This window comes from Streptomyces sp. NPDC021020 (assembly GCF_044333285.1).
GTDB lineage: Bacteria > Actinomycetota > Actinomycetes > Streptomycetales > Streptomycetaceae > Actinacidiphila.
This window is the reverse complement of sequence record NZ_JBIRQQ010000015.1, coordinates 54,312-110,118: the sequence shown is the minus strand read 5'-3', so window position 1 is coordinate 110,118 and position 55,807 is coordinate 54,312. Positions and strand designations below refer to the sequence as shown.

Sequence of the window (55,807 nt, the reverse complement as noted above, 5' to 3'; positions counted from 1 at the left end):
CGGGAGCGGCCCGCGACGCGCAGCGCGCACAGCCCGGGCCGGAAGCGGACGAACGCGGAGGCCGCCGCAACGACCCCCGCGACGCCCGGATACGCGTCGACCGTGGGATGGCTCACGTTCCGTTGGAGTTGCTGGCGCCGGTGGTTTCCTTCTTGTTCAGCCGTCGGACGACGAGGCGTTTCGCCATGGTGGCTCCCCCTTTTCTCGTGCTCACAGGCACTAGCGCACGGGAGTCGAGCACTCACCCCGGGTGACTCCCGCGTCTTGTCAGATTCCGGCGGACCTGAAGGGCTGTCAAGGCGCCCGGCAGCAACGGTTCGCGGCTCCTGTCCGGGGGCGGATTCCGGTTCGCGGGTCACAGCAGCCGGTCCACCGTGGCCAGCACGGTGCGGGCCTGCAGCTCGACCTGCTCGTAGACCGGCACCCAGCGCGCGTCCGAGCCCATGACCAGCTCACGCGCGCCCGCGTCGACACGGCGTTCGAGGCGGGAGCGCAGCCGGCCGGGCTCGGCCGCCGGGTCGGGGTCGGTGAGCGGCTGGGCGTCCAGCAGCCGCAGCAGCATTCCGGCGGCGCGCAGCGGCAGCCGGCGGGCGGCGATGTCGAGGGCGGCGAGGTGCGCCGCGGTGAGCGGGACGGGGGAGTCGGCGGCGAGCGCGTCGTAGTCCGCGGCGAGCGCCGCGAAGGCCCCGACGGCCTGCTCGACCCCGCGCAGCAGCAGCGCGGCGCAGCCGTCCGGGTCGCCCGGGTCGCCGAGCAGCGGCAGCGCGCGGTCCAGGCTGCCGGTGAGCGCGGCGCCGTCCTTGCGCAGCCGGGCGGCGAGGGCCTGCAGCGCGGGCGCGGGCTCGGGGTGCGGCGCCGGGTCGGCGATCCGCCGGGTCGCCCACATCGGCACCTCGACGACCGCGGTGAGGCCGCCGTGGCGGTGCGGGCGGTCCCAGGTGGAGCCGTCGAGCCGGTCCCGGCCGGTGCGGGCCGGGAGCTGGTACACGCCGGGGCCCGCGCACTCCCAGAAGAGCGCGTCGTACGTGCCCGTCTGCACGGGCACGTCCAGCTCGGCCGCGTACTTCCCGAACGGCTCGGCCAGGCCCGGTACTTCGCCGGTCAGCAGGACCCGTCCGCCGCCCACGTCCGTACCGTGCAGCGTGCACTGCACGAAGGGCCGCAGCTCGTCGACGAGGGCGTGCAGCGCGTACGTCTCGGGCAGTTCGTCGCCGGGGGTGCGGAAGGAGGCCGCCCACTCCGGCTGGTCGCGGGCGGCGGGGCGGTAGGTGTGCCGGAAGTGCACGGCGGGCGGGCGGCGCCCGGCCGGTCCGGTCTGGTTGAGCACGGTGCCGTCCGGGTCGAGGCACAGCAGGAGATCCCACGTCAGATCGGCGTCGGCGAGCCGCTCCCGGTCGGCGACGGCCTGCTCGGCCAGCCACAGCACCGTGCCGCCGCCCGACTGCTCGTCCGCGTGCGCCCCGGCCACGACGAGCGCGTGCCGCCGCCCGTGCCCGACCGACAGCAGCCACAGCGGACGCCCGGTCCGCGACTCCCCGGCCAGCCGCATCCGTACCAGGTCGGGATGCCGCGCGCTCAGCAGCCGCGCCGCCGCCGCGACACCTGAGACGGTCGGATACGCGTCTGGCCCGCGCATGGCGGCTCCTCCTCGGCAGTGCGGCTCCGCGGCGGCCCGCCCGCGCGCGGTGCGGCTCCGCGCGGCCCTCTCCCCAGGCGCCGCCCGAACCCCCCTGGCGCGCACCGGAGTTGATACTGCGCCGGCTCATGCGCCCCGGGGCGCGCCCTGCTCAGACTCTGCGGCCGCCCGCCACGTGTCAAGGCCGCCCCCGCCGCGCGGGCCGGTGCCCGCGGGGCGGCGCCCCGCTCAGTGCCCGGCCGCGCGGACCTGGCGTACCGCCTCCTGCGTGCCGCCGTTCCAGGGCGTGCCGTGGCCCGGCAGCACCCAGGTCGCGCCCAGTTCGGCGATACGGTCGAGGGACGCGAGGGCCTGCGCCGGCTCGTCGGTGAAGGGGGCCGGCTGCGGGCCGTGCTGCCCGGTGAGGACGTGCCGGGTCGTCAGCCCGTCCCCCACGAAGACCGCGTCGGCGACCGGTACGTGGACGGCGATGCTGCCCGGCGAGTGGCCGGGCATGCCGACGATCCGCGGTGAGCCGGGCAGGTCCAGCACATCGCCGTCGGCCACCTCGGCGACCTCGGTCAGGTACGTCGTGCGCAGACCGCCCTTGCGGGCCGCGTACCAGAGGAAGCCCGCCGTGGCGCCGACCTTGGCGTGCCCCCACTCCGGCTTGGTCTTGACCTCGCCGCGGGCGCGGGCGGCGTCGGCAGCGTGCACGTACACCGGGACACCGTGGTCGCGGCGGAGGCGCTCGGCGAAGCCGATGTGGTCGGTGTCGCCGTGGGTGAGGACCAGGCCGCGGATGTCGTCGGGGGTGCGGCCGAGCGCCGCCAGTTCGGCGGTCAGCTCCCCCCAGTGGCCCGCCAGCCCGGCGTCGACGACCGTGACGCCCTCGTCGGTGACGACCAGATAGACCGCCACGATGTCGTTGCCGATGCGGTGCAGGTGCTGACCGAGCTTCATGTGCGTCTCCTCGTGAGCCGTTCTTGATAGCTACGGTACATAGCCATCATGGCTACTGTCCATAGCTATGATGGAGACCACACGACGGGCGGGGCCGCACCGGCGCGGCCCGGCCGGAAGGAGCAGTACGCATGCCGACACCCGACCGCACCTCGCTCGACGCCATCGTCGCGGCGGCCCGCGACATCCTGGAGACCCAGGGACCCGACCGGCTCACCATGCAGGCCGTCGCCGAGCGGGTCGGCGTCCGCGCGCCCTCGCTCTACAAGCGCGTCCGCAACCGCGACGCCCTCGTCCGGCTCGTCACCGAGGCCACTCTCGCCGACCTCGAACGCGCCCTCCAGGCCGTAGCGCCCGCCGCCGACCCCCGCGACACCCTCGCCGCACTGCTGCGCGCCTTCCGCGCGTTCGCCCACGCCCGCCCGGCCGCCTACCGGCTGGTCTTCGCCGACACCCCGCGGCCCGCCCGCCCCGACGTCGCCCTGCTCGCCCGGGCCGCCGCCCCGGTCCTCCAGGTCACCGAGGTCCTCGCGGGCCCCGACCACTCCCTGGAGGCCGCCCGCACCGTCACCGCGTGGGCCCACGGCTTCATCAGCATGGAGCTGGCCGACGCCTTCAACCTCGGCGGCGACGTCGACAGCTCCTTCTCCTACGGCATGGCCCGGCTGGCCGCCGCGCTCACCCCCTGAGCGCGTCGGCCGCACCCGCCAGGCGGGAGCGCGCGATGTCGGGGCCGCGGTACATCCGCTCCGGGATGCTCGCGAGCGCGGACTCGCGCAGCCGCGGCCCCAGCCCGTAGAGCTGCTGGAAGCTCATGATCAGCGGGCGCCAGCGGTCCGGGTCGACGTGGTCGTCCGTGCCCGGGACGCGGATCGCGTCGTGCACCAGCACCCGCTGGATCCGCACCTCGAAGACGAGGATGCCGCCGCGCTGCTCCGGGTCGTCCTCGGCCAGCGGGTGCACGCCCGCCACGACGGCCTCCATCGCCACCGGGCACTCCGCCGCGCGCGGCGCCCGGACCGTCTCCGACGGCACCTCCGTCAGCCCCGCGCGCCCGAACTTGTCGCCCTCGAAGCGGTATCCGCGCCGCGCCTTGCCCTCCGGCACCGGATCCCGCCCGGTCGTCAGCGCCAGCCGGTCCACCGCGTCCGCGAGCGAGTCGTCCGGCAGGTTCAGCACGCACTCGCGCTCCCGCAGCAGATTCACCGCCGTCTGCGACCGCGCCCCGAGCCCCAGCATCCCCCGCCACCCCAGCCAGAACGCCGACGACATCGGCGCGAGGTTCGCCGTCCCGTCCTCGTTCCGCGTCGAGAGCAGCACGACGGGCGTGCCGAAGTAGAGAATCCCGGGCTCGATCCGCCCGTGCAGGTCAGTACGTATGTCCTCAGTGCTCATGCCCTCCACCCTGCCGCCGCCCGCCGCCTCTTTCCGGCGGCTTTCGGACACCACGATGAGACCGGACGACGCGCCCGACGGGGGAGTGGGAACGCGCCGCCCGGCCGTTTCGGGGGGGTGGGGCGGAAGGAGGGGAGGTCAGTCGTCCACGGCGAAGATGTCGTCGGCGACCTCGACGCTCAAGGCCCGCTCGTGCCAGCGGTCGAGGAGTTCGAAGTCGTCGCAGCCGAGCACCCGCTCCCTCACGCTGTCCGGAGCCGCGAGGCCGCGGTGCCGAAAGACGGTGAGCACGTTGTGCGCGACATGCGCCAACGCGTCCTTACGCCCCTCCTTCAGGCCCTCGGCCTTGCCTTCGAGCAGCAGCTGCTCGCGGAACGTGCCCCGTCCGGGGAAAAAGATCGTCGAGCCCATGAGTTTCCTCCAGACCTCCTGCGCCCGGGGGTCGCCCAGGCCGATTTCCAGCATGTCCGAGTAGTAGTCGACGGTCTCCTTGTCCAGCCCCTCAAGGGCGCCGGCAAGGGACTCGAGTATCGCTGCGATGTCCTGGTGCTTGCTGTGCGTCATGGCCGAGAGAGCAGCCATGGCGAGGTTGCCCGCGGCCTCGTCCACGTTCAGGACGACGGGTATGTTCCCCGGCCCCACCACCAGCGGGTGGACGGTCAGCGCGCACCAGCTTTCCGGCCCGAGCTGGAAGGGCCCCACGGCCCAGTCGGCGGTCACCTTGTCCTGGCAGACCACCAGGAGCAGTGCCGGACAGCCGTATTTCGCCTTCAGGTACGACAGGTAGTACGCCCAGCTGACCGCCTTTCCGTCGTCGCGCCGCATCTGCGCCTCGATCGCCAGCAGGAACGTGTCCATGCTGTCGTTGCCCGACGAGATGCGCAGCACGCTGTCCACGCGCCGCTCGACCGGGCGGTTCTCCGTGACGTCGGGGGTCAGGACCTCGACCACCACCTGCTCGGGTAACCGCATGCCGAGCAGACGGAAGACGGAGTCCATGACTTCCGGCCGGTCCTGGAAGATCCGGTGGGACGCCTCGTGCTTCGAAGTGACCATGATCGGACCATAGGAGTTTGTCGCTGGCATATGCCAGCGACACAGGACAAGATCACCCGCACGGGTGGTTTGGGGTCACACGTGGTGCGAGCCGGGGGCGCGCGGAAGCGCGTTGCGCGCCCCCTCGCGCGGGCGGCCGGGAGCGGGGCCGGGCCGCGCCCTGGCGGCTGCGGGCGGTGCGGTCGGCCCTGCTCCCGGGGACGCGGCGCGCGGCCTCAGCGCACCAGTTCGGCCAGGAAGTCCTCCCAGGTGCGGGTGCCGAGGTCGGCGCCCTCCAGGGTGAGGTTGACGCCCTCGCGGTAGGCGCGGCCCGCCTTGCCGGGCATGAAGGCCGGGACGACGAGGCGGCGCTTGCCCGTCGCCTTGAGGTAGTCCCGCAGCAGGTCGTTCAGCGGGTGCACGGCCGGACCGGCGAGGTCGGGAGCGCGGCCTGCGGGCTCGCCCAGGGCGAGGGCGGCGACACGCTCGGCGCAGTCCCGTACGTCGACGGTCTGCGCGCGCATGATGCCGGGCAGCGGGATCACCGGCGACTTCGAGAGCGTCTTGAACATGTTCGTCGCGAAGTCGTGGAATTGCGCGGCCCGCAGGATCGTGTACGGCAGCCCCGAGTCCAGGACGGCCTGCTCCGCCGCGATCTTGCTGCGGAAGTAGCCGAACGGGACCTCCCCCGCGCCGATGACCGACATGTACAGGAAGTGCGTCACACCGCCCGCCGCCACCGCCGCGCGCAGCAGGTTGCCGGTGGTGACCTCGTCGCCCTTGGGGGCGCCCGCGAGGTGCACGACGGTCTCGACGCCCTCCAGGGCCTTGGCCGTACCCGGATCGCCGTCCTGCGACAGGTCGCCGGTCACGTACTCGACCCCGTCGTCGTCCGACGCGTGCGCCGACCGGCTCAGCACGCGCACGGTACGCCCCGCCTCGCGCAGCAGCGGCAGCACGTGACCGCCGAGGTTGCCGGTGCCGCCGGTCAGCAGGATCGGGGCTGCGGGGGTCTTTTCGGTGTTCGCCATGTGGACGTCGCTCCTCTTCGGTGGGCCGCCGTGCGGCAGGTTACCGTGATGACCCGCGGCAGATGGGGAATGTGACCGATGGGCCAAAACACCGCTCTGGCCGAGCAGTTCGAGGCGGAGCGACCCCGGCTGCGGGGCGTCGCCTACCGCATGCTCGGCTCCGCCGCGGAGGCGGACGACGCGGTGCAGGAGACGTGGCTGCGGCTGAGCCGAGCATGCGCGGAGGGCATCGACAGCCTGCCCGCGTGGCTGACCACCGTCGTCGGCCGGGTCTGCCTCAACATGCTCAGGTCGCGTGCCGCGCACCGCGAGGATCCGCTCGACGACGCGCTGCTGCGCGAGCCGGCGGCGGCCGGCGATGAGGCGCGCGACCCGGAGGAGGAGGCGGTCCTCGCCGACTCGGTCGGGCTGGCCATGATGGTCGTGCTCGACACGCTCGCGCCGCCGGAGCGGGTCGCGTTCGTGCTGCACGACATGTTCGCGGTGCCTTTCGACGAGATCGGCGAGCTGACGGAGCGGACGCCGGCCGCCGCCCGGCAGCTCGCGAGCCGCGCGCGCCGCCGGGTCCGCGGCGCGGACGCACCGACCGCCGCGGCGGGCGGGCAGCGGCGGCTCGTCGAGGCCTTCCTCGCCGCCTCCCGCGGCGGCGATCTGCAAGGGCTCGTCGCCGTCCTCGACCCCGACGTCGTCCTCCACGCCGACCGCGCCGCCGGGCCCACCCCTGAGTCCGTCCGCATCCGCGGCCGCGACCACGTGGCCCACGGCGCCTCCGCGGCCGCCGCGCGCGTGGCCTTCACGGAGGTCGCCCTCGTCGACGGCCGCCCCGGCCTCGTCATGGCCCCCGCGGGGCGGCTGCGCCTGGTGCTCGCCTTCACCTTCGCGCCGGAGGACGCGGCGGGGGCGGGCCGCATCACGGCGATCGACGTGATCGCCGATCCGGAGCGCCTGCGCGAGGTGACGATCACCGTCCCGTGAGCGATGCGCTCCCCTGCGCAGGGGCCGAGCCACCAGGGGCGCGGGGAACTGCGCGCTCAGCCCCCACCGGGGCGCGGGTCGTCACCGGCCCGAAGGGGCAGTACGGTCCGTACCGGACCACCGGCCGGTGGGGGCTGGCCGCGCAGTTCTCCCCCAGGCTCCGCCTGGGAGGTACCCCCACGCGCCCCTACGGGGCGCAACCTCCGCGGTAACTCGGTTGCGCCCGGCGCGCCGGATGACGACCATCCCGGGGTGACGTCACGACAGGACAAGGCCCCGGGGCCCGACGGCCGCGCCGGGATCGACGCGGAGCTGGTGGCGCGGCTGGTGGCCGCGCAGTTCCCGCAGTGGGCCGGGCTGCCGGTACGTCCGGTGGCCGTGGACGGCTGGGACAACCGTACGTACCGGCTCGGCGCGGACATGACCGTACGGCTCCCGACCGCGGCGGGCTACGTGCCCGCGGTCGAGAAGGAGAACACCTGGCTGCCGCGGCTCGCCCCGCACCTGCCGGTGCCCGTGCCGCCCGTGCTGGGGCTGGGCGAGCCCGGCGAGGGGTACCCGTACCCGTGGTCCGTGCGCGGCTGGCTCGACGGCGGGACGGCGACGACGCCCGAACGCGTCGGCGGCCCCGCCGAGTTGGCGGCGTTCGCGCGGGACGTCGCCCGCTTCGTCCGCGCGCTCCGATCGGTCGACCCGGCGGGCGGGCCGGCCGCGGGCGCGCACAGCTTCCTCCGCGGGACCCCGCCCGCCGCCTACGACGCCGAGACGCGCGCGGCGCTCACCGCTCTCGACGGGCTCGGCGTCGTCGACACGGCGGCGGCCGCGGACGTGTGGGACGCCGCCCTCGCCGCGCCCTACGAGGGCCCGCCCGTCTGGTTCCACGGCGACATCGCGGGCGGCAACCTCCTGGTCCGCGACGGCCGTCTCGCCGCGGTGCTCGACTTCGGTACGTCGGGGGTGGGCGACCCGGCGTGCGACCTGGTCATCGCCTGGACCCTCTTCTCCGGCGAGAGCCGGGCCGCCTTCCGCGCGGAGGTGGCCGCGGACCCCGCGATGTGGGCCCGCGCCCGCGGGTGGGCCCTGTGGAAGGCGCTGATTTCCGTGGTCGGCTTCCTGGAGCGGGATCCGTCCCTCGCGGCGGAGCATGCCCGCGTGGCGGGCGAGGTCGTCGCGGACCTGGCCCCGCGCACCTGAGCCCGCGCCGGGTCACCCCGCGCCGGGGGATCCGGCGAGCGAGTCGCCCAGCTCCGTCCGGCGGTAGCGGACCTCGTGGCGGTGGCGGGCGGAGGTCACGAGGCCGGTCGCGCGGAGGACGGCCAGGTGCTCGGAGACCGTCGCGGGAGCGAGGCCGTGGTGGTGGGCGAGCCAGGCGGTGGAGGCGGGTTCGGTCAGGGCGGTCAGCAGGCGCGCGCGGGTGCGGCCGATGAGGCGGGCGAGGGCGGCGGTGGCGTCCGCGGAGGTGCTCGGCGGCTGCCGGAGGGTGCCGATGCCGCGGGCCGGGTAGATGAGGGTGGGCTGCCAGGGCGGGTCCAGGACGATCACGACCTGGTCCCACTTGAAGGCGCTGGGCATGAGGACCAGGCCCTCACCGGCGAGGTCGCGGTGGTCGGTCCCGCCGTGCTCGCGGGTGAGCACGCCGTCGTGCCAGCGCACGGACGGGTGCAGCTCGGCGAAGAGCCGGTCCAGGCCCCCGGCGGCGAGCCGCCCGCTCTGGTAGGCGATGTCCGCCTGGAGCAGCGCCCGGGTCCGGGCCCAGTACGGCTCGACGAGCGCCTCCCACGCCGCCCGGACGAGCGCGGCGAGCATCCGTACGACGTCGCCGGGCTCGTCCCCGAGCAGCAGGCGGCCGGTCGCGGTGCGGGCGGCGCCCGGGGTGTCGGCGAGGGAGCGGGCGATCTCGGCGCGGGCCTGCGCGGGCGGGGTCGCGGCGATACGGGCGAGGTCGGCGGCGAAGGAGTCGACCGGGGCGTCGGGGGGCGGGGCGAGGAAGTCGGGGGTGTAGCCGCGGCGCGGCTGGAGCAGGACGAGCGGCCGCAGGTCCAGCCCGGCGAGCCGGGGCGCGGTCTCGGCGAGCCAGCGCGCGTGGTGCCCCGGCGGCTGCGGCCCGGTCGCGACGCGTACGGCGGCGAGCGTCTCGAAGGCGGGCGAGTACGCGAACCGGCACCGCAGCAGGTCGGCGGGCCCGAAGCGGAGCGTGGTCACGGCGGACACCCCTTCGAGTCGGCAGCGGGCGGCGAACGGGCCCCCGCACCGGGAGCCCCGCCCCGGATGCACCGGGATGCCCGCGGGCCCCGCGCGCGGGCGGCAGGGCACGGGCCGCGGACGGCGGCGGCGCTCCTACCGTACAGCGCAGTGATTCGGCGACGGCCGAAGGAGTGGTGCGCGGTCGGAGCGCCCTCGCAGGATGGCGGGCGCCGGGCCGGTGAGGCCGAAGGCGCCGCAGACACCGTGAACTGGAGCGTGACCAGCGATGAACGACTACCCGGGCACCCCCGCCCCCGCGCCCGCCGAGGAATGGGAGCGCAGGGACGTCGCGCTGTGGGCGGCCATCGACACCTACCCGGCGGAGGAGGACTTCCGCGCCGCCGTGGACGCGCTCGCCGCCGAGCTGCCGGACGGCGACCCCACCGCGCTCTTCGAGCGGGCCGCGGCCTGGGATTCCACCGGGCACCCGGACAAGGCCGTCCCGCTCTACCGCGCCGCCCTCGCCGGCGGTGTGCCCGGCGAGCGGCGCCGCCGGGCGGTCATCCAGCTGGCCAGCTCGCTGCGGAATCTCGGCAGCGCCGAGGAGAGCGTCGCGCTGCTGACCGAGGAGCGCGCGCGTACCAGCGACCACCTGGACGACGCCCTGGTGTGCGTTCTCGCCCTCTCCCTCACGGAGTTGGGCCGCGCCCGGGAGGCCGTGTCGCTGACGGTCGGCGCGCTGGCGCCCCATCTCCCGCGCTACCAGCGCTCGATGGCCGCCTACGCCCGGCTGCTGGTGGAATCGGAGAGCTGACAGCGGAAGGCGCCGGGGCCCCAAGTGCGGGGAGCCCCGGCGCCGTTCACGGCAGGATCAGCCGAACACCTGCATCTCGTAGAGCGAGTAGCCCCACTGCCCGGACAGCTGGCTGCCCTGCATCCGGACGTAGCGCGCCTGCCCGCTGATGGGGATCTTCTCCGTCCCGCCCGCCGAATTCGGCTGGCTGTAGAGGTCGTGCCAGGTCGTGCCGTCCGTGGAGCCCTGGATCTTGTAGGACTTCGCGTACGACGTCTCCCACTGCAGGTCCACCTCCGACAGGGCCTGCGTGCTGCCGAGGTCGACCTGGATCCAGCTGTTCGGGTCCTGGCTCGCGCTCCACCGCGTGGCCTGGTCGCCGTCGAAGGCCTTCGCCGCGGACTGGTCGGCGCTGGACTGCGACGACGCCGAAGCGGGCTTGTTCAGCGCCAGGTTGGCCTTGGGCGCGGCCATCGTGAGGTTGACGGTGACCTGCTTGCCGGCCTGGAGCGGCAGCACCCGGGCGATGTTCCCCAGCGGCGAGTTCTGCACGGTCGTGCCGGTCGCCGTGATCGAGGAGATGCCCGCGCGCTGGATGAGCGTGAGGTTCTGGTCGATCTTCGAGGTGAGCGTGACCTTCGCGGTGTGCGCGGCCGTGTCCCACGTCAGGTTGTCGATCGTGAACTGGCTCTTGCCGAGCATCCCGGAGATGGAGCCCTTGTCGAGGCCCTTGGGCAGGGCGGGCAGCAGTTCCAGGGTGCCGGGGCTGGTGGCGGCCAGCATCTCCATCATCACCGTGGGCACGGAGTTGACGACGTCCGTGGCGAAGGTGTTGTGGCCGTTGTAGTGGGAGGTGGCCATGCTGCTGTAGTAGTAGTCGTCCTTGGCGAAGCGCAGCAGCTTGGCGCCGACGGAGTCGGCCTGGTTGAGGTCGGCCGCGATGAGCGCGCCGTGCAGCAGCCCGTGCCCGGCGTTCTCGTAGTTGCCCTGGTCCTTCTTCGCCAGGAAGACCTGCGCGGCCTTGTACTGGGCGAGGTTGGTCTCCGGGGTGATCTCGCGGTAGGGCCACACCGGCATGAGGCCGCTGCTGTGCCGGTGCTGGTAGCTGTTCTTGTTCTCCAGGTCGGGCCAGGCCCATTCGGCGAGCGCGCCGTCGCTGTTGATCAGGTACGGCGGCAGGTGGTCGAGCTTCTCCTGCCACACCGGGATCTTGTCGGCGTCGCGGCCGAGCGTCTTCGCGGTCTGGATGAGCGTGGTGAGCGCGAACTTGGCGCCGGAGATGTCGTAGACGGAGTTGACGGCGAGCGGTGTCTCGCCGGGCGGGGTGTTCTCGGGCGAGATGGACCCGGCGAAGATGTACTTGCCGTTGGCGTCCTTCTTGACGAGGAAGTCCTCGTAGAAGTCGCCCATGTCGCGGATCAGCGGGTAGAACTTGTCGGCGAGGAAGGTCTTGTCGCCGGTGACCTCGTAGTACTCCCAGAAGGGCTCCAGCAGCCAGGACTCCCCGCCGGTCACGTACTGGTAGGGGTAGTCGTAGTTGATGTTGGAGATCAGGCCCTCGCCGTTGGGCGTGTTGCCGCCGGTGAGCATGCCGCGGGTGCCCAGCAGCTTCTTGGCGTTGGTCTCGAAGTCCTTCTGCCACTGCTGGTTGAGCCAGAAGTAACCGGCCATCGCCTCGGGCATGTTGCCGATGTTGCCGCTGGAGATCTGCAGGTTGAGGTTGGCGTCGAGGTGGTAGTAGCCGTCCCAGCCGACGTTGCTGTCGCCCGTCCAGTTGCCGAGCAGGTCGGGCGCCTCGGTGGGTCCGCTGGAGCCGAGCAGGTGGTAGCGGCCGGCGTAGAACATCCGTTCGTAGAGGGCGGGGATCGGGGTGGCGGACGACTTCTGCTCGGCGAGGAGCTGCTCGGTGGACTTGGCGCGGTCGGCGGGGGTGGCGCCGAAGTCGATCGAGACCCGGCCGAAGACCGAACTGTGCGCGCTGGTGTGGCGGTTCAGCAGCGTCGGGTAGTCGGTGCTCAGCCCGGCCAGCTTCTGCTGGAGCAGGTTCTTGCTCCACTCCTGCTCGGCCGGGACACCGCCGTTGTACGTGCCGTTGTAGCGCTGGGTGAGCGACAGCAGCAGCACATAGCTGGCGTTGGCGACCGTCACCTGGCCGTTGCTGATGCTGCGGGTGCCGTCGGTGACGATGCGGGTGACACCCTCGTAGCCCGCGTTGTAGCTGCCGCTGGGGTATTTGGCGCGGATGTTGAGGTAGTCGGTGGTGGAGTTGTCGGTGACGGTGACGCCCTTGTCGAGCAGGTGCATGCCCGGGTCGACGGACAGGCCCAGCGTCATGGTCTCCTTCTGGCCGGGCGGGGCGGCCTGGTACTGCACGGTGGCGCCGTCGGTGCGGGAGACGAACGAATCCCGCTCCCACGCGCCCTTGTTGTCCGACCAGTTGACCTTGACGACGCCCGCGCTGTAGTCGGTCGACCGGACGTAGTTGCTCACCGCTCCGGCGTCCGGCATCTGGATCGTCATCTTGTAGCCGGGGTGCTTGCTGCCCTCGCCGCCGCCCTGGTAGCCCTGCACGTTCGCGGCGAGCGTGTTGGCCTGCTGGTACTGCCCGGCGATCAGCTCGTTGCGGATCGTGTCGATGTCGCCCTGGCTGACGGTGTTGAAGGTGCGGTGCGGATGGGCCTCCGTCCGCGCCATGAAGAAGTCCTTGTCGTCGAAGACGACGGTGTCGTTGCGCGGGTTGCCGAAGACGATGATGCCCTGCTTGCCGTTGCCGGCCAGCAGACCGTCCTGCCAGTCGTCGTAGCTGCTCGGGTAGGTGGTGGAGGGCGCGACGGTCGGCGAGCCGACCGCGCCGGAGCCGCCCGTGGTGCCCGTGCCGTAGACGGCGAACTCGTAGAGGGAGTAGCCGTACTGCGTGGCCGGGGTGACGCCCTGCATACGGACGTAGTGGGCGCTCTTGTTGACGGCCGCGGTCTCGGTGCCGCCGTGGCCGCTCGTGGTGGAGTACGCGTCGGTCCAGTGCACGGAGTCGTCCGAGACCTGGATCTTGTACGCGCTCGCGTAGGCCGCCTCCCAGCTGAGGGTGACGGACGTGACGGCGTAACTGCCCGCCAGATCCACGTAGATCCAGGCGTTGGGGTCGTTGCTGTGGTCGCTGGACCAGCGGGTGGCGGTGCTGCCGTCGATGGCGTTGGCCGCGGTGTAGCTGCCGTCCTGGTAGGAGGCGACGGCCCGGGTGCCCGGGTTGCGGGCGAGGTTGACGGGGGTGGCGGCGTGCGAGACGGACGCCTGGAGGGCGAGCGTCAGCAGCAGGAAGAAGGTCACGGCGACGCCGAGCAGCCTTCTCCCGTCGCGCGTTCGCCGTGCGTGTGGGGGATTCATGGGGGGCTCGCTCCTCAACTGCCGGAGGTGACGCGCAGGGACGAGATGAGGTCGTTGTTGCCGGTCGCGGTGAGGTCGGGGGTGTCGGCGGTGAAGGTCCAGGCGGTGCCGGAGAAGCCGGCGTCCGCGTAGCCGGTCACGGTGCTGCCCGCGGGGACGCGGAGCGAGGAGATGCTGTCGTTGCCGATGCCCTTGGCCTGGAGGGCGGCGAGGTCGTAGCTGCCGGGGGTGAGGACGGCCGACGGGCCGCCGTAGTTGGCGTCGCCGTAGACGGTGGCGCCGCCGCCACCTGCCGCTCCGACGGGGGTGCCGAAGACCGCGAACTCGTAGAGGGAGTAGCCGTACTGCGTCGCGGGGGTGACGCCCTGCATGCGGACGTAGCGCGCGTTGCGGTTGACGGTGGCGGTCTCGGTGCCGCCCTGGCCGGTGGTGGTGGAGTACGCGTCGGTCCAGTGGCTGCCGTCGTCGGAGACCTGGATCTTGTACGCCTTCCCGTAGGCCGCCTCCCAGTCCAGGCGGGCGGTCGTGACCGCGTACTCCGCGCCGAGGTCGACCTGGAGCCAGGCGTTGGGGTCGTTGCTGTGGTCGCTGGACCAGCGCGAGGAGCTGTTGCCGTCGATGGCGTTGGACGCCAGGTAGGTGCCGTCCTGGTAGGAGGCGGTGGCCTTCGCGTTCGCGCCGAGCGAGAGGTTGACCGGGGTGCCGGCCGGCGGGGCGGGCGGGGTCGGGACGGTCTGGCCGGCGGGCGGCCACAGGGTGAAGGAGTTGCTGCCGCCGTGCGCGGCGGCGAAGGGCCCGGCCATGGTGTTCGTCGAGGCGACCGGCTTGCCGAAGAAGTCGGTCGTCACGTCGGCGGCGATCGGCTGGTTGGAGTGCGGGATGGTGCCCACCCGGGCCTGGGTGACCGGGGTGTTGCCCTGGATGCCCGACGCGTTGAGGTCGAAGCTCAGCGACATCCCGGTGTTGGTGGCGGTGTAGTGGACGTTGGAGAGCGTCCCGGTCGAATTTCCCTCCTTCACCTGGGTCTTGTCGGTGGCGTTGTCCGGCAGGGCCGAGCCCTGGACGAGGTTGTTGAGCCAGAAGAACTTCTCCGGCGAGGTGAGCGCCGTCGTCTCGTTCATCGTGCCGGGCTGGAAGTAGTACGCGTCCCGGCCGCTGCCGTCGTTGTGGATGGTGCCGTTGTCGAGGAAGAGGTTGTTGGCGAAGACGACACCGGTCGCGTCGAGCGTGCGGATGTCGCTGTTGCCGATGAAGACGTTGTTGTCGACGAGGATCGGGCCGAACACCGCTTCGGCGTAGTAGCCCCACGGGCTGTTCATCACGATGTTGCCGGTGATGCGGACGTTCTGGTTGCCCCAGTCGGTCCAGATGCCCGCGGAGTTGCTGCCCTTGGAGTTCTTGACGTAATTCCCCTTGATCAGGCCCTCGTTCATGTAGTGGACCTTGATCGGGGCCGTCTCCGCGCCGCTGAACTCGTTGCGGTAGTTGGTGTCCTCGATCATGTTGTAGAGGATCTGCGAATGCCACGAGAAGACGCCCGCGATGCCCGACTGGCCGCATTTCGCGATGTAGTTGTTGCGCACGATGTGCGAGCCGTAGGCGCTGGTGTTGTGGAAGTCGGTGCGGGGCGTGCCCGGCCGGTTGCCGGCCCAGGTGTCGTTGCTCAGGCCGATGTCGATCCCGATGGTGCGGGCGTTGATCACGATGTTGTTCTCGATGATCCACTTCAGCCCGCCGTAGACGCTGATCGCGCCTGCCTGCCGCCGGTCGGGGCTGTCCGGGAAGTCGGAGTAGGTGTTGGCGGCGTGCTTGATCGTGAAGCCGTTCACCGTGATGTAGCCGAGGCCCCAGACGTCGGGGGCGAAGACCTGCCGCCGCACGTTGATCTCGGCGAGGCGGGCGTTGGGGTCGGCGCCGCTGAAGTTGGCCCAGATGGTGGTGCTGGACGAGCCGACCTCGGAGTACCAGCTGCCGGGCGCGCCCTGGACGGCGGCCAGCGACGGCTTCTCGTAGTACGCGGTCTCGTCGAGGTAGACGTCACCGGCGGTGTAGCCCGCGAAGGTGCCCCCGCCGCCGCCGTTGGGCTGGCCTTGCGCGTACGGGTTCCAGTCGCCGAAGTAGCTGTTGGGCAGCGTCACGCTCCACACGTCACCGCTGCCGCGCGCCCAGGAGTTGACCTCCTCGGAGCCCTTGATCGAGACCTCGCCGTCGCCCGCGTTCGTGTACGTGATGCGGTGCTGCTCGTCGGTGCCGCCGCGCGCGGGCTTGACCGTCTCGCGGTAGAGCCCGGCGTGCACCACGACGGTGTCGCCGGGCTGGGCGACCTGGGCGGCGTGGTTGATCGTCAGGTACGGCGACGCCTGCGTGCCCGCGTTGCCGTCGTTGCCGTTCTTCGCGACATGGATGACGCGCGGGGCGTCGGCGGCGTGCGCGGGGGTCGCGGCGGGCAGCGCGAGAGCGGCCAGCGCGGCGGTGGCGAGGGCCGCGCACATCCGGCTCAGCGCCCTGGCCAGGCCGCCGGCCTGGTGTTTCCTGCGGGTGTGTCCCCTTCTCACAGGATCTCCTGACTTAGTTTCTTAATTAATCTATTGAAGTCACGGCCGTCATACGGCGGCAACATCCGGCGGTCGTGCACCGTACCGGCGCCCCGAGGGCGCGGCAATACATCGGACGAAAGTGCCCGCTGTCGGGGTGCTGCGGGGGCACGGAGGCGGCCTGCGCCGCGGCTACGCCTGCCCGCGCGCGGCCAGTTGCGGACCGTGGCCCGGGGCCACCGAGCCCTGGAGCACGAGCGCGGCCCCGCCGATCGCGGCCGCGTCGCGCGGGTTGCTCGACAGGTGGACCCGCACCCCGTGCACGTCCCGGGTGTACGCCCGCTCCGCCAGCCGCTGCCGGATCGCGCTCACGTAGATCGACCCGGCGACCGCGAAACCGGGCCCGGCCAGTACCAGGGTGTCCAGGTCCCAGAGGTTCGCGAGCGCCACCGCGCCCTCGGCGAGCAGCGCCGCCGACTCGTCGACGAGCGCGCGGGCCGGCCCGTCCCCGTAGATCGCCGCCCGCGCCAGGACGTCGAAGGCCCGCGCGTCCGGGTCGGCGGCGCGGATCCGCAGCCGCTCGACGAGATCCGGCACCGCCCGCGCCCGCGCGACGACCGCCCGCGGCGCCGCGTACAGCTCCAGGCAGCCGCGGTTGCCGCACGGGCAGGGCTCGCCGTCCCGCTGGACGGCCACATGTCCGATCTTTCCCGCGTTGGAGCTGGCCCCGCGGTGCAGCGAGCCGTCCAGGACGACACCGGAGCCGATCCCGGAGTTCATGTACAGGCAGCCGAAGGTGCGCTCCCGGGAGACCTGCCGCCCCCAGAACTCGCCCACGGTCGCGGCCGCCGCGTCGCTGTCGACCAGCACCGGCACCCCCAGCTCGCCCGCCAGCGCGCCCGCGAGGTCGAGCCCCGCCCACCGCGGCAGCCCCGGCGGGGCGAGGAAGCCGCCGCGCGCGACGTCCACCGGTCCCGGCCCGACCACCGCGAGCCCGGCCACGCTCTGCGGTTCGAGGCCCAGCCCCTCGGTGACGTCCCGGTAGAGCCCGGCGAGCTGCCCGACGGCGTCCGCACCGTGCGCTTCGCCGTCCCCGCCGCCCTCGTTCTCCACGGCCCCCGCGACCAGCTGGCGCCCCACCGTCCCGCCCCGCGTGTCGGTGACGACGCAGGTCAGAGCGTCGGCCGCGACATGGATACCGACGCCGTACGCCGCCCGGGAGTTGATCACCAGCATCGCGCGCGGCTTGCCGCGGGTCGCGACCGTGTCGCCGGTCTCGCGCACCACACCGTCGTCGATGAGCCGCCGCACGATGTTGGAGATGGTCGGCTGGGTGAGCCCGGTGGCGTTCACCAGCTCCACCCGGCTGATCGGACCGGACGACCTGATGAGGTCGACGATGAGCGCGCGGCTGCCGGGACCCGCGGCCGCCGACTCCCGTCGGGCCACCCTCGACCACCTCTCGCCTCGCCGTACGCTGTCGCACGACTACGTTACCGGCGAGGTTAGCCCTGCTGGACGAGCCGACCGACCAGGAGGACGCCATGGCCGCCGACGCGCAGCGCACGGAAGGGCCCCGGGAGCCGCGGCGCGGGGTGCCCGTCGGGCTGGCGCTCGTGCGGGACGCCGAGGTGCTGGGCGCCGAGCCGTTCTTCCACGAGTTCATCGCCGGGATCGAGCGGGTGCTCGTGCCGCTCGGGGTGCCGGTGCTGCTCCAGGTCGTCGCGACCGTGCGGCAGGCCGCCGACCGGATGCGGGCCTGGGCGCGGCTGGGGCAGGTGCAGGGCGTGGTCCTGATCGACCTGCTGCCCGGCGACGAGCGGGTGGAGCTGGTGCGCGAGCTGGGGCTGCCGTGCGTCGTCATCGGCGACCCGGTCACCGCGGGCGGGCTGCCCGCGGTGTGGACGCAGGACGACCTCGCGATGCGGGGCGTGGTCGCCGAGCTGGTCGACGCCGGGCACACCCACCTCGGCCATGTGGCCGGGCCCGCGCAGATGGCCCACACGATCATCCGCCGCCGCACCTTCGAGTCGGCCGCCGCCGAGCACGGGGTGCGCACCACCGCCTTCGAGGGCGACTACTCGCAAGGGGCGGGCGTACGGGCGCTGGCCGCGGTCGCTGCGCTGGAGGACCGGCCGACCGCGGTCGTCTTCGACAACGACGTGATGGCGCTCGGCGCGCTGCACGAGGCGGCGCGGCTGGGGCTCGCGGTGCCCGCGGACCTCTTCCTCGTCGCGTGGGACGACTCCGCGCTGTGCCAGCTCGCCGCCCCGCCGCTGAGCGCGGTCAGCCACGACGTGCAGGAGCTGGGGGAGCTGGTCGGGGCGACGCTCGCGGGCGCGCTGGCGGGCGAGCCGCCCGCGACGGTACGCGCCGCGCCCGCGCGTCTGGTTGTCCGCGGCCGCCTCTGAGGGCTCCCGACGCTCGGCGCGCGGGTCAGTACACAGCGTTCCGTGCGCCCACCTGCGGGTATCCAGTTCTTTAATAGATTACTAATCTTTCTTATTGACACCGCTCCTCGCCTCCGCGACTCTGTGGGTCAGCCCGGCCGCCGCAGGCCGCGCACGCTCGTACGTTCCCAGCAAAGGAAAGCTCTATGGACCACCGCACCAGGCCCCGGGCCGCCGTGCGCGTCGTGGCCGCGTCCGTCGTCAGCGCCCTCGCCCTCGCCCTGAGCGCGTGCGGCACGGGCGGCGACCAGGCGGGCGGCGACACCGGCAAAAGCAACTCGATCGACGTCGTCACCCGCTGGACGGCGGGCAACTCCGCGGCCGCCGCGCAGTCCCGCGTCTTCCAGGCCTTCACCAAGAAGACCGGCGTCAAGATCAACGCCACCGACGGCCTGGAGACGATCGACGACCAGGTGGAGAACGCGGTCGCCGCGGGCAAGTCGCCGGACGTCGTGATCGTCAACCTGTACGACAAGACGCTCGGCTGGCTCGACGCGGGCGTCACCGTCCCCGTCGACGCCTACGTCAAGCAGTGGGGCCTGGCCGACAAGCTCAAGCCCGCCGCGCTCGACGAGTGGCGGGTCGGCGGCAAGCCGGACGGCAAGCTCCAGGGCCTGCCGTTCTCCGGCTTCAGCTGGCCCATGTGGTACAACACCGACCTGCTCAAGAAGGCGGGCGTCGACAAGATCCCGGCGACCACCGACGAGCTGATCGACGCCGCGAAGAAGCTGCGGGCCAAGGGCATCCAGCCGCTCACCGTCGGCGGCAACGACTGGACCGGGCAGAAGCTCTTCTACCAGCTCGCCGAGTCCTACACGGACGCGGCGACGATGGAGAAGGTCATGCAGAGCGGCGGCTACTGCGCCACGCCGTCCGTCATGAAGGGCATCCAGCTCTTCACGCAGCTGCGCGACGCGGGCGTCTTCGCCGACAACGCGGCGGGCCTGAACGCCGACGCGATGTACGCCTCCTTCTACTCCGGCAAGTCCGCGATGATGTCGGCCGGTTCCTGGGCGTACACCGAGGCCAAGGGCTCCAAGACCGGCATCGAGACGCACACCACGCTCGCCGGCCTGCCCATCCCGTCCGGTTCGGTCTACAAGCAGCCGACCGCCCTGCAGGGCTTCACCGGCGTCGGCTTCATGATCACCAAGCGCGGCGCGTCGAAGGACCGCATCGACAACGTCCGGAAGTTCATCACCTCCTTCTACGAGGACGCCACGGTCGGCGACTTCGTCAAGGACGCGAGCATCCTGCCGCCCACCACCGGTGACTTCTCCTCCTACGCCACCGACCCGCTGCTGTCGCAGTCGCTCAAGCTCGACGGCACGGTCGACTACGCGGTGGTGCCCGACGTGTGGATCGGCGCCGCGTCCGACCCGATCATCCAGGTCCTGACCGGCGCGTACGGCAAGTCCTCCGCCGACAAGATCTGCAAGGGCCTCGACGACGCCACCAAGAGCTGAGCCCCGCGGGAGGGGCCGCCGCCCGCACACCGGACGGCGGCCCCTCCGGCGCGAAGCCCCCCGCACGACGCCCGCTCCCGCACGACGCCCGCTCCCGTACGACCCCGTACCGCCCGGCATCCGCCCCGGCCGAAAGAAACGCCTGCTCATGACATCCACCAGCATCCTGGCCGGCGGCACCCGCGCCGCACCGCCCGACACCGCGCCACCCGCCGCCCGCCGCGGCCGCCGCCGAGGCCGCAGCGGCCTCAACACCCCCCGCCTGCTGTGGCTCACGGTCCCGTCCCTGGTGTGGTTCGCGGTCTTCTCCGTCGGCCCGCTGGTGGCGATGTTCGTCATCGCGACGCTGCGCTGGAAGGGGCTGATCTACGACCCGAGCTACGTCGGCGCCGAGAACATCCGGCACGTCTTCGGCGACGAGGTCTTCCACGACGCGCTGCGCAACAGCGCCGTCCAGGTCGCCGTCGTGATCCCGGTGATGATCCCGCTGGCCTTCATGCTGGGCTACCACCTGAGCACCAAGCCGCGCGGCTACCGCGTGCTGTCGATCCTCTACTTCTCGCCCGGCCTGATCTCGATCTCGGTCACCGGCATGATCTTCTACGGCGTCCTGTCCCCGGACGGCGGCGCCAACGGCGCCCTGAACGCCGTCGGCCTGGACTCCCTCGCGCACTCCTGGCTCGCCGACCCGGCCACCGCGCTGCCCAGCCTCATCGCGATCGACCTGTGGCGCGGCGTCGGCTGGACCGCCGTGCTCTTCGCCGCCCGCCTGTCCAGCGTGCCCGGCGACGTCATCGAGGCCGCCCGCCTCGACGGCGCGGGGCGCTTCCGCATCATGTGGCAGATCACCTTCCCGATGGTGAAGGACTACGTCCGCACCCTCACGATGCTGCAGTTCCTGTGGACGCTCTTCACGTCCGCCGCGCTCATCCTGCTGCTCACCAAGGGCGGCCCCGGCACCTCGTCCACCACGCTGTCCTACCTGGTCTACGAGAAGGCCTTCTCGCAGAGCGACCTCGGCTACAGCCAGGTGGTCGGTGTCGTCCTGCTGCTGATCGGCGTCGCCGGGATGCTGCTGATCCGCGCGCTGCTGCGCAGCCCCCTGGAGAAGACCCGATGACGACCACTTCGCCGAGCCGGCACGCCCGCAGCGCCACGACCGCCCGTACCGTACGCCGCTCCCGGCGGCGCGGCGGCGGGCTGCTCGCCGTACCGCTGTCCTGGGTGTACGCGCTGGTGCTCGCCGCACCCCTCTACTACCTGCTGGTCAGCGCGCTCAAGACGAACATCGAGATCTTCACCCACCCCTTCGCGCTGCCGAAGGACTGGCTGTGGGGCAACTTCCGCACCGCGTGGCAGACCGCCCACCTCGGGCAGGCGCTGGCCAACTCGGCGCTGATCTCGGCCGTCGCGATCGTCCTCACCCTCGGCCTCGCGCTGCCCGCCGCCTTCGCGCTCGCCCGGCTCGACAACCGGCTCAGCCGGCTGGTGACCGGCGCCTTCTCGGCGGGCTTCCTGATCCCGCCGTTCGCCGCGCTGATCCCGACCGTGATCCTCGCGATCAAGCTGCACATGTTCTACACCCGCGAATTCCAGATGCTCTTCCTGCCCGCGAGCGCGCTGCCGCTGTCGGTGCTGCTGCTCACGCAGTTCATGAAGACCGTGCCGCCCGCCCTTGTGGAATCCGCGGCGCTGGACGGCGCGGGCAACTGGCGGCTGCTCGTCAACGTCTTCGTGCCCATCGCGATGCCGGGCGTCGTGAGCGTCGCGATCCTCCAGCTGCTCACCTTCTGGAACGAATACCTCTTCTCGCTCACCATCACCGGCACCGCACCGGACCTGCGCACCGCCCAGGTCGCGCTGCCCACGCTGGTGTCCGACGCGACCAACTTCGGCGTGCTCACCGCCGGCACCGTGCTGACCCTCCTGCCGGTGTACGTCGCCTACTCGCTCGCCAGCCGCCGTATGCAGGAAGCACTCACCGCAGGGGCAGTCAAGGGATGACACTCAGCACGCACACCTCCACCACCCCCGACCGGGCCGCCGCCGTACGGCACGACCTCGGCGGGACCTGGCAGCTCAGCTGGACCGGCGGCCCGGACACCGCGCCCGCCGCCGTCCGCGCGGCGGCGCTGCCCGCGCGGGTGCCCGGCGAGGTGCACACCGCGCTGCTCGCCGCGGGCCTGCTCGCCGACCCCGACGTGGGGCTCGGCGAGGCCGCGCAGGAGTGGGTGGGCCACTCGCAGTGGGCCTACCGCCGCACCTTCGGCTGGACGCCCGCCCCCGGCACCCGCACCGACCTCGTCGCCGACGGCCTCGACACGGTCGCCGAGGTGTACGTCAACGGGCGGCACGCCGGCTCCGCCCGCTCCCAGCACCTCGGCTACCGCTTCCCGCTCGACGGCCTGCTGCGCGAGGGCGAGAACGAGGTCGAGGTCCGCTTCGACTCCGCGTGGGAGGCCGCCCTCGCCCACGAGCGCGCGCACGGCCCGCTGCCCTCCCCGTACGACGAGCCTTACGCGCACGTCCGCAAGGCCGCCGCCAACTTCGGCTGGGACTGGGGCCCGCACTACGTCACGGCGGGCATCTGGCGCGGCATCCGGCTGGAGACGTACGCGGGCCGGATCGACCACGTCCGCCCGCTCGTCGCGCTCGCGCCCGGCCACGGCAGCGCCGAGGTCACCGTGCACGTGGCCGCCGACGCGCCCGCCGGCGCCCGGGTCCTGGTCGAGCTGGCCGACCCGGCCGGGCGCCCCGCCGGAAACGCTGCCGGAACGGTCGGCGAGGACGGCGAGGCCGTCGTGGCCTTCACCCTCGACGCGCCCGAGCTGTGGTGGCCGGTGGGCCTCGGCGCCCAGCCCCGCTACGGGCTGCGCGCCCGGCTGGAGCTGGACGGCGAACCGCTCGACGAGACGTCCGTACGCTTCGGGGTCCGCTCCGTCGCGCTCGACGAGTCGCCCGACGCGGCCGGCGCCCGCTGGGCCCTCGTCGTCAACGGCCGCACCGTGCGCGTCCGCGGCTACAACTGGATCCCCGACGACACCCTCGACAGCCGCGCCACCCCGCAGCGCGTCACCGCCCGTATCGACCAGGCCCTCGCCGGCAACGCCAACCTGCTCCGCGTCTGGGGCGGCGGTCACTTCGTCACCGAGGACTTCCTCGACGCGTGCGACGAGCGCGGCATGCTGGTGTGGCACGACTTCCTCTTCGCGTGCGCCGCCTACTGCGAGGACGACGACACCGCCGCCCTCGTCACCGCCGAGGCCGAGCAGGCCGTCGCGCGCATGGCCCCGCACCCCAGCCTCGTCCTGTGGTGCGGCGGCAACGAGACCGTGCTCGGCCACCGCCACTGGGGCTGGACCGACCAGATCGGCGAGCGCGGCTGGGGCGCCGCGTACTACCTCGACGTCCTCCCCGGCGTCCTCGCCCGCCTCGACCCGACCCGCCCCTACGTCCCCAACTCGCCCTGGTCCGGCAGCCTCGACGCCGACCCGGCCGCCGTCACGCACGGCCCCAGCCACCTGTGGGACGCCTGGAACGACGCCGACTACGTCCACTACCGCGACCACGACCCCTCCTTCGTCTCCGAGATGGGCTGGTGCGGACCCGCCGCCTGGACCACCCTCGAACGCGTCCTGGACGGCGAGACCCCCGGCCCCGCCTCCGCCCTGACCCGCCACCACCTGCGGGCGATCGACGGCATGCACAAGCTCACCCGCGGCCTCCAGCCGCACTTCCCCGCCCCCGCCGAGGGCGCCGACTGGCACTTCGCCACCCAGCTCGTGCAGGCCCGCGCGGTCGCCGCGGGCGTCGAGTGGCTGCGCTCCCGCGACCGCTGCGCCGGCGCCGTCGTCTGGCAGCTCAACGACTGCTGGCCCGCGATCAGCTGGTCCGCCGTCGACTCCGCGGGCGTCGAGAAGCCCCTCTGGTACGCCCTGCGGCACGCCTTCGCCCCGCGCCTGGCGACCGTCCACCCCGTCACCCCCGGCCCGACCCACGACCCGACGGGCCCCGCCGGCCTCGAACTCACCCTGGCCAACGACACGGCGGGGGAGTGGCGCGCGTCGGTGACCGTCCGCCGGATCGCCTTCGACGGTACGGAACTGGCCGCCGCCCGGCTGGACGCCGCGTGCCCCGCGGGCGGGCTGCTCCACGTCCCCCTCGACCCGGCGCTCACCGCCCCGGCCGACCCCTCGGCCGAGCTGCTCGTCGTCGACACCGACGGGACCCGCACGACGTGGACGTACCGCCCGGACCGCGCCCTCGCCGGCCCGCCGCCCGCCCGCACCGTCATCCCCTCCACCGGGGACGGCGCGCTGCACCTGACGGTGACCGCGCACACGCTGCTGCGCGACCTGTGCGTCTTCCCCGACCGGCTGGCCTCCGCGCTCGGGGTGGCCCCGTCCGACCTCGTCGTGGACCAGTCCCTCGTGACCCTCCTCCCCGGCGAGAGCCGCGTCTTTGCGCTCAGGGCGCGCTCGGGACTTCCCCTCCCGCCGGTGCGGCTACCGGACGAGCTCCTCGACCTGGCGGTCCGCTCGGCGGGGGAGCTTTCCGTGTAGGGCGCGCGTCTTGGGGGCGCGGGGAACTGCGCGAGCAACCACCCACCGGCCGGTGGTCCGGCGCGGACCGAACTGCCCCTTCGGGTCGGTGACGACGTGCACCACGGTGGCGGATTGGCCGCGCAGTTCCCCGCGCCCCTAAAAACGCGTGCCCGGCGGGGCAGAAACGCACCCTGTTACGTTTTCCGCCCCCGGCACGTCGCAGACGTGAGGGGACTTTCCGGCGGAAGGTGAGGGTCATGACGGGACCGGGCCCGGAGGGCGATGTGTTGGCGCGGCTCTTCGAGGAGGAGCGGCCGAAGCTCACGGCGGTGGCGCACCGCATGCTCGGCTCACGGGCGGACGCCGAGGACGCCGTCCAGGAGGCGTGGCTGCGCCTCGCCCGGCAGGGCGACCCGGACGGCATCGCCAACCTCGCCGCGTGGCTGACCACCGTGGTCGGCCGCGTGTGCGTCGACATGCTGCGGGCCCGCAAGATCCGCCCCGAGGAGCCGTACGGCGCGCACGTACCGGAGATCGAGGTCACGGACGACCCCGCGGCGGCGCCGGAGGCCGACGCGGTGCTCGCCGACTCGGTCGGCGTCGCGCTGCTGGTGGTGCTGGACACGCTCGGGCCCGCGGAGCGCCTCGCCTTCGTGCTGCACGACATGTTCGCGGTGCCGTTCGACGAGGTCGGGCAGATCCTGGGCCGGTCGACGGACGCGGCGAAGATGCTCGCGAGCCGCGCCCGCCGCAAGGTGCGCGGCTCGCACGACACAGCGGAGGGCCGGGGCCGGCGGCGGGCGGTGGTGGACGCCTTCCTCACCGCGGCCCGGGCCGGCGACTTCGCGGGCCTGCTGGAGCTACTGGACCCGGAGGTGGAGTGGCGCTCGTACTCCGACCAGGGCCTGACCGCCGCCCGGGTGGCGGCGGCCGAGCTGGCCGTCCGCGCCCAGCGCGGCGCCCGCGCGGTGGCGTCGTCCCGCCCGGTGCTGGTCAACGGCGACCCCGGAGTGCTGGTGTGGGGCCCGCAGGGCAAGCTGCTGGGCCTGGTGGCCTTCGCGGTGTCGGACGCGGGCCGTATCACCGAGGCGCTGACCGTACGCAACCCCGCGCGCCTCGCGTCCCTGGACCTCCCCCCGGAGCTCACCCGCTGACCACCGGCGCCCCGGCCGTCGTCGCGCGGATACGGTGTCCGGGACGGGCCCGGACACGTACGGAGGCGCCATGACCCCGCAGCTGCGGATGACCGCGATCACCCTCGACTGCCCCGACCCGCTCGCCCTCATGGCCTTCTACGAGGCGGCCACGGGCCTGCCCCGGCACCCGAAGTCCGACGCCGATTTCGCCGGCCTCGCCGGCACCGACGGCGCACTCCTGCTCGGCTTCCAGCGCGTCCCCGACTACCGCCCCCCGCGCTGGCCCGGCCAGGATTCCCCCCAGCAGCTCCACATCTGCTTCACCACCGACGCCGACCTCCCCACCACCGAGTCCCACCTCCTGACCCTCGGCGCCACCCTCCCCACCCACCAGCCCCACGGCGCCAAGGCCCGCGTCCTGACCGACCCGGCGGGCCACCCCTTCTGCATCGTCAGCGCCTGAACGGGCTACCGCTCCGGCTGAGCATCTGGAGCTGCGTCAAGTGCCGAGTCAGGTTGAACATCCGTCGCTATGATGGAAATTCGGTGGTGCGGGGGAGAGGCGAGGGCACGGTGGGCCATGAGGAGGCCGTGGCGACGGCCTGGCGATTACATTCTTCGCTGGCCGAGTGGACCGGTCGTATCGACGCCAAGGCGTCGTTCGCGTTGACGATCGAGTCGGCGCTACTGGCCGGGGTCGGAGCCGCGTCGAGCACAGGGCGCGTGTTCGGGGGGCTGTCGGAGTGGTGGGCGCGGGCCGAACTATGGGTCGGTGTCGTCTTGCTGGCGCTGTCGGCGCTCGCCGCAGTCCTGGCGGTGCTCCCCAGGGAGGGCCCTGCGCACGGGGTGCCGCCGGGGCCTGACGACTACCTCTTCTACGGAGACCTGCACCAGTGGACGCCGCAGAACCTCGCGGAGCGGCTGGGGCTCGCGGATCCACTCACCGCGCTCACCGGGCAGATCGTGACAATGAGCGCCATCATATGGGCCAAGCACCGCCTCGTGCGCCAGTCCCTCCTGCTGGCGGTGGCCGGGGCCGGACTGCTCGGGCTGGCGGTGGTGACCGGCTGACCGATGACGCCCTCCGAGGAAGCGGCACCCGACCGCCGGCAGGCCGCCGACGATGCCTTCTGGTCACTTCTCGACGCCCCTGCCCGGCATGCGCTGCGAACCGCCGGCCACGTGAGGACGTACGCCCCCAGGGATTTCCTGCTGCGTCAGGACGACCGCTCCGACCACATCTTCGTGCTGCGCAGCGGTTGCGTGAAGGTGTACACGGACAGCGACACCGGCTACCGCACGGTACTAGCCCTGCGCAGGGCGGGCGACCTGGTCGGCGAGCAGTCCGGCCTGAACCGTAGACCCCGCTCCGCTTCCGTCTGCTCGCTGATCGAGGTCGAAGCGCTCGTCGTGCCGGCCAGCCGGTTCAGCACGATACTGAAGTCCAGCGCGGTCATCGCCCAGGCGGTCCAGCAGGTCCTCTCACAGCGGCTACGTGACGCGGACCGGCAGCGCGCCGCCATAGGTTCCGCATCGGTGGAGGCGCGGCTCGCCGAGCTGCTGCTGCACCTCGCGGAGCGGCACGGCTGCCGGGTCGTCGGCGGGTCAGTGCGGATCGAACTCCCTTTGTCACAGGAAGACTTGGCGGGGCTGGTGGTGAGTTCGCTACGGACCGTCAGCCGCACGCTGGAACAGTGGCGGCGCGAGGGCATACTCACCACGGGCCGCCAGGTCCTCGAACTCGCCGACCTGCAAGCTCTGCACGAGCGGAGTGGCTCATCCGTACCGCCTTCCGGGCTCGGCACGCGGTCCTGGCAGTGACGGTCCTCGCCGCGGACGTGGGTGCTTCTCATCAGATGGCGTCCCAGGAGTAGCCGGGCAGGCCGTTGCGGTTCGCGATCGGATTCCACTGGGCGACAAACATCTTCTTGGCCGCGGTGGCCTGGTCGCTCGCCTGTCCCGCCTGCTGGAAGGCCGTGGCCTGCGTCGTTCGGCCCTGCCCGCAGCCGTCGCGGGCGAGGTCCTGGGCCCACTCCTGGTAGTGGTCGTCGGCCGCGGCGGACGCCGTCCAGGCGGTCGCCAAACTCCTGAGAGCATCGGAACCGCCCGGGACGGAGCCGACGTCGAGGTCGGCCAGCCGGCCGAGCAGGTCCCGGCGTGACGCCGCAGCCTGGGCGAACACGGTGGCGGACGCGGGGAGCGACTTGCATGCGATGACGGACGCGACTGCCGCCTGGACCGATTGACGGGTGTCCACGTTGCTCTGGAGCAGATCGTCAACGGCGGCGACCTGGCTCTCCTCGGTCGAGTCGTCGGAGCTGTCGGAGCCGCTTCCTCCGTCGTCGGAGTGCGTGCTGTCGCCCGTGTCGCCCGTGTCGGCGGACGCCGTGACGTGGGGGGCACCCGACAGCCCCTGGGACAGGTGGCGGTAGAGGTGCGGCGGGCCGAACAGCAGCAGGAAGACCGCCAGTGCGGTGACCAGCCGGGGGGCCGTCCGGACCGGTTTCGGCGGCACCGTGCCACCCCGCGGGGGGCCGCCCGGTGGCACCGTGTTCCGCGCCCGGGCCGGGCTCGCGGTCGTGGGGTGAACGACGCGGGGCCCCTGGCTGGACCGCCCCAGTGGATTCCGGGCGATCACCTCCTCCAGTTCGTGAGCCCACTCGTGCATCGTCGGCCGCAGCAGCGGGTCGGCCGACTGTCCACTCGTCGCGAGCTGTGCCAGCGCCGGGTCGGCGTTGCCGAGTTCATCGCTGTCGGTGCTCTCCTGCTCTCCCCGGAAGAGCCGGATCGCCAGCAGGCTGTATTTGTAGCGGTCGCTCTCCGGGGTGCCGAGTTCCTCGCCGGTGGGGTCGGGCACCTGCCAGCCCGCGGTCTCGGCCTGCGGCAGCACCTGGCGGCCGTGCAGCCTCATCGCGTCGCAGTCGATGAAGAAGCAGGCGGGCTGCGGGGCGAGGGAGAACATCAGGTTGTTCGCGGACAGATCGCCGACCGCGATGCCCAACTCGTGCAGCCGCCCCATCAGTCCGGCCAGGTCCCGTAGCAGCAGCAGCCGGTGCAGGTCGGTGATGCGGATCGCCATCCGGTCCAGGTAGTCCTGGCTGTTGAAGAGGAACTGGAAGGCCGCGAGTGACGTTTTGCCGACCGGCGCCGGGAGGTGAAGGGTGAAGGTGTCGGGCACTCGGCGCATCAGGAAGCCGCACGGGCCGCGGTCGTCCTCGACCACTGCCGCCGGCCAGGCGCTGCGCTCGCACAGCCAGCGGCCCACCGGGGGGTCGAGCGCCGGGACGAAATCCACCATGGCCTGCAGCGCGGTGAAGTCGGCGGTGGCCCGGATGCCCGGTGTGTACTGCTTGTAGGCGACGGGCCACTCCTTGTTGATCTTCCGTTCCTTGACCCCCCACACCTCCCCCTGCCCGCCTTTGCCCAGCGACCCCTCGCGGACGAAGGTGTCGAGGTGCACCCGGGCGGAGCCGGTCATCGCCCTGGCTCCTGGAGCAGGTGCCGGGGCCATACCGCGAGCAGGGTGCGGTCGTCGTCGAAGGTCTCCCGGGAGAAATCCAGCAGGTGGGCGAAGGCGAGGGGCGAGGGCGGCACGGCCAGGCTGCGGTGGAAGTGCAGGCCGACGGCGCCCTCCCCGTCGCCCAGCGCGTCACCGAAGCCGTCCGTGCCGACCAGCAGCACGGAGGACGGGCCGAGTTCGACGGTCCGCAGCGCGAGCGGCGCGGGCACGCGCGGCAGCGGGGTCACAGCCGAGGAGACGACGTCCTCGCCCTCGGTGTCCTTGGTCGCCAGGAGCCGGTGGTAGCGTCCGTCGGCCCTGTCGAGAACCCAGGCTGCCGAGTCCCCGACCTGGACGAGGTGCACGCGCGGGACACCGTACCGGTCGGTCCGCACCACGCCGGCGACGAGCGTGGTGGCGTACAGCTGTTCGGCCTCCTCCGCGTAGGCGGATTCCGGCTCCCGGCCGGCCGCGGCCCGGGCGACCAGACTCCAGGCAGCCGTCCGCACCACATGCGCCCAGTCCAGCGTCGGCACGTCCGAGTCGAGCTGGTGCAGCAGGTCGCCGACGGCGGCGCGGCATGCCAGCACCGCCCCCGTCGCGGATTGCGGGGCGGCCGAGACGCCGTCGGCCACCGCGAAGACCACGGTCCCGCTGTCCTTGTGGACCGCCACCGCACAGTCGTCCTCGCGCGGCGTGCCGTTGTAGCGGTGCGCGTAGCCGCGGACGGAGGCCAGGCGCATCGTCACCAGGTCGGTCGACCAGCCGTCCGCGATCGTGTCGGGGCGGTACGGGGACGCTCCGGGCGGCCGTGCCTCGAAGGCGTGGCCGGGCTTGCCGACCTCGACCACCGACCAGTCCGGCACGGGAGGACCGGCCGGCCGGTCGGCACACGGCTTCGGCCGGGGCTGCGGCTTCGGCGTCACCTGCGACGCCGACGGCTCGAAGTCCGCCCGCCAACCGTTGTGATGCTCCCAGTCGTTGATGCCGACCGGCTCCCTGCGGGGCTCCGGTCCGTGTGCTCCGGCCATCTCAGACCTCGTCGATCGCCATGATGAAGCCGTCGGGCTTGGCGATGATCAGCTCGGCGTTGCCGGCGGCGAGGTTGCGTCCGGACTCGACCATGCTCTTGGTGAGGGCGACGAAGAAGGAGGAGATGGCCTTCCCGAGGTCGGCGGCGGGCTTGGAGACCAGGGCGAACGTCGGTGTGGAGGCCACCTCCAGCATGACCTCCGGCGACGCCCCGCCGATCCCGCAGGCCACGATGTTCGGCGCGCCCGGGGTGAGCGCCCGGTCGGAGAGCTGCCGGTGCGGCGTGCGCCAGTCCTCGCCGGAGTTGGGCATGCCGTCGCTGAGCAGGAACACCGCCGGGCGGTGAACCCGGTACCCGTCCGCCTTGAGCTTGCCGATGTCGTTCGGAAGCCGTTGCAGCACGGCGTTGAACGCCGCCGCGTAGCTGGTGCTGCCGCGGGTGGACAGCTCCGGCGACCTGTACTCGGCGCGCAGGTCGGCGAGTTCGGTGTACGTTGCGACGTCGTCGGCGAAGCCGAGCACGGTGAGCCGCACCTTCGCGGCGGCCATCGGCTCGGCGAGCATCGTGTCGTAGAGGGACCGCAGTCCCTTGTTGAGTTCGCCGAGGTGCGGGGTCATCGACCCGGACTCGTCGGCGAGTACGTAGACGGGCAGCAGAGCCCCGCGGTTGTTGGACACAGCGGTTTTCCTTCGTTCGGCCGAACCAGGTCGGGCTGAGCGGACGGTTGGGCGCCCGCCGGCAGGCAGCAGGTGCGGGGCCGGTGGGGGTGCGGTCGGCCGGCCGCCGTGTGGTCAGAGGACGGACGAGGCCGGTCGCAGCCCTTCGGGACAGTCGGCGACGAGGTCCGGGCGACCCGCGAGCACGGTGCGGCCCAGGCGCAGCACCGTGTTCTGCAGCAGGGCCGAGAAGGCTGCCGCCTGCTCGGCCGCGTCGGCGGCGGTGACGGTGACGTAGGCGAGTTCGGCTGCGGAGGCGCAGCGCAGCACCGTGCGCGCCTCGCTCTCCCCGAGGCCGCAGGCGACGATCTTGGGTGCGTAGCGGTGTTCTGCCAGGTTCTGCTGGCCCTGCGTCCACCGGGCGCCGTCCTGCGGCGGGGCGGTGGTCACCAGGAAGACGACCGGCCGGTGCGCCCGGCCGCCGCCCTGCTTGAGCCCGTCGACGTCCCCGGGCAGCAGGTCGAGCAACGCGTCGAAGGCCGAGCCGAGGTGCAGTCCGCCGGCTGCCGACAGGTGGGGGACGTCGGTGCCCCAGCCGATGTGTGTCAGCGGCAGCCGCATGTCGGGCCGTTCGGCGATGCCGACCACGGACAGCCGGAGGCCGGCGGCCACGTCGGGGCTCTGGGCGAGCGCCGTGTGCAGCGACCGCAGCCCGTCGTTGAAGCCGGCCGTGAAATGCGCGGCCGCCTGGGACGCGTCCAGCAGCACGTAGACCGGCAGGACGACGACCGGCTCCCTCGGGGTGCTTGCCGCCGGACCCGCGCCGGGAGCCGCCGGGTTTCCCCAGAGCACCGGCGCCGTCGGCCTCGGCACGGACCCTTCCGCGGCGGGCGGCAGACCGGCGGGGGGAGCCCAGGGCAAGCTGCCGTCGAACCTGCCGCCGTTCAGCGCCGCCAGGTCGGCGGGGCGGAAGAAGTCCTTCTCGACCAGGAACTTGAACCTCTGGTCGGCACGCTCGACGCCCAGCTCCCAGCGTGCCGCCTGAGCGTTTTCCCACTCGATGCGCAATTGCATCGCCCGCTCGGTGTCCTCGGGGTGCTTGGTCAGATGCCACCGGATCAGCCCCTCGATGTCCCACGCCATATCGGCGAGGACCTTTCCGCGCCGCCCGTCGCGCGCGAGTTCGCCGTCGAGCTCGATGTCCTTGACGGCCTCGTCGGAGCGCGTCTCGGCCACCCGCCGGTCGTGCTCGCCTTCCGCGAGTGTCCGGTCCCGTTGTGCCCGCGTCACCGCTTTTCGGTACTCCCGGGCGGCATCGTCGGGTTCCAGGTGGACCCAGCACCGGAAGATGGTGATGCCCTCGGGCAGCACCACCCCGTTCTGGAAATGGCGGTTGACGGCGGCTTCGGCCCGGTCCGCGTCCTCGATCGGGAACCCCCGCGCGACGGTGCGGATCTGGTGGACGACGTACCCGTACACGACGGCCAGGGCGTCGGGGAGGTTGCGCCGGACCACTTCCGCCGGGTCGTGGACCCGGAAGCCCACGTCGAAGTGGGCCGCGAAGTGGTGCGCCTGGTCACTGCACGGCAACGGGGTACGGCTGACGTTCGCGTGGCGCAGATGGTCGCTCAGGTCGACGAGCAACCGGATGCCCGCCCTGCCGAACACCCTTGCCCAGAACGAAGGGGTGGACTTGGTGCCGACGGTGAGCGTACCGTCCGTCGCCCGGTGCACGACCGCCACGTTGCGGTGCTCGTCCCACCACTCCCGGTAGCGCTCGGTAGGTACCAGATCGATGTTGGAGATCAGCGGCAGCGGTGTGGTCACGTCAGTCCCTCCCGGACGAGCAGTCTGTTCACGGCCCAGGCGGTGAGCGGCAGCGGCGCCAGCTCCTCGCGGTCCGTCCATGAGTCGGCGTAGCGCCGGACGATCGCGGCGGACCGGCGGTCGCCGGTCACCACGTCGCCGAGCATGGCCAGGAACACCGCACGCAGCTGTTCGTCGGCCTCCGCGAGTCCGGCCCACGTCTTCAGCGCGTCCTCCGCCTGCCGGTTGAAGAACGGCTGGCTCAGCACCTCGCGCCACAGCACTCGCAGCGGATCGACCAGCTCCGGCCGGTCCGACCGGAGGAACAGCAGCAACGGCCAGCCGTCGGCCTCCTGCGTACCGGTCTGCGAGCCGTCCACCACTGATTGCATGGCCACGATGAGGAACGCCAGCAGGCAGCTGGGGCGGGTCTGCGTGTCGGCCAGGCCCGCCCGAAGCGCGCCCAGCACCAGCGGCGCCGTGGCGCTGTCCTCGACGAGCAGGTCGGTGTAGGCGTATCCGATCGCGACCGCGACCTTGATGTGGTCCACCTGCGACAGCCGCGACAGCGCGGTGATGGACTGCCGCACGTCGGCCGAGAGCGGGGTCAGCCCGTATACCCGCGCCGCGGTGGCCTGTCCGAGCGGACGCGACCGGTCGGCGTACCACTCGCCCACAACTGCCCTGATGTCGGGCAGCAGGGCGGGATTGCGGCTGGCCGCGGCGAGCGTGTAGGCGGCCGCGTTGCGGTACCGGAAGTCGTCGTGGTGCGCCCAGCGCGCCAGCACCTCCTGGCTGATGTACGGGAACGCGTCCGCGAGCAGTCCGCCCAGCGCGACCGCCGCGTACACCGACGCCTCCTGCGAACCCTCGGCGACGACCTCACCGAGCCAGTCCAGCAGCACGTCCTGCACGGACAGCTCGGTCCAGGCGTGGGCTATCACCCGGCGCGGGTAGTCCGGTTCCTGGTAGGCCAGGCACACCACCGGAGCGCGTCCGGTGGGGCTGCCGTCCCGCCGGCCCGCGACGGCGGGTGTGCGGCGCGCCCGCAGCCGGGCCAGCAGCTTGCGCAACGGAGCCCCCGCCGGGTCCCGCGGAGGCAGGCCCTTGTAGTTTCCCTCGTCCTTCGCGGGATGGGCCGGCGAACGTGCCTCGTCCAGCCGCCGCAGCAGCGCGCGCGCCGCCTGGGCTATCTCCTCCTGCGGCAGCCCGTTGAGCACGGCCAGTGCGATGGACAGGCAGCGGACGTGCGGCTTGGTGAGCCCGTCCGCCCAGATCTCGAAGGTCTCCAGGCCCTTGCGGGCCACCCGCTCGCTCACCTGGAGCAGGTCGGGGGCGCCGGACGAGAACTCGTCGTGCAGCGCGGTTGCCAGGTCCGCCGCGGTCCGGCAGGAAGCTCCCCTGTCCAGGTGCTCGGCGAGCAGCGCCTCCACGTCCGGGTCGGCCAGGATCTGCCCGGTGGCCTCGCTGCCGAGCCGCCAGTCCAGGTAGCGCCGTACGATGCCGCGCGGGGCGGGCGGCTGCGACAGGTCCACGACGCCGGAGAGCACGTCGCTGTCGGCGACATCGGTGTCCGCGACGGTCACCACCATGACGGCGCCCGCGGCCAGCAGAGCGGTCTGCAGCCGCTGGTAGATCTCGCCGCGCAGGTTCGCGGCGTCGGCGGGCCGGTCCAGCAGGAAGCCCGCTCCAACCTCGATCCCGGTGGCGGCGCCGTTCTCCCCGGTGTCGAGCCGGTCCACGAGCGAGCCGAAGTCGAGTCGGCTGTCGAGGTGGTAGACCGTCCCCTCGCAAGTCGTCAGGAGGCGTACGGCAGCGGCGGTCTTGCCCAGGCCGGCGGGCCCGCGCAGGATGACGACGCCCTGCTGGTGCAGCGCGGTCCTGGCCTCCTCCAGGCCGGGCGCGTCCTCGAACGCGTAGCGGACGCGGTCCCGCAGAACGGGGGAGAGCGGGCGCAGCCGGTCCCTGCGGCCGCCCAGCAGGTACACGAACTTGTCCCCGCCGACCACGTCGCCCTCGACGTTGGCGAACGCGTTGCGCAGATGGCCGTGCAGCTGCGAGCCCTGGCCCATGCGGTCGGTCGCCGCGCTGGCGTCCTCGCCGGGGCCCACCCGGTCGGTGGCTGCCGCGGATGTGCCGCCCGGTGCGCCGGCGGCGCCGCCGTCCCCCGTTCCCGGGGCACCGGCCCCTCCCGCGTCGGAGCCGCCCGACGCGCCTCCTGGTACGGGAGGGGCCGGCGTCCCCCCGGCGACCGGGGCGCCCCCCGACGCCCCGGGCGCTGTCGCACCGCTCGGCGCGGTGCCCCCCGTCGGAGTGGCGGTGGTCACGAGACCGTTCCCGGTCCGTGGACGTGCTTGTCGCCGCCGACGACATCCCCGTGCACCGTACGCACCCGGATGTCGGTCACCCGGCCCGCGGAGCCGGCGCCGGGCCGTTCTGCGGCCCCGGTGCCACCGGTGGTCGGTGCCGCGGGAGCCGGCTGCGGTGCGGTGGCTGCCGACGGCAGCCCGGGCGGTGCGCTGTACCCCGGCACGGTGACCCGTCCGCAGAGCGTCTCGCCGTGCTTGGTGGTGAACCGCATGGGCAGGTAGGCCGCCGGGTCCAGCCCGCGGTGGCCGTGCCGCACCACGCCGTCATACACCTGCTCGGAGACCACGAAGGCCAGCCGGGCCAGGGTGGCCTTCCTCAGCACGTTCCGCAGCGGCTGTGCATCGACCAGCCGGAAGGCGGTGTTGACCGCGTCGCCCGACCAGCCGTGCGCGTCCTGGGCGGCGAGCCCCTGGTGGAGCGCCACCCGCATCCTCAGGGAGTTTTCCTCGCCGTGGACGCGCGCCTTCTCCCGCAGCCCGTCGTCGAGCGCGCGCACCAGCGGGCCGGCCAACCGGACCGGGGAGACCGAGGGCGGCACCAGCATCAGGATGCCGTCGCCGCGGTCCTCCATCGCGATTTCCCGCGCATCGAGCCCGCAGTCCTCGAATGCGGTCCGCACGACGTCGTACATCGCCGCGCGCAGGAATTGCTGGAGCGGATCGGACCGTGTGCTGAACGTCTCCAGGTCCAGCACCACGATCCAGTGGTGCAGCGCTTCGGTGGTCATCCGCCCTCCCCGCGATCCGGCCGAACTGCGGCTCCCCCTGTCCTACGGCACCGTCGGGGGCCCGTCCACGCCAGATGGCGCGCATCGCGCCCGAGCCGCCCGCAGCTCGTGGGGCCCACTGCGCCGCGGTGGGGATACGGATTGCGCCCGGTGCGGGCACGGGGTCAGCGCGGGCCGACCGTGAAGCGCAGGACGCGGGAGTCGCGGGTGCGGAAGCCGAGGCGTTCGTAGAGGCGGTTGGCGGCCTCGCGGGAGGGGCGGGACGTCAGGTCGACGGTGCGGGCGCCGGCCTGTTCCGCGAGGCGCAGCGCGTGCTCGGTGAGGGCCGCGCCCACGCCCGCGCCGCGCGCGGCGCCGTCCACGACGACGTCCTCGATACGCGCCCGCAGGCCCGTCGGCAGCGGGAACATCACCAGCGTCAGCGTTCCGACGATCTCCCCGTCGAGCCGCGCGACCAGCACGGTGTTGGCCTCGCTGCCCAGGACCCGCGCGACCCCGTCGGCGTCCAGCACCACCGCGCTGCTCGACAGTTGTGGCAGCAGCCGCGCGAGAGCGCCGACGACGTCCGCGCCCGCCTCCCGTACCACCTCGATCTCCACAGCCATGCCCCGACTGTACGGGGCGCGCTCAGAACCTTCCGAGAGCCACGAAGAGGCAGGCGAGCAGGATGACCAGGTTGATGCCGAAGACCTGCTTGTACTCCCGCAGGCTCCAGTGCGAGACGGCCGCCCCGGCCATGACCGCGGTCAGGCCGACCGCGGCCAGCGGGGTGAGCACCGGGGCCGTGCCCGTCAGCCGCGGGGCGACGAGCCCGACCGCAGCGAGCAGTTCGAGCAGCGCGACGACCCGTATCGCGCGGAGCGGGAAGGGGGCGACGCCGGTCTGGCCGGTCGCGATCATCCGCTCCTTCGACTGCGTCGACTTCATGCTCCCCGAGGCCAGGAAGACGGCCGCGAGCAGGCCCTGGGTGATCCACAACGCGATGTTCATCGTGATCCTCCGTCAGGTGTGGTGACGATCAACTGCTCGGCGAGGTCGACGAAGGCCGCGACCCAGCGGTCCTCGTCCAGGCCGCTGGGGTGCGCGCCGAAGACGTCCCGCAGCAGCCAGAAGTGCGAGACGGACCCGACGAGCACCACGGCGAGCGCCTCCCAGTCCCGCCCCCCGCCGTCCCCGGGCCCGGCCTGCATACGCAGCCACTGCGCGACGGCCGCGTGGATCCGCCGCATCTCCCCCTCCCGGACCTCGTCCAGCAGCGCCGGAAAGGCGGCCAGGTCCCGCACGATCATCCGGTTGAGGTCCCGCTCCTGCTCCAGCCGCCGCAGGCCCGCCCGCGCCAGCCCCGCGAGCCGCTCCCGCAACGGCAGCGCGGCCATGGCCCCCGGGTCCCCGATCATCGCCAGCAGCCCGGCATTCTCCGCGACCTTCGCCCGCACCCCCTCGGCCAGCAACTCCTCCTTCGACCGGAAGTGCCGGTAGAGCGACCCCGACCCGGGCGACAACCCCGCGGCCTTCTCGATCTCCGCAACCGTCGTCCTGGCGTACCCCTGCTCCCCGAAAAGCCGCATGGCCTCGGCCACAACCCGCGCCCGGGTGTCCACCGCGCCCTCCTCTGCAAGTAAGCACTTACTTGCAGAGTAGCCGACACGCGCGCCCCCGGGTAGCCCCGGGCGAACGCCGGTCCCTACCCGGCGACCTGACGGACCGGGACGTCGTCGTCGCCGTACAGTTCGAGCCCGTAGCCGAGGCCGGATCGGGCGAGGAGCGCCGCGAGGGCGTCGAAGCGGGCAGGGTCGACGACGCCGTTCAGCAGGATCTCCCCGCCCCCGAGCGGATCGAGCTCGACCCGGCACCAGCTCGTTTCGACCTCGTACCCGTGCCAGGACGACGACCGGTAACCCCACCCCGCCACCGCAAACCACTCGACCACCCCGGACATGCGCCGCCCCCGCAGAGTGCCGTACACGTTGTTGGCCGCGTCCCACCACGCCGGGTCCAGAGCCGGGCGGTCGTCGGAGATGTCCACGCCGGATCATGACACCTCACCCGCGCGGTCCGCCCGCCATATCCGACGGAGCGCTCAGAGCTCGCCCCGGGGGAAGTGCTCGCCCCGCTTCCCCCGGTAGCCGCTCTCCCCGTAGACGGTGGCGACCTCGTCGAAGCAGCGGACCACCGCGCCGACGAGCCGGTCCATGCTCACCGGCCCGGACCACAGCTCGGTTCCGGCCTTGTCGTGCTCGCCGCCGTGCCGCAGTTCGAGCAGGCGCAGCCAGGCGTCATCCCCCTCCCGGTGGAAGATCCACCGGAAGGCCGTCGGCTCCGCCTCGAACTGCGCCCGCGTCTCCGTCTCGCCGGCCGCGAGCCGGGCCACGGCGGTCAGCAGGTCCTCGGGCGCGGTGCTGAGATACGACGCGGTCAGCTCGACCCGCGCCGCATCGGCCTCGGCGACGCACTTCGCCCAGCCCCGCCCGACGAGAGTCCAGGTGATACGGAGCCCGGGGTCCTCGGGTGCGGTCATGCGCCGAACGGTAGACCCTCGGCCGGGGCCGGGTGGGTTAGCTCCGCGCTAGCGGGTGCTTGCAAAAGTTAGCGGGAGGGTGCACCCTCGTACGTATGGCGTCACTGAGGGTCGGCAACGTCGGGGAGTATCTGCGGGAGCAGCGGCGCAGTGCGCAGCTGAGTCTGCGGCAGCTGGCGGAGGCGGCCGGTGTGTCGAATCCGTATCTGAGCCAGATCGAGCGCGGGCTGCGGAAGCCTAGTGCGGAGATTCTGCAGCAGCTCGCGAAGGCGCTGCGGATTTCCGCGGAGACGCTGTACGTGCAGGCCGGGATGCTCGACGCGCGGGAGCGGGACGAGCTGGAGGTGCCGGCGGCGATTCTCACGGATCCGGCGATCAACGAGCGGCAGAAGCAGGTGCTGATCCAGATCTACGAGTCCTTCCGGAAGGAGAACGCCGCCGCGGGGGAGTCGAAGGCGGCGGCACCGGACGAAGGCGTGGCAGAGCGAGGAGCGGCGGGCGGCCCCCAGGCCTCCGCCGCCGTACGGGAGGAAGACGGGAAATGACCATCACCGACGACATCGTGAAGAGCCTGCGCAACCCGACCCCGCTGTACGCGGTCGCCGGGACCGCGGACCTCGCCGCCGAGAAGCTGCGCGAGGTGCCGGCGCTCTTCGAGCGGCTCCGGGAGCAGGCGCCCGGACACATCGAGAAGATCAAGGGCACCGACCCCAAGGCCGTGCAGGAGCGGGTCGCCGCGGGTGCCAAGGACGCGCAGACCCGGCTCTCGGAGACCTACCGCGACCTGGACCTGAAGTCCTTCCGCGAGATGCCGGACTTCAAGAAGCTCGGCGAGTCCGTGCAGGACCTGGCCCTCCAGGGCGTCGGCCGCGCGACCGGTTACGCGGTCAGGGCGCGGGAGACGTACGACGAGCTGGCCGAGCGCGGCAAGGGCGCCGTCGCCCAGTGGCGCGGCGAGGACGGCGACGGCGGCGCGGACGTGCGGCAGATCGCCGACGCCACGCCGAAGAAGGCGACTCCGGCCGCGTCTGCGAAGGCCGCGCCCGCTAAGACCGCCCCCGCCGCCCGCAAGCCCGCGGCGAAGAAGACCCCCGCCGCCAAGAAGGCGCAGCCCGAGGGATGACGGAATCGGGCCGGGCACGCATCGCGCGCCCGGCCCGTTGTACGCGTACGGCCGGTACGGTTGGGTAGCCGGTGAGAACGCCGACGGACAAGGACGGGTGGACAGCGTGCTGATCACAGGCTTCTTCGGGGTGGTCGCCCTGATCTCGTGGGCGCTCCTGATCTTCGCGGTGTTCGCGTTCGTCGACGCCGCCACCTACCGCGAGGACGCGTACCGCGCCGCGGGCAAGAACAACAAGGGCTTCTGGCTCATCATCCTGGGCCTGGCCGGCCTGGTGATGAAGTTCTTCTCGATCATCTCGTTCCTGCCGATCATCGGCCTGATCGCGGTGATCGTGTACACGGTCGACGTCCGCCCCGCCCTGCGCGAGGTCAGCGGACGCGGCCAGGGCCGCAGGCGCGGGATGCCGCGCCGCAGCGGTGGCAGCCGCGGCGGCAGCAGCAGCGACGGGCCCTACGGCCCGTACAACGGCCGCCGCTGACCGGCGCAGAAAAAGCGGCTACGCCGTCGCGCACCGCTCCAGCAGCACCACGGCCACGTCGTCCGTCAGCTCGCCCCCGTTGAGCTCGCGCACCTCCGTCACGGCGGCGTCGAGCAGCGCGTCGCCGTGCAGGCCCGCCGCGAGCAGCCGGGAGACCAGCCGCAGCATGCCGTCCTGCTCCAGGCGCTGCGTGCCGTTGCCGACGCGGCCCTCGATCAGGCCGTCCGTGTAGAGCATGAGCCGCCATTCGCCGTCGAGCGCGACCGGCACCCGCTGCCAGTCGGCCAGCTCGTCGGGGAGCAGGCCCAGCGCGGGGCCGCCGTCCTCGTGCGGGAGCAGCCGGGGGGCGCCGCCGGTGCCGGAGAGCAGCGGGGCGGGGTGGCCGGCGAGGTAGAGGCCGGCGGTGCGGCCGTCCGGGGCGATGTCGAGCGTGCACAGGGTCGCGAAGATCTCGTCGTCGGACCGCTCGTGCACCAGCACCTGCTGCATCGTGCGCAGCAGCGTCTCGCCGCCGAGCCCGGCGAAGGTGAGCGCGCGCCAGGCGATGCGCAGTTCGACGCCGAGGGCGGCCGCGTCCGGGCCGTGGCCGCAGACGTCGCCGATCATGGCGTGCACGACGCCGTCGGACGTGCGGACGGTGTCGTAGAAGTCGCCGCCGAGCAGCGCGCGGCTGCGGCCGGGCCGGTAGTGGGAGGCGAAGCGCAGCCCGGCGCCCTCCAGCAGTGGGGTGGGGAGCAGGCCGCGTTCGAGGCGGCGGTTCTCCTGCGCGCGCAGCCGGGTCTCGGTGAGCTTGCGCAGCGCGAGGTCGGCGCGTTTGCGCTCCACCGCGTAGCGGACCGCGCGCGTCACCCCGGAGGCGTCGACGTCGCCGCGCGGCAGGTGGTCCTGGGCGCCGATGCGTACGGCCTCCGCGGCGGTGCCGTCGTCGGCCCCCTCGGTGAGGACGAGGACGGCGGTGCCGGGCGCGACGCGCAGCACGTGCCGGACGCCCTCCAGGACGTCGGGCAGGTCCAGCAGGATGCAGTGGACGTCGTCGGTGAGCAGCCGGCCCGCGGCGGTGAGGTTGCCCGCGCGCAGGACGCGGATGCGGGGGCCGGCGCCGTCCTGGAAGTAGGGGGCGGTGAAGGCGCCCGCCGGGTCGTCGCCGACGACCAGCAGGTTGAAGGTGACGGGGGCCTCGGCGGTGTCCTTGCGCTGGCGCGGCAGGCTGACCGCGGCGGAGGCGCCGGGCGCGGGGCCCGCGGGCTCGGGGGCGGCGGCAGCGGAAGCGGCGGTGGGAGCAGGGGCGGAGGCGGGGCGCCCGGCCCCGGGTCCGGTGGCCGTGGGCCGTTCGGTGCCGCGCTTGGCAGCGGACATCAAGCGACTCCTTTCCGGTCCCCTGAACGATTGACGGTGTTTCCTTTGCCTTGCTTTGCCTTCCCCGGCCCCAGGAACCCTAGTGGCTGAACCTGGCGTCACGGGAGGGGCAGTTGTAAACCGTCACCGTCATATGCGGTGGCCAGGGCGCGATTTCGCCACCGATGTGGGGATCCGCACATGACGTATGTCACGCGGTTTCACTGCAACCATGCCCCGTATCCGGTCCACAACCGGAACCGATGCCGGGCGAATGGCGGGGGAGTGCGGGAATTTGCCCGGCCCGCACAATAGGCGGCGAAATCAACCCCCATGGGCTATTTGTACGGACGGTGCGTCACTCGGAGTGAGCCGCGCGCCGTCGTACGCCCGCGTACGCCGCTGTCCGAGTTCTGCCCCTCCCCGCGCCCGTCCATGCGCGGCCGCCCGAACCCGCGCCCTTCCGTTGCGGCCCGCGCCCTCCCGCCCGCGTCCGCCGCGCGGAGCCGCCCGCACCCTCCCGCCCGCGCCGCCTCAGCGCGGCGCCAGCGCCTCCCACGCCACCGTGACCTCGCCCTGCCGCCAGCGCGCCGGGCCGTCCGTCACCGGCCAGCCGTCCGCCCGCAGGGCGCGCACCGCCGCTATCCAGCGCTGCCGCGCCCCCAGCGCCGACAGCGGGGCCGCCGCGGCCCATGCCCGGTCGAAGCCGGTGAGAAACGCGTGCACGCCCTCACCCGGCACATTGCGGTGGATCAGCGCCTTCGGCAGCCGTTCCGCCAGGTCCGAGGGGCGCTCCAGCGAGCCCAGCCGGGTGGCGAAGGTCACCGTCCGCGGGCCCTCGGGCCCGAGCGCGACCCATACGTGCCGCCGCCCGATCTCGTCGCACGTGCCCTCGACCAGCAGCCCGCCCGGCGCGAGCCGGGCCGTGAGCCGCGCCCACACCGCGGGCACCTCGTCCTCGGCGTACTGCCGCAGGACGTTCGCGGCGCGGATGAGCGTCGGCCGCCGCCCGTCCGGCAGCGGCACCTCGAAGCCGCCGCGCACGAAGCCCAGCCCCTCGCGGGCGTACGGCAGCGCGGCCGCGACCCGCTCCGGGTCGATCTCGACGCCGACCACCTGCGCGTCCGCCCGCACCCGGCGCAGCCGCCCCAGCAACTCGACGGCGGTCCAGGGCGCGGCCCCGTACCCCAGGTCGACGGCGAGCGGGTCGGCGGTGCGGCGCAGCTGCGGGCCGTGCGCGGCGGCGATCCAGCGGTCCATGCGGCGCAGCCGGTTGGGGTTGGTGGTGCCCCGGGTCACGACGCCGACCGCGGCCCCCGACCCGCCGGGCCCCGCCCCGCCTGCCCCGCGCGCCGCCCGCGCCCGTCCCGTACCGCCGCTCATGCCCGCGAGCGTAACCGGCCGCCCGCGGGGTAGGTGCCGGGTCGCCGCGGGGCGACGTGGAGGGCGGGCGGCGCACCGTCAAGCGGGTTTCATCACGCTTCGGCAAAGGTGGAAATGGAATCCCTGCTTCCGGTGTTGCCCACGGTTGAACGCGGGGGTACGGCTGCCGGAAGGATGGAAGGGTGACGACCCAGTACACGTCCCGGTTCGGCGGGCTGCGCAGCGCGGCCGGTGCGGCCGCCGCGGCGTACCGCCCGCACCGCAGGGGGGGCCGCCGGGTCCGCAGGATCGCCATGCTGAGCGTCCACACCTCGCCGCTGCACCAGCCCGGCACGGGCGACGCCGGCGGCATGAACGTGTACATCGTCGAGCTGGCCCGGCGGCTGGCCGAGCGGGACATAGAGGTGGAGATCTTCACCCGCTCCACCACCGGCGCCCGCCTCCCGCACGTCGAGCTGGCGCCCGGTGTCCTGGTGCGGCACATCGACGCGGGCCCGTACGAGGGCCTGGCCAAGGAGGAGCTGCCCGCGCAGCTGTGCGCCTTCACGCACGGCCTGATGCGCGCGTGGGCCGGGCAGCGCCCCGGCCACTACGACCTCGTCCACTCCCACTACTGGCTCTCCGGCCACGTCGGCTGGCTCGCCGCCGAGCGCTGGGGCGTCCCGCTCGTGCACGCCATGCACACCATGGCCAAGGTCAAGAACGCCGCCCTCGCCGAGCACGACACGCCCGAACCCGTGGCGCGGGTGATCGGCGAGACCCAGGTCGTCGCGGCGGCCGACCGGCTCATCGCCAACACCGACGAGGAGGCCGACGAGCTGGTACGCCACTACGCCGCCCCGCCCGGCAAGGTCGCCGTCGTCCACCCCGGCGTCAACCTCGACCGCTTCCGCCCCGACCCCGGGGGCCGGGCCGCCGCCCGCGCCCGCCTCGGCCTGCCGCAGGACGCGCTCGTCCCGCTCTTCGCCGGCCGCATCCAGCCGCTCAAGGCGCCCGACGTGCTGGTCCGCGCGGTCGCGGTGCTGCTCGCCGAGCGGCCCGCGCTGCGCGACCGGCTGCTCGTGCCGATCGTCGGCGGCCCGAGCGGCACGGGCCTGGCCAAGCCGGAGGCGCTGCACAAGCTCGCCGCCCGGCTCGGCGTCTCCGACGTCATCCGCTTCCAGCCGCCCGTGCCGCAGGAGCAGCTCGCCGACTGGTACCGCGCGGCCACCGTGCTGGTGATGCCCTCGCACAGCGAGTCCTTCGGCCTGGTCGCGATCGAGGCGCAGGCGTGCGGCACGCCGGTCGTCGCGGCCGCGGTGGGCGGGCTGCCGGTCGCCGTGGCCGACGGGCACACCGGCTTCCTCGTCGCCGGCCACGACCCGCAGGACTACGCGCGCGTGCTCGCCCGCTTCGTCGACCACCCGCCGCTCGCCGACACCCTCGGCGCAGCGGCCGCCCGGCACGCCCGCGCGTTCGGCTGGGAGGCCTCCGCGGAGGACACGGCCGAGGTGTACGCGGCAGCGCAGTGGGAGCACCGCCGTCGCCTACGATCGCCCCATGGCTGAGCCTGAGCAGGGCCGCGGCGGCGGCGAGCGTACGGACGACGGGCCCGCCGCGCAGGCCGCGCGGCAGGTCGTCGAGCAGGTGCTGCGCGAGTCCGAGCTGCCGTGGGAATCGCCGCGCCCCGGCACGTACGTCACGCAGCTGCCCGGTACGCGCAAGCTGTCCACCACCTGCCAGCTGATCGTCGGGCGGCACACCCTGTCGCTCAACGCCTTCGTCGTACGCCGCCCCGACGAGAACCACGAGGCCTTCCACCGCTGGCTGCTGGAGCGCAACCTCAAGCTGTACGGCGTCGCGTACGCCGTCGACCGGCTCGGCGACGTCTACCTCACCGGCCGCTTCCCGCTCGCCGCCGTCACCCCCGACGAGGTCGACCGGCTGCTCGGCGCGGTGGTCGAGAACGCGGACGGGTCGTTCAACACGCTGCTGGAGCTGGGCTTCGCGACGGCGATCCGCAAGGAGTACGCGTGGCGGGTCTCGCGCGGCGAGTCGACCCGGAATCTGGACGCGTTCAGCCGGTTGACCAGCGAGGACGCGTAGCTGTTCGGTTCGCGGGTCTTCCGTGCGGGCCGGGTGCCGTGACACCCTCGGGGGCGTCGTACATCTGAACTCTGTTCAGATATGTGAAACGGTGGCTCGACGGTGAGGGGCGAGGGGTGGCGCGCATGAGCGAGGGGCAGGCCGCAGGAGCCGGGGGCGTCGGCGAGGCCGCCGCGCTGTGGGAGGAAATCCGCACCCGCCCGTACACGCACCCGCAGATCCCGTACGTCGCCCTCGCCGGCTGCGGCGGCGGCGCCCGCGCCTTCCCGCGCCACCCGGTCATGGCCAACGCCCTGGACTTCGGCGCCGACCCGTCCGGCGCCGCCGACTCCGCGCCCGCGATCAACCGGGCGTTGCGCGAGGTCGGCGAGTCCGGCGGCGGTACGGTGCTGCTCCCGCCGGGCACGTACCGCGTCGACGACGTCATCCTCGTCGGCTGGAGCCACACCACGCTGCGCGGCGCCGGCAGCGACCGCACCACGCTGCGCGCCACCGCGTCCCTCACCGACCTCGTCGGCCGCTACGGCAGCCGGTACGGCGGCGACAAGTCCTCCTGGTCCTGGGCGGGCGGCCTGGTGTGGATGTGCCCCGCCGACCGCCACCGCGCCCTCACCACCGCGATCCGCGCCGCCGCCTGGCCCTTCGAGGGCTGGACCGGCAATCTCCGCGACGAGGCGGTGGAGCTGGCGCGGGTGACCGAGTTGAGCCCGCAGGGCGGGTGGCAGGCCACGCTGGACGACGTCTCGCGGGTGCGGGCGGGGGATCGGGTGCTCGTGCAGTACGGCGAGCGGTACGGTGCCGGGCCCGCGGCCGCCGCCGGCTGCGACGCGCTGCTCGCCCACATCGCCGGGGACATCCCGGGCGCGGCCGCGTACGACTGGGCGGACAAGACCAAGCTGGTCTCCTACCTCCCCTACGAGTGGCCCGCCGTCATCACCGCCGTGGACCCCGCCCACCACCGCGTGACCTTCGACCGCCCCCTGCCGCTGGCCACCCGCCCCGCATTCCGCCCCCGCCTGACCACGCTCGCCGCGCCGCTGCTGGACGCGGGTGTCGAGGGGCTCACGATCCGCACCGACGCCCCCGCCGAGCAGTCCCCGCACCTGCTCGACCGCGGCTGGAACGGCCTGGTCGCGCAGTGCACCTGGGACTGCTGGGTGGACGACGTGCACGCCGTCGACGTCGACAACGGCTTCCTGATGGTCGCGGCCAAGGCCACGACCTTCCGCCGTACCCGCGTCTCGGGCCGCGGCTGCCACCACGGCTGGGTCTGCCGCGAGGGCTCGCACGACAACCTCGTCGAGGACTTCACCCTCGACGCCCGTACGACCCCGGCCCCCGCCGGCACCCAGCTGCACGGCATCAACGCCGAGGGCCTGTCCTCGTACAACGTCTGGTCGCGCGGCCGGATGGCGATGGGCACGTTCGACACCCACCGCGGGATGCCGTTCGCGAACGTCCGCACCGAGATCACCCTCGTCAACGACGGGCAGCACGGCGGCGACCTGTCCGCGGGCCCGCTCTACGGCGCCCGCTTCACGCACTGGAACGTCACCGTCGCCAACGCCCGCGCGGGCTGCGTCCGGATCGACGACGTCGCGCCGCGCAGCGCGACGGTCGGCGTCTCCGAGGTCCGCCCCTTCGCGCAGGTCGACGAGCCCGACTTCACCGGCCCGCTCGGCTCGCGCCTGGCGGCGTACGGGGCGCCGGGCGCGGTGGAGCCGCCCAACCTGTACGAGGCGCAGCGCGCCCTGCTGTAGGCGCCCGTGTCACGCGGGGGCTTCCGCGGGCTCCGGGAGAAGCTCCTCCGGCACCGTCTTCGCGGCCGTGGCCGTACCCGGCTTGAGCAGCACGTAGTAGCCGACGGACGCGACCGTACCGACGACCGCGCAGCCCAGCCACACCGTCGCGCGCCCGAGGTACTCCAGGGTGAGGCCGCCGACGAGCGGTCCGACGAAGGCTGCGGCGGCCCAGGCCAGCGTGGAGACACCCTGGTAGCGGCCGCGGGCGTGCTGCGGGGCGAGGTCGGCGACCGCCGACATGGAGGCGGGCGCGTGGATGATCTCGCCGATCGTCCAGACCGCGACGGTCAGGGCGTACAGCGCCACGCTCGTCGCGAAGACGGTGAGCCCGATGCCCCAGGACAGGACGAGGCAGCCGGTGGCCAGCAGCATCGCGTTGCTGCGGGCCCGCAGCGCGCGGGTGACGGGGATCTGGAGCAGCACGATGACGACGCCGTTGATGCTCGCGATCAGGCCGAACTGCTGCGAGCTGAGCCCGTGCTCGCCCATGTCGACGGCGAGGGTGGAGTTGGCCTGCTGCATCACGGCGGCGAAGACGAAGATCAGCCCGGTGAGGACCATGAAGCGCCGGTCGCGCAGGACGTCCAGCAGCGTCGTCCGGGGTGCCCCGGCCTCCTGCGCAGCGCTCCGCGCCGCCTCCGGCCTCGTCTCCGACACCTTCACGTAGACGACCACCGCGCACAGCACGGTGGTCAGCGCGTCGCCGAGGAAGAGCCACAGATAGCCCTCGGCGGCGATGAAGCCGGCCGCGGCCGCCGAGACGCCGAAGCCGATGTTGATCGCCCAGTAGTTGAGCGAATACGCGCGGACCCGGTCGGCGGCCGGGACGAGGTCGGAGATCATCGCGGAGAGCGCGGGCCGCGAGGCGTTGCCGGTCAGGCCGACGAGGGCGGCGACGGCGGCGATCGCGACGGCCCCGTCCACGAAGCCGAGCACCGCGGTCGTCACGGCGGCGCCGAGCTGCGCGGCCAGCAGCGTCACCCGCCGCCCGAGCCGGTCGGCCAGCACCCCGCCGAGCACCGCCCCCACCGCGCCGCCGAGCCCGAAGAGCGCGGCGACCAGACCGGCGTACGCGGCGGAGTAGCCGCGGTCGACGGTGAGGTAGAGCGCGAGGAAGGTCACGACGAAGCCGCCGAGCCGGTTGACCAGCGTGCTCGTCCACAACCACCAGAACTGCCCCGGCAGGCCGCCCGCCGTCTCTCGTACCGCTCGGCTGATGGCCGCCACGGGTCACTCCCAGGTCTCTTGTAAGAGGCGCAAATGCTTCGCGCATCTTACCGAGCCCGGTCGCGAGGGGCGATCGGATTTCTCTTAGACTCGATGGCATGGCTGCTGCTGCGTACAAGCTGATCCTGCTCCGCCACGGCGAGAGCGAATGGAACGCGAAGAACCTGTTCACCGGCTGGGTGGACGTCAACCTCAACGACAAGGGCGAGAAGGAGGCCGTCCGCGGCGGCGAGCTCCTGGCGGAGGCCGGGCTGCTGCCGGACGTGGTGCACACCTCGCTCCAGAAGCGCGCCATCCGCACCGCCCAGCTGGCCCTCGAAGCCGCCGACCGCCACTGGATCCCGGTCCAGCGCAGCTGGCGCCTCAACGAGCGCCACTACGGCGCCCTCCAGGGCAAGGACAAGGCCCAGACCCTCGCCGAGTTCGGCGAGGAGCAGTTCATGCTGTGGCGCCGCTCCTACGACACCCCGCCGCCCCCCCTTGAGGACGGCACCGAGTTCTCCCAGAGCGACGACCCGCGCTACGCCTCCATCCCCCCGGAGCTGCGCCCCCGCACGGAGTGCCTCAAGGACGTCGTCCACCGGATGCTCCCCTACTGGTACGACGCGATCGTCCCCGACCTCCTGACCGGCCGCACCGTCCTCGTCGCCGCCCACGGCAACTCCCTCCGCGCCCTGGTCAAGCACCTCGACGGCATCTCCGACGCGGACATCGCCTCCCTCAACATCCCCACGGGCATCCCCCTCGCCTACGACCTCGACCCCGACTTCCACCCGGTGACCCCGGGCGGCCGCTACCTCGACCCCGACGCGGCGGCGGCGGCGATCGAGGCGGTCAAGAACCAGGGCAAGAAGTAGTCTTTCTCCGCTTTACGCGTGCCCCCTGCTGTGCGGCTTCCCGCGCGGCAGGGGGCACGGGTGCGTCCGGGGCCGTGGGTGGGCCGTCAGGGCATCGGGGCGGTGCGCTCTCCGGGCTCCGGTTCCTGTCGCCACTCCGCTCGGGCGCCAGCGCTTTCGAGCAGAGCGACAGCGGACTGGGCACTGAACTCAGACAGATCCCCAAGAAGGATGACGGGAGTTTGGCGCGCCAGGTCGCGGCTGTGCCACAAGCTCAGCCCGGTCACCTTGCGCACTGCCAGGATCACATCCCTCTCGCGGGGCCCCCGCAGTCGATGAGCACCACCTCGTGGGAAGGGTCATCGCAGAGCAGCGTCTCGGACCCGATGGAATCTTCGTCGGACATCCCGCTCCCTCAACTCAGCGAGCGGGAGCCTATGCACTACGGAAGTGCAGCAGCCACAGCTTTTCGGGCCCGGCTCGCTTGGCGATCTCGCGGCGCAGGGAGATGGAGAAGGGCCGCCACAGGGCCCCGGTATGGGCGGTGAAGGCGTACGAGTCCGCGAGAACGCACGGCATCACGACCCAGCCGCGCGGGTCAGGTGGCGGGGAGCTGGTACGCGAGGACGTACGCGTCTGCCGCCATGACGGTGTCGCAGACCTCGACGGCGCGTCCTTCGATGTCGTAGGCGGTGCGGACGAGGTGGATGACGGGCACGCCTGCGGCGAGCTGGAGGAGCTTGGCCTCGTCGGGTGAGGGCATGCGGGCGCGGATCTCTTCCTCGAAGTGGTCGAGTTGGTGGCCGAGTTCTTCGAGCCGGGCGTAGATGCCGCCTGGCCCGGGGTTGGGTTCGGCGATGGCGGTGCCTCGGGCCAGGTCGAGCGGTAGGTACGAGGTGGCGTATTCGACGGGCCGTCCGTCGAGGAGGTAGCGGCGGCGCCGGGCGAGCACTTTGCGGGGGCCGCCCAGCCGGTTCGCGACGTCCTGGCTCGGCTTCTCCTCCGTGACCTCCAGGCTGTCCACGGTCGGGTGGCCGCCCGCTGCGTCGGCCTCGACGATGAACGCCGACTTCCCCTGCTCTCGGTGCCGCCGCGCGAACCGGTCCGAGGCCAGCCGCCGCACGGGCGGCCGGGCCCGCACGAAGACGCCCCTGCCATGTTCGGACACGACCAGGCCCTCGCCCTGGAGGACGGACAGCGCGTTGCGGACGGTCATCCGCGAGACGCCGTAGTGCTCGACCAACTCCGATTCGCTGGGCAGCTTGTCACCTTCGCCGAAGCGCCCCGGACGGATCGCTTCGCGCAACTGGTCGGCGATCTGCCGGAAGACGGCACGGTCGCTGGTCGGGTCCAGCGCCCCGAGAACACCGGAGTACGTACCGGGCAAGGTTCACTCCTTCGGATGTCTAGACAAGTAGCCGACCATACTTGCTACGGTGGGCAGCCTAGCCAGTCGAAGGGACCACGTACGTGCCGATCGAGCGCCCGCACTCGGTGAGCGTCGCCGGAGTCATCGTCGACGACGCCGGCCGGGCCTTGCTGATCCGCCGCCGGGACAACGGCCACTGGGAGCCGCCCGGCGGTGTGCTCGAAGCGGGGGAGACGATCCCCGACGCCCTCCAGCGCGAGGTGCTGGAGGAGACCGGAATCAAGATCGCTCTCCCGGCGACCCTGACCGGCGTCTACAAGAACATGACCGGCCTGATCGTCTCCCTGGTCTTCCGCTGCGAAGCGATCGGCGGCGGTATGTCGACCGGTCCCGAGACCAGCGCCCTGCGCTGGGCAACCCGTAACGAGGTCTCCGAACTTGCCGACGAGGCGTACGCGATCCGCGTCCTGGACGCCCTCGACGCCGCGTCCCCACCGGCCGTCCGCGCCCACGACGGCGTCAAACTCGTCTAGCTCGCAACACCGCTCCATGGCCGCCCATCAGCAGAAAGCAACTTGTATGCACGAGTATATGAGTAGCCCGCAAGTCTGGGGACTGAGTTGCCCCGGCTCCCCCGAAGAAGTAGGCCGCGCCCGCCGCTGGACCCGCGACGTCCTGCGCAATTCCCCCTGCGCGGACGACGCGGCGCTGATCGTCACGGAGCTGAGCACGAACGCCGTGCTCCACACCCACACCGACACCACCACCGACCAGCCGCCCGGAAGCTTCTACGTCAGCCTGTCCGTCTCCGAAGCCCTCGTGTCCATCTCGGTGACCGACTCCGGAGCCACGAAGACCGCCCCGACCGTCGAGCACCCCGACCCCACCGAAACCCACGGCCGCGGCCTGGCAATGGTCACCACCCTCGCCCACCACGTCGAAACCCACGGCGACCAGCACGGCCACACCGTCACCGCCCACCTGACCACGAAAGTCACTCCATGACCTCGCCCACCCCACCACCAGCTGCCCACACCCTGTGGACGGTCGCCCGCATCTGCCGAGCCCTGAACCACACCGTCCTGGAACGCCGCTTCCTGACAGACCTCACCCACGCCCCCGAGCCCGAGGTGATGTCCGTCTTCACGACCTGGCGCAAGATCGCGGCAACGATCGAACAGCACGCCCCCAGCGAGGCACGACTCGACGACCTGGCCTTACCCGCACCTCTCCAATCCCCAACCCCAGAAGGGCAGTGACCGTCCGCTACAACGCCGGACCGAGAGACCTCCCCAAAGGGCCCCGACGCCGTGAAGCTCCACGCGGCCGGGGCCCTTTCACATGCCCACACAAGCGGGCCGAAGTGAGTAACAACTTTCTCTACGAGTTCAAGCTCCCCGCCGTTGGCGGGGAGGGGAGGAGGGGCGCCGGTCGGTCCCTCGGGTGGGGTGTCGCGAGCGCAGAACTCCCGGGCCTTCGGGCCTGCGTGGTGATCAACCCCCGTTCCGACTGGGGTCGGCGACGGTGATCAGCGCACTTCCCGGGAGAAGCCGGCGGGGGGCTGTCGCCCAGGCCTACGGGGACGGCCTTCGCCTTGGGTGGATGGTGGTTGTTCGGCAGCTCTTACCCTTCGGGTACCCGGCTGGCCGGAGCAATCGGCTTCCAGCCGTCGCTACGGGAACACCCCATCGGCCGCCACCGCGGGGGCTCGGGGGCCGCGCTTGCGCTCCTGCCTCCGGCCCGCGCCGCGCGGCCCCCGGCCCCGCGCCAGTAATACCACGGGGTTCCCCGCCACACGCTTTGCCCGACCACCACCGGGACCGAGCACAAACACGCCGACAACCCCACACCACCAGCAGCACAGCAACCCCCGGACCGGCACAAACACCACGTCCCACCAGGCGTCCCGCATCCACCCAGCCATCTGGGCCCAAGGGGGTGTCAGCCAGCACCCGGGAACCACGGCGACCAGGGGAAAAGGAGGGTGGGGAAGGCGGAGGTGGGTGGGTGGTGGTGCCTCCGGCGGGGGCGCTCAGGCTCCGAGATGGACGGGGGCTCGCTCGGCGGGTGCGGGAGCGTCGTGGTGGGGGTGGGAGCTTCCATCCCGCCTGCCATCGACCCGGGCAAAGCCGAGCAGACGCGGCCCAGGGCGCCAAGGTCGTTCGTACAGTGGCGCGCTCCACCTTGACACCCTGAACCACGCCCGCTCCACTGACGTGCGGGCCGACGGCAGACGGGACGGAAGCCAGACGGTAGCTTCGGCAGTAGTGCGCGAGCACACCCGTGGCAAAATGACCGCTATCCACCAACGGCGAGTCACCATACTTCATCTCCCAACGACTCAACAACCATCTTCATCGTCCGCTCCATCGTCGTTGCATTCCGCAACCGTTGATGGAAATCCGGGAATGTCGAAAGAGTGGCATCGGCATCTTCGAGCGATTTGCCTAGGGCAAGTTTAGATTCCGCGATCTTTTCTTGCATCTCCGCAATCTCGGCGCGTTCATCGACCGTCAAATTTGACTGAACCGACAACCGAAGGGCTTGAGATTCTATGATCAATACCGTAGATAGATGCTTGAGCATAACCAGACGCTGCCTAGTGAGTTGATCCTCTGACCTAGGAGATCGGAGGCAAGCTGCGCCTTCCTGTACAAACGAGCTGGCATACCCAAGATCGCAATTAGCCTCGCCATCCACTCGGACTGCATTATGAGTTCAAGCATTGGGGTGATCGTCACCACAGCAAGGCCTTGCACTGCAGTGAACTCGATCAAGTTAGGCCAATAACTCGCCACACGCTCTCCACGAAGCGCCCTGAGAGACGCGGGAACCGAGAAAGCAGCCATCGCCAGATAGGCAAGCCACAAGAGCGCCAAAAACAATCTAAACAAGCCAGGAGGTTGCCCCGGCTTCTCTCTCCACCGCCTCACGGATTCGCGCGCCTCAGCCATGATGCCTAGGGCGATAATGGGAAGAACCGTCGCGGCGGCGATCCAATAGTCTGCGGGTATTCCAGATTCTTCTGCTGCCATGTCGTAACCCCCTGAAAACTCGCGGTCGACTCGAAGAATCTTAGAACGCCTAACACAATGAGGTAGTCACCAGCAGGCAACGCACTGGGTGAGGTCTTCCGACAGGAAGATCGTGAAACGTCTCTGCGATCCAGTGACGGTCGCCTTGCTCAGCCGACGGCTTCGGGTCAACACCGACCGGCTCTGCGACGCGGCCGTCCTCCTCGAGACCACCGCCCGACCGGCAAAGGCCCTCACATGACCCAGCAGCCCCGGCACGACGACGAACGCACCCGCATCCGCGAGGCTATGGACCGCCTGGCCGTAAGGCCCACGGCCTCCGACGGCAGCCTCACCGGCGCCGCGCTCGCAGCCGAAGCCGGTGCCGACCGCATGGCCCTCATGAAGCGGCACGCCGACCTGAAGAACGCCTCCTATGAGCGCGTCCGCGAACCCGGGCAGATGCTGGAATCCGATTGACGGCTGCGGGAGACCGTCACGAAACTCCAGAAGACCCTCAGGGACCGGAGAGCGGAGATCGACGAGCTGCGTCAGCGAGTCACGATGCTGGCACTTGCCGGTGCCGTTCTCACCCGGCAGGCTGGCCATCGAACTGCGGTGGAAGACTCATCAGCCCCTGACAACGTGGTTCCGTTCTCACGAACCTGAAGTTTGGTGACGGCCCCGGATCACGCCTCTGCGAACAGGGGCACGCCGACGGGGCGTCGGCGAGGCCCCCCGGTGCGATCGTCAGGCGAAGTACGACGTGAACTCGGCGCGGGTGATCCGCCTGTCGCCGTCAGAGTCTGCTGCCCGGACGAAGTCGGCGAGCTTCAGCCCGCCGACGGTGCCGCCGTTGGCCATCCCATAGTCCCTCAGCTCGCTCAGCCGGATCTCACCGCTCGCATCGGTGTCGATCTCGTTGAACACAGCCTCGGCTTCGGCCGGCGTCATCATGCCCATTGCTCCTCCAGGGTTCGGGTCCGGGTACGGGAAGCACCCTTCTGTCCCAGCCCGCACGGCACAGGGCATGACACGCAGGCGACCCTGCGATTCACCGGATCGAGGAGCAGCCCACCAGCCCCGCCGCAATATGTCCTGCGGCCGGGGCCCTGCGGTGGCAGAAGCTACTTCGTGCACATCACGTACGCCTTGGCGACTCCGATGTCCATGCGGATGGCCCAGCTGTTCGGCGTGGTGGCGGAGGGCACGCTGGTGTTGACGGCGTCGGCGACCGCGCCGCTGCCCAGATGGGCGGGCTTGGAGTCGTAGCCGGCGCCGGCCAAGGTGGTGCCCTGCGGGCAGGTGGCGTACGCCGCCTTCGCCGGCTTGGACCAGTCGGAGGCGACGACGACGGGAGCCTGGTCGGAGTCCTTGCTGCACATCGCGTACGCCTGGGCCAGGCCCTTGTCCATCTGGACGCCCCAGGTGTTCGGCCTGGAGGAGGCCGAGGACGGCGCGTTGAAGTCAACCGCGTCGGAATTCGCGGTGTCGCCGGTGTGGGTGGGTTCGGAGTTGTAGCCGCCGCCGATGAGCGAGGTGCCCTGCGGACAGGTGGCGTACGCCGTCTTCCCCGGCTCGGACCAGCTGTCGGAGGCGACGACGACGGGAGCCTGGTCGGAGTCCTTGCTGCACATCACGTACGCCTTGGCCACGCCCTTGTCCATGCGGATGGCCCAACTGTTCGGCGTGGTGGCGGAGGGCACGCTGCTGTTGACGGCGTCGGCGACCGCGCCGCTGCCCAGATGGGCGGGCTTGGAGTCGTAACCGCCACCGATGAGCGAGGTGCCCTGCGGGCAGGTGGCGTACACCGCTTGCGCCGGCTTGGACCAGTCGGAGGCGACGACGACGGGAGCCTGGTCGGAGTCCTTGCTGCACATCGCGTACGCCTCGGCCTGACCCTTGTCCATCTGGACGCCCCAGGTGTTCGGCCTGGACGAGGCCGAGGACGGCGCGTTGAAGTCGACCGCGTCGGAGACTTGGCCGTTGCCCAGATGAGTGGGGTTGGAGTCGTAGCCGCCGCCGACGAGGGTGGTGCCCTGGGGGCACGTGGCGTACGCCGTCTTCCCCGGTTCGGACCAGCCGGACGTCACAACCAGGGGAGCACTGCCCTCGGCGGCTGCCCCAGTGCCGGGGGCCGCCAGAAGCACCGCCGGACTCAAGGCGGAGGCCAGGAGTACAGCAGCGGCGCGACGCAAGGGGCGGAATGCCATGTTCAGGGGCCCTTCGGTGAGGTGGGTGGTTTCCTCACCTTCTACAAGATCACGAGGCGAAATGGGTGTAGAAAAGGACCGAAGCCCCCCAAACGGACTGGAAGATGCCTGCGCAACTCCTCGTGTAGCTGAGCCAGCCTGGTTCCAGAGCGCACCTTCCCGCGGAGGACCCGTTTTCCGGGCACGCTACGCAACCAGCCCACGAAGCCGGTCCTGATCGCGTGGAGTGCAGCCTGTCACCCGTAAGGCCAGGGGTTTGTCACCCGCGAACCATCCCAGACTCGCGGTGTTGCGATCGGCGCAGGCTGGTGGGCCGTAGGTGTCTCAGAACGCCTAACACGATGAGGTAGTCACCAGCAGGCAACACACTGGGTGAGGTCTTCCGACAGGAAGATCGTAAAATGTCTCTGCGATCCAGTGACGGTCGCCATGTAGACCCGAGCTGTTCCTGCGGCTTGGAGTCCGGCGATGGCTTCACAAGTCCGGGCCGAGGCGTGACGCCCGTTTCGAGCATGACTTCGTGCCGCCACGACCAGATGCCCCAGAGCTGTTACGCAGGGGCCGTTTGGTTCAGAAAGACCTCGAAGTCCGCGCCTGCCTCCAGCTCGGCCAGGGACGCGCGGGCAGAGGCGCTGACGTCCTGGGACAGTGCGGATTGCAGGGTGTCTCGGTCCATGCGATCAGTTTGCCGGGTCAGTCTGTCGACTTGGGGTGAGTGCCGGTCAGGTCAGGGACAGCACTTGGCGATGGGTGATCAGGCAGCAGGCGAGCCTGAGGAAGGCTTCGTGGATGTCGGCCCGTCGTTCCCAGCGGGCGCGGAGTCGTTTG

The 55,807-nt window shown here is 72.2% G+C and carries 54 protein-coding genes (2 of these 54 only partly in view); 24 read left to right on the top strand and 30 right to left on the bottom strand.

Going from position 1 to position 55,807, the window contains the following annotated elements; all coding sequences use genetic code 11:
- The 3 genes from ACH4SL_RS34510 to ACH4SL_RS34500 all read right to left on the bottom strand — a co-directional run.
- Positions 1–116, bottom strand: partial view of a M14 family zinc carboxypeptidase gene (locus tag ACH4SL_RS34510; RefSeq protein WP_398453486.1) — the 5' end (the start) only. 1,147 nt of this gene lie to the left of the window's left edge; only the first 116 of its 1,263 coding nucleotides appear in the window; it begins with the start codon at positions 114–116; its stop codon lies off the left edge, out of view.
- A gap of 239 nt (positions 117–355) precedes the next feature.
- Positions 356–1,636 (bottom strand): M14 family zinc carboxypeptidase, encoded by a 1,281-nt coding sequence (locus ACH4SL_RS34505; protein ID WP_398453483.1) that lies wholly within the window; start codon positions 1,634–1,636, stop codon positions 356–358.
- Positions 1,637–1,864: 228 nt separating this feature from the next.
- A complete protein-coding gene (locus tag ACH4SL_RS34500) occupies positions 1,865–2,578 on the bottom strand; it encodes an MBL fold metallo-hydrolase (RefSeq protein ID WP_398453481.1) in 714 nt (237 codons plus the stop codon).
- 131 nt (positions 2,579–2,709) lie between these two features.
- Here ACH4SL_RS34500 and ACH4SL_RS34495 point away from each other — a divergent pair, with 131 nt between their 5' ends.
- Positions 2,710–3,267 (top strand): TetR/AcrR family transcriptional regulator, encoded by a 558-nt coding sequence (locus ACH4SL_RS34495; RefSeq protein ID WP_398453478.1) that lies wholly within the window; start codon positions 2,710–2,712, stop codon positions 3,265–3,267.
- Here the strand turns inward: ACH4SL_RS34495 and ACH4SL_RS34490 are convergent.
- The 3 genes from ACH4SL_RS34490 to ACH4SL_RS34480 all read right to left on the bottom strand — a co-directional run bounded on the left by ACH4SL_RS34490 (position 3,257) and on the right by ACH4SL_RS34480 (position 6,039).
- A complete protein-coding gene (locus ACH4SL_RS34490; RefSeq protein WP_398453477.1) occupies positions 3,257–3,973 on the bottom strand; it encodes a flavin reductase family protein in 717 nt (238 codons plus the stop codon). The genes ACH4SL_RS34495 and ACH4SL_RS34490 overlap by 11 nt on opposite strands.
- Before the next feature lie 138 nt (positions 3,974–4,111).
- Positions 4,112–5,029, bottom strand: coding sequence for a hypothetical protein (locus ACH4SL_RS34485; protein WP_398453474.1), 918 nt, complete (start codon positions 5,027–5,029; stop codon positions 4,112–4,114).
- 215 nt (positions 5,030–5,244) lie between these two features.
- Positions 5,245–6,039 carry an SDR family oxidoreductase gene (locus ACH4SL_RS34480; protein WP_398453471.1) on the bottom strand — a complete coding sequence of 265 codons (795 nt, stop codon included), beginning with the start codon at positions 6,037–6,039 and terminating at the stop codon, positions 5,245–5,247.
- A 78-nt stretch (positions 6,040–6,117) separates the two neighbouring features.
- Here ACH4SL_RS34480 and ACH4SL_RS34475 point away from each other — a divergent pair, with 78 nt between their 5' ends.
- Entirely contained in the window at positions 6,118–7,014 is an 897-nt protein-coding gene (locus ACH4SL_RS34475; protein WP_398453468.1) for a sigma-70 family RNA polymerase sigma factor, read from the top strand.
- 252 nt (positions 7,015–7,266) lie between these two features.
- Positions 7,267–8,208 (top strand): aminoglycoside phosphotransferase family protein, encoded by a 942-nt coding sequence (locus ACH4SL_RS34470; protein WP_398453465.1) that lies wholly within the window; start codon positions 7,267–7,269, stop codon positions 8,206–8,208.
- Positions 8,209–8,220: 12 nt separating this feature from the next.
- Here the strand turns inward: ACH4SL_RS34470 and ACH4SL_RS34465 are convergent, their stop codons facing one another.
- Entirely contained in the window at positions 8,221–9,216 is a 996-nt protein-coding gene (locus ACH4SL_RS34465; protein ID WP_398453463.1) for a DUF5937 family protein, read from the bottom strand.
- Positions 9,217–9,484: 268 nt separating this feature from the next.
- Here ACH4SL_RS34465 and ACH4SL_RS34460 point away from each other — a divergent pair, with 268 nt between their 5' ends.
- Entirely contained in the window at positions 9,485–10,012 is a 528-nt protein-coding gene (locus ACH4SL_RS34460; RefSeq protein ID WP_398453460.1) for a tetratricopeptide repeat protein, read from the top strand.
- A 57-nt stretch (positions 10,013–10,069) separates the two neighbouring features.
- Here ACH4SL_RS34460 and ACH4SL_RS34455 read toward each other — a convergent pair whose 3' ends face one another.
- The 3 genes from ACH4SL_RS34455 to ACH4SL_RS34445 form a co-directional block, all read right to left on the bottom strand.
- Positions 10,070–13,372, bottom strand: a complete 3,303-nt coding sequence (locus ACH4SL_RS34455; RefSeq protein ID WP_398453457.1) for a glycosyl hydrolase family 95 catalytic domain-containing protein — start codon at positions 13,370–13,372, stop codon at positions 10,070–10,072.
- 14 nt (positions 13,373–13,386) lie between these two features.
- Positions 13,387–15,927, bottom strand: coding sequence for a discoidin domain-containing protein (locus ACH4SL_RS34450; RefSeq protein ID WP_398453454.1), 2,541 nt, complete (start codon positions 15,925–15,927; stop codon positions 13,387–13,389).
- A gap of 171 nt (positions 15,928–16,098) precedes the next feature.
- Positions 16,099–17,355, bottom strand: a complete 1,257-nt coding sequence (locus tag ACH4SL_RS34445) for an ROK family protein (protein WP_398453452.1) — start codon at positions 17,353–17,355, stop codon at positions 16,099–16,101.
- A 95-nt stretch (positions 17,356–17,450) separates the two neighbouring features.
- On the opposite strand from ACH4SL_RS34445, the gene ACH4SL_RS34440 reads away from it, so the two are divergent.
- From ACH4SL_RS34440 to ACH4SL_RS34400, 9 genes are all read left to right on the top strand, one after another.
- Positions 17,451–18,317 (top strand): LacI family DNA-binding transcriptional regulator, encoded by an 867-nt coding sequence (locus tag ACH4SL_RS34440; RefSeq protein ID WP_398453449.1) that lies wholly within the window; start codon positions 17,451–17,453, stop codon positions 18,315–18,317.
- A gap of 185 nt (positions 18,318–18,502) precedes the next feature.
- A complete protein-coding gene (locus ACH4SL_RS34435) occupies positions 18,503–19,822 on the top strand; it encodes an ABC transporter substrate-binding protein (protein ID WP_398453446.1) in 1,320 nt (439 codons plus the stop codon).
- Positions 19,823–19,970: 148 nt separating this feature from the next.
- A complete protein-coding gene (locus tag ACH4SL_RS34430) occupies positions 19,971–20,942 on the top strand; it encodes a carbohydrate ABC transporter permease (protein WP_398453442.1) in 972 nt (323 codons plus the stop codon).
- Entirely contained in the window at positions 20,939–21,826 is an 888-nt protein-coding gene (locus ACH4SL_RS34425) for a carbohydrate ABC transporter permease (RefSeq protein ID WP_398453440.1), read from the top strand. The genes ACH4SL_RS34430 and ACH4SL_RS34425 overlap by 4 nt, the downstream gene beginning before the upstream one ends.
- The gene (locus ACH4SL_RS34420) at positions 21,823–24,384 is read left to right on the top strand and encodes a glycosyl hydrolase 2 galactose-binding domain-containing protein (RefSeq protein ID WP_398453438.1); all 2,562 of its coding nucleotides are present in this window, start codon (positions 21,823–21,825) and stop codon (positions 24,382–24,384) included. The genes ACH4SL_RS34425 and ACH4SL_RS34420 overlap by 4 nt, the downstream gene beginning before the upstream one ends.
- A gap of 239 nt (positions 24,385–24,623) precedes the next feature.
- On the top strand, positions 24,624–25,520 hold the full coding sequence (locus ACH4SL_RS34415; protein ID WP_398453435.1) for a sigma-70 family RNA polymerase sigma factor: 897 nt from the start codon (positions 24,624–24,626) through the stop codon (positions 25,518–25,520).
- 70 nt (positions 25,521–25,590) lie between these two features.
- Entirely contained in the window at positions 25,591–25,965 is a 375-nt protein-coding gene (locus tag ACH4SL_RS34410) for a VOC family protein (RefSeq protein WP_398453433.1), read from the top strand.
- A gap of 83 nt (positions 25,966–26,048) precedes the next feature.
- On the top strand, positions 26,049–26,573 hold the full coding sequence (locus ACH4SL_RS34405) for a Pycsar system effector family protein (protein WP_398453430.1): 525 nt from the start codon (positions 26,049–26,051) through the stop codon (positions 26,571–26,573).
- Positions 26,574–26,576: 3 nt separating this feature from the next.
- Entirely contained in the window at positions 26,577–27,323 is a 747-nt protein-coding gene (locus tag ACH4SL_RS34400) for a Crp/Fnr family transcriptional regulator (protein ID WP_398453427.1), read from the top strand.
- Positions 27,324–27,354: 31 nt separating this feature from the next.
- Here the strand turns inward: ACH4SL_RS34400 and ACH4SL_RS34395 are convergent, their stop codons facing one another.
- The 11 genes from ACH4SL_RS34395 to ACH4SL_RS34345 all read right to left on the bottom strand — a co-directional run bounded on the left by ACH4SL_RS34395 (position 27,355) and on the right by ACH4SL_RS34345 (position 38,111).
- Complete coding sequence (locus ACH4SL_RS34395; RefSeq protein WP_398453425.1) at positions 27,355–28,980, bottom strand: hypothetical protein; 1,626 nt, start codon at positions 28,978–28,980, stop codon at positions 27,355–27,357.
- Positions 28,977–30,032: a protein phosphatase 2C domain-containing protein gene (locus ACH4SL_RS34390; RefSeq protein WP_398453422.1), complete on the bottom strand. Its 1,056-nt coding sequence runs from the start codon at positions 30,030–30,032 to the stop codon at positions 28,977–28,979. Before ACH4SL_RS34390 ends, ACH4SL_RS34395 begins: the two co-directional genes overlap by 4 nt.
- 1 nt (position 30,033) lies before the next feature.
- Positions 30,034–30,711: a hypothetical protein gene (locus tag ACH4SL_RS34385; RefSeq protein ID WP_398453419.1), complete on the bottom strand. Its 678-nt coding sequence runs from the start codon at positions 30,709–30,711 to the stop codon at positions 30,034–30,036.
- 114 nt (positions 30,712–30,825) lie between these two features.
- Complete coding sequence (locus tag ACH4SL_RS34380; RefSeq protein WP_398453415.1) at positions 30,826–32,517, bottom strand: hypothetical protein; 1,692 nt, start codon at positions 32,515–32,517, stop codon at positions 30,826–30,828.
- Positions 32,514–34,607, bottom strand: coding sequence for a hypothetical protein (locus tag ACH4SL_RS34375; RefSeq protein ID WP_398453413.1), 2,094 nt, complete (start codon positions 34,605–34,607; stop codon positions 32,514–32,516). Before ACH4SL_RS34375 ends, ACH4SL_RS34380 begins: the two co-directional genes overlap by 4 nt.
- A 212-nt stretch (positions 34,608–34,819) precedes the next feature.
- Positions 34,820–35,593, bottom strand: a complete 774-nt coding sequence (locus ACH4SL_RS34370; RefSeq protein WP_398453411.1) for a hypothetical protein — start codon at positions 35,591–35,593, stop codon at positions 34,820–34,822.
- Positions 35,594–35,757: 164 nt separating this feature from the next.
- Positions 35,758–36,198, bottom strand: coding sequence for a GNAT family N-acetyltransferase (locus ACH4SL_RS34365; RefSeq protein WP_398453408.1), 441 nt, complete (start codon positions 36,196–36,198; stop codon positions 35,758–35,760).
- Between the two features lie 22 nt (positions 36,199–36,220).
- The gene (locus tag ACH4SL_RS34360) at positions 36,221–36,583 is read right to left on the bottom strand and encodes a DoxX family protein (protein WP_398453405.1); all 363 of its coding nucleotides are present in this window, start codon (positions 36,581–36,583) and stop codon (positions 36,221–36,223) included.
- On the bottom strand, positions 36,580–37,194 hold the full coding sequence (locus ACH4SL_RS34355; protein WP_398453402.1) for a TetR/AcrR family transcriptional regulator: 615 nt from the start codon (positions 37,192–37,194) through the stop codon (positions 36,580–36,582). Before ACH4SL_RS34355 ends, ACH4SL_RS34360 begins: the two co-directional genes overlap by 4 nt.
- Positions 37,195–37,277: 83 nt before the next feature.
- Positions 37,278–37,619, bottom strand: a complete 342-nt coding sequence (locus tag ACH4SL_RS34350; RefSeq protein ID WP_398453400.1) for a hypothetical protein — start codon at positions 37,617–37,619, stop codon at positions 37,278–37,280.
- A 54-nt stretch (positions 37,620–37,673) separates the two neighbouring features.
- Positions 37,674–38,111, bottom strand: coding sequence for a hypothetical protein (locus ACH4SL_RS34345; RefSeq protein ID WP_398453397.1), 438 nt, complete (start codon positions 38,109–38,111; stop codon positions 37,674–37,676).
- A gap of 95 nt (positions 38,112–38,206) precedes the next feature.
- On the opposite strand from ACH4SL_RS34345, the gene ACH4SL_RS34340 reads away from it, so the two are divergent.
- The 3 genes from ACH4SL_RS34340 to ACH4SL_RS34330 all read left to right on the top strand — a co-directional run bounded on the left by ACH4SL_RS34340 (position 38,207) and on the right by ACH4SL_RS34330 (position 39,715).
- On the top strand, positions 38,207–38,656 hold the full coding sequence (locus tag ACH4SL_RS34340) for a helix-turn-helix domain-containing protein (RefSeq protein WP_398453395.1): 450 nt from the start codon (positions 38,207–38,209) through the stop codon (positions 38,654–38,656).
- On the top strand, positions 38,653–39,234 hold the full coding sequence (locus tag ACH4SL_RS34335) for a hypothetical protein (RefSeq protein WP_398453392.1): 582 nt from the start codon (positions 38,653–38,655) through the stop codon (positions 39,232–39,234). Before ACH4SL_RS34340 ends, ACH4SL_RS34335 begins: the two co-directional genes overlap by 4 nt.
- Positions 39,235–39,340: 106 nt before the next feature.
- Positions 39,341–39,715, top strand: a complete 375-nt coding sequence (locus ACH4SL_RS34330) for a DUF2516 family protein (protein ID WP_398453389.1) — start codon at positions 39,341–39,343, stop codon at positions 39,713–39,715.
- Between the two features lie 18 nt (positions 39,716–39,733).
- Here the strand turns inward: ACH4SL_RS34330 and ACH4SL_RS34325 are convergent, their stop codons facing one another.
- A complete protein-coding gene (locus ACH4SL_RS34325) occupies positions 39,734–41,071 on the bottom strand; it encodes a PP2C family protein-serine/threonine phosphatase (protein WP_398453386.1) in 1,338 nt (445 codons plus the stop codon).
- Positions 41,072–41,584: 513 nt separating this feature from the next.
- Entirely contained in the window at positions 41,585–42,433 is an 849-nt protein-coding gene (locus ACH4SL_RS34320; protein WP_398453383.1) for a class I SAM-dependent methyltransferase, read from the bottom strand.
- 182 nt (positions 42,434–42,615) lie between these two features.
- On the opposite strand from ACH4SL_RS34320, the gene mshA reads away from it, so the two are divergent.
- The 3 genes from mshA to ACH4SL_RS34305 all read left to right on the top strand — a co-directional run bounded on the left by mshA (position 42,616) and on the right by ACH4SL_RS34305 (position 46,278).
- Positions 42,616–43,980 (top strand): D-inositol-3-phosphate glycosyltransferase, encoded by a 1,365-nt coding sequence (gene mshA / locus ACH4SL_RS34315; RefSeq protein WP_398453380.1) that lies wholly within the window; start codon positions 42,616–42,618, stop codon positions 43,978–43,980.
- Positions 43,973–44,518: a YbjN domain-containing protein gene (locus ACH4SL_RS34310; protein ID WP_398453377.1), complete on the top strand. Its 546-nt coding sequence runs from the start codon at positions 43,973–43,975 to the stop codon at positions 44,516–44,518. Before mshA ends, ACH4SL_RS34310 begins: the two co-directional genes overlap by 8 nt.
- 125 nt (positions 44,519–44,643) lie before the next feature.
- Positions 44,644–46,278 (top strand): glycosyl hydrolase family 28-related protein, encoded by a 1,635-nt coding sequence (locus ACH4SL_RS34305; protein ID WP_398453375.1) that lies wholly within the window; start codon positions 44,644–44,646, stop codon positions 46,276–46,278.
- 9 nt (positions 46,279–46,287) lie between these two features.
- Here ACH4SL_RS34305 and ACH4SL_RS34300 read toward each other — a convergent pair whose 3' ends face one another.
- Entirely contained in the window at positions 46,288–47,547 is a 1,260-nt protein-coding gene (locus ACH4SL_RS34300) for an MDR family MFS transporter (RefSeq protein ID WP_398453372.1), read from the bottom strand.
- A 98-nt stretch (positions 47,548–47,645) separates the two neighbouring features.
- Here ACH4SL_RS34300 and ACH4SL_RS34295 point away from each other — a divergent pair, with 98 nt between their 5' ends.
- Positions 47,646–48,404, top strand: a complete 759-nt coding sequence (locus tag ACH4SL_RS34295; RefSeq protein ID WP_398453369.1) for a phosphoglyceromutase — start codon at positions 47,646–47,648, stop codon at positions 48,402–48,404.
- A gap of 86 nt (positions 48,405–48,490) precedes the next feature.
- Here ACH4SL_RS34295 and ACH4SL_RS34290 read toward each other — a convergent pair whose 3' ends face one another.
- Together ACH4SL_RS34290 and ACH4SL_RS34285 are read right to left on the bottom strand one after the other, a co-directional pair.
- The gene (locus ACH4SL_RS34290) at positions 48,491–48,670 is read right to left on the bottom strand and encodes a hypothetical protein (protein ID WP_398453656.1); all 180 of its coding nucleotides are present in this window, start codon (positions 48,668–48,670) and stop codon (positions 48,491–48,493) included.
- Between the two features lie 311 nt (positions 48,671–48,981).
- Positions 48,982–49,770 (bottom strand): GntR family transcriptional regulator, encoded by a 789-nt coding sequence (locus ACH4SL_RS34285; RefSeq protein ID WP_398453366.1) that lies wholly within the window; start codon positions 49,768–49,770, stop codon positions 48,982–48,984.
- Between the two features lie 107 nt (positions 49,771–49,877).
- Between ACH4SL_RS34285 and ACH4SL_RS34280 the strand changes: the two genes are divergently transcribed.
- From ACH4SL_RS34280 to ACH4SL_RS34270, 3 genes are read left to right on the top strand one after another with little or no spacing between them, the layout of a single operon-like run.
- Entirely contained in the window at positions 49,878–50,285 is a 408-nt protein-coding gene (locus tag ACH4SL_RS34280) for an NUDIX hydrolase (RefSeq protein ID WP_398453654.1), read from the top strand.
- A 46-nt stretch (positions 50,286–50,331) separates the two neighbouring features.
- Entirely contained in the window at positions 50,332–50,757 is a 426-nt protein-coding gene (locus ACH4SL_RS34275) for an ATP-binding protein (RefSeq protein WP_398453363.1), read from the top strand.
- Positions 50,754–51,011 carry a hypothetical protein gene (locus ACH4SL_RS34270; RefSeq protein ID WP_398453361.1) on the top strand — a complete coding sequence of 86 codons (258 nt, stop codon included), beginning with the start codon at positions 50,754–50,756 and terminating at the stop codon, positions 51,009–51,011. The genes ACH4SL_RS34275 and ACH4SL_RS34270 overlap by 4 nt, the downstream gene beginning before the upstream one ends.
- Positions 51,012–52,068: 1,057 nt before the next feature.
- On the opposite strand, the gene ACH4SL_RS34265 is transcribed toward ACH4SL_RS34270, so the two are convergent.
- Positions 52,069–52,338, bottom strand: a complete 270-nt coding sequence (locus tag ACH4SL_RS34265; RefSeq protein WP_398453358.1) for a hypothetical protein — start codon at positions 52,336–52,338, stop codon at positions 52,069–52,071.
- Positions 52,339–53,024: 686 nt separating this feature from the next.
- Here ACH4SL_RS34265 and ACH4SL_RS34260 point away from each other — a divergent pair.
- Positions 53,025–53,246, top strand: coding sequence for a hypothetical protein (locus ACH4SL_RS34260; protein WP_398453355.1), 222 nt, complete (start codon positions 53,025–53,027; stop codon positions 53,244–53,246).
- A gap of 270 nt (positions 53,247–53,516) precedes the next feature.
- Here the strand turns inward: ACH4SL_RS34260 and ACH4SL_RS34255 are convergent, their stop codons facing one another.
- The 3 genes from ACH4SL_RS34255 to ACH4SL_RS34245 all read right to left on the bottom strand — a co-directional run.
- On the bottom strand, positions 53,517–53,729 hold the full coding sequence (locus ACH4SL_RS34255; protein ID WP_398453352.1) for a hypothetical protein: 213 nt from the start codon (positions 53,727–53,729) through the stop codon (positions 53,517–53,519).
- Positions 53,730–53,893: 164 nt separating this feature from the next.
- On the bottom strand, positions 53,894–54,916 hold the full coding sequence (locus ACH4SL_RS34250; protein ID WP_398453349.1) for a hypothetical protein: 1,023 nt from the start codon (positions 54,914–54,916) through the stop codon (positions 53,894–53,896).
- A gap of 785 nt (positions 54,917–55,701) precedes the next feature.
- The gene (locus ACH4SL_RS34245; protein ID WP_398453346.1) for an IS5 family transposase occupies positions 55,702–55,807 on the bottom strand; it runs 706 nt beyond the window's last position. Within the gene, positions 55,702–55,807 belong to an annotated coding region that runs on past the window's edge; the region does not span the whole gene.

Bases quoted from the DNA above. Each gene is read 5' to 3' on its own strand.
- ACH4SL_RS34505 (WP_398453483.1), bottom strand. From the start codon at position 1,636: ATGCGCGGGCCAGACGCGTATCCGACCGTCTCAGGTGTCGCGGCGGCG.
- ACH4SL_RS34500 (WP_398453481.1), bottom strand. From the start codon at position 2,578: ATGAAGCTCGGTCAGCACCTGCACCGCATCGGCAACGACATCGTGGCG.
- ACH4SL_RS34495 (WP_398453478.1), top strand. From the start codon at position 2,710: ATGCCGACACCCGACCGCACCTCGCTCGACGCCATCGTCGCGGCGGCC.
- ACH4SL_RS34490 (WP_398453477.1), bottom strand. From the start codon at position 3,973: ATGAGCACTGAGGACATACGTACTGACCTGCACGGGCGGATCGAGCCC.
- ACH4SL_RS34485 (WP_398453474.1), bottom strand. From the start codon at position 5,029: ATGGTCACTTCGAAGCACGAGGCGTCCCACCGGATCTTCCAGGACCGG.
- ACH4SL_RS34480 (WP_398453471.1), bottom strand. From the start codon at position 6,039: ATGGCGAACACCGAAAAGACCCCCGCAGCCCCGATCCTGCTGACCGGC.
- ACH4SL_RS34475 (WP_398453468.1), top strand. From the start codon at position 6,118: ATGGGCCAAAACACCGCTCTGGCCGAGCAGTTCGAGGCGGAGCGACCC.
- ACH4SL_RS34460 (WP_398453460.1), top strand. From the start codon at position 9,485: ATGAACGACTACCCGGGCACCCCCGCCCCCGCGCCCGCCGAGGAATGG.
- ACH4SL_RS34455 (WP_398453457.1), bottom strand. From the start codon at position 13,372: ATGAATCCCCCACACGCACGGCGAACGCGCGACGGGAGAAGGCTGCTC.
- ACH4SL_RS34440 (WP_398453449.1), top strand. From the start codon at position 17,451: ATGGCCGCCGACGCGCAGCGCACGGAAGGGCCCCGGGAGCCGCGGCGC.
- ACH4SL_RS34435 (WP_398453446.1), top strand. From the start codon at position 18,503: ATGGACCACCGCACCAGGCCCCGGGCCGCCGTGCGCGTCGTGGCCGCG.
- ACH4SL_RS34430 (WP_398453442.1), top strand. From the start codon at position 19,971: ATGACATCCACCAGCATCCTGGCCGGCGGCACCCGCGCCGCACCGCCC.
- ACH4SL_RS34425 (WP_398453440.1), top strand. From the start codon at position 20,939: ATGACGACCACTTCGCCGAGCCGGCACGCCCGCAGCGCCACGACCGCC.
- ACH4SL_RS34420 (WP_398453438.1), top strand. From the start codon at position 21,823: ATGACACTCAGCACGCACACCTCCACCACCCCCGACCGGGCCGCCGCC.
- ACH4SL_RS34415 (WP_398453435.1), top strand. From the start codon at position 24,624: ATGACGGGACCGGGCCCGGAGGGCGATGTGTTGGCGCGGCTCTTCGAG.
- ACH4SL_RS34410 (WP_398453433.1), top strand. From the start codon at position 25,591: ATGACCCCGCAGCTGCGGATGACCGCGATCACCCTCGACTGCCCCGAC.
- ACH4SL_RS34400 (WP_398453427.1), top strand. From the start codon at position 26,577: ATGACGCCCTCCGAGGAAGCGGCACCCGACCGCCGGCAGGCCGCCGAC.
- ACH4SL_RS34395 (WP_398453425.1), bottom strand. From the start codon at position 28,980: ATGACCGGCTCCGCCCGGGTGCACCTCGACACCTTCGTCCGCGAGGGG.
- ACH4SL_RS34390 (WP_398453422.1), bottom strand. From the start codon at position 30,032: ATGGCCGGAGCACACGGACCGGAGCCCCGCAGGGAGCCGGTCGGCATC.
- ACH4SL_RS34370 (WP_398453411.1), bottom strand. From the start codon at position 35,593: ATGACCACCGAAGCGCTGCACCACTGGATCGTGGTGCTGGACCTGGAG.
- ACH4SL_RS34365 (WP_398453408.1), bottom strand. From the start codon at position 36,198: ATGGCTGTGGAGATCGAGGTGGTACGGGAGGCGGGCGCGGACGTCGTC.
- ACH4SL_RS34360 (WP_398453405.1), bottom strand. From the start codon at position 36,583: ATGAACATCGCGTTGTGGATCACCCAGGGCCTGCTCGCGGCCGTCTTC.
- ACH4SL_RS34345 (WP_398453397.1), bottom strand. From the start codon at position 38,111: ATGACCGCACCCGAGGACCCCGGGCTCCGTATCACCTGGACTCTCGTC.
- ACH4SL_RS34340 (WP_398453395.1), top strand. From the start codon at position 38,207: ATGGCGTCACTGAGGGTCGGCAACGTCGGGGAGTATCTGCGGGAGCAG.
- ACH4SL_RS34335 (WP_398453392.1), top strand. From the start codon at position 38,653: ATGACCATCACCGACGACATCGTGAAGAGCCTGCGCAACCCGACCCCG.
- ACH4SL_RS34325 (WP_398453386.1), bottom strand. From the start codon at position 41,071: ATGTCCGCTGCCAAGCGCGGCACCGAACGGCCCACGGCCACCGGACCC.
- ACH4SL_RS34320 (WP_398453383.1), bottom strand. From the start codon at position 42,433: ATGAGCGGCGGTACGGGACGGGCGCGGGCGGCGCGCGGGGCAGGCGGG.
- ACH4SL_RS34310 (WP_398453377.1), top strand. From the start codon at position 43,973: ATGGCTGAGCCTGAGCAGGGCCGCGGCGGCGGCGAGCGTACGGACGAC.
- ACH4SL_RS34305 (WP_398453375.1), top strand. From the start codon at position 44,644: ATGAGCGAGGGGCAGGCCGCAGGAGCCGGGGGCGTCGGCGAGGCCGCC.
- ACH4SL_RS34295 (WP_398453369.1), top strand. From the start codon at position 47,646: ATGGCTGCTGCTGCGTACAAGCTGATCCTGCTCCGCCACGGCGAGAGC.
- ACH4SL_RS34275 (WP_398453363.1), top strand. From the start codon at position 50,332: ATGCACGAGTATATGAGTAGCCCGCAAGTCTGGGGACTGAGTTGCCCC.
- ACH4SL_RS34270 (WP_398453361.1), top strand. From the start codon at position 50,754: ATGACCTCGCCCACCCCACCACCAGCTGCCCACACCCTGTGGACGGTC.
- ACH4SL_RS34265 (WP_398453358.1), bottom strand. From the start codon at position 52,338: ATGCTCAAGCATCTATCTACGGTATTGATCATAGAATCTCAAGCCCTT.
- ACH4SL_RS34260 (WP_398453355.1), top strand. From the start codon at position 53,025: ATGACCCAGCAGCCCCGGCACGACGACGAACGCACCCGCATCCGCGAG.
- ACH4SL_RS34255 (WP_398453352.1), bottom strand. From the start codon at position 53,729: ATGGGCATGATGACGCCGGCCGAAGCCGAGGCTGTGTTCAACGAGATC.